The 57671-nt window shown below is 64.6% G+C and carries 49 protein-coding genes, 1 tRNA gene, 3 rRNA genes and 1 riboswitch (2 of these 54 only partly in view); of the genes, 34 read left to right on the forward strand and 19 right to left on the reverse strand.

Annotation, left to right across the window (positions count from 1 at the left end; all coding sequences use genetic code 11):
- The 9 genes from IPG97_17480 to IPG97_17520 form a co-directional block, all read left to right on the forward strand.
- Positions 1 to 825, forward strand: partial view of a hypothetical protein gene (locus IPG97_17480; protein MBK6858287.1) — the 3' end only. 1590 nt of this gene lie to the left of the window's left edge; the window shows 825 of its 2415 coding nt (coding positions 1591-2415); its start codon lies off the left edge, out of view; the stop codon is at positions 823 to 825.
- 47 nt (positions 826 to 872) lie between these two features.
- Positions 873 to 1778, forward strand: coding sequence for an acetylglutamate kinase (argB, locus tag IPG97_17485; protein ID MBK6858288.1), 906 nt, complete (start codon positions 873 to 875; stop codon positions 1776 to 1778).
- A 29-nt stretch (positions 1779 to 1807) separates the two neighbouring features.
- Positions 1808 to 2965, forward strand: a complete 1158-nt coding sequence (locus tag IPG97_17490; GenBank protein MBK6858289.1) for an acetylornithine/succinylornithine family transaminase — start codon at positions 1808 to 1810, stop codon at positions 2963 to 2965.
- Positions 2962 to 3882 carry an ornithine carbamoyltransferase gene (argF, locus tag IPG97_17495; GenBank protein ID MBK6858290.1) on the forward strand — a complete coding sequence of 307 codons (921 nt, stop codon included), beginning with the start codon at positions 2962 to 2964 and terminating at the stop codon, positions 3880 to 3882. The genes IPG97_17490 and argF overlap by 4 nt, the downstream gene beginning before the upstream one ends.
- The gene (argR, locus tag IPG97_17500; protein ID MBK6858291.1) at positions 3879 to 4406 is read left to right on the forward strand and encodes an arginine repressor; all 528 of its coding nucleotides are present in this window, start codon (positions 3879 to 3881) and stop codon (positions 4404 to 4406) included. The genes argF and argR overlap by 4 nt, the downstream gene beginning before the upstream one ends.
- Before the next feature lie 173 nt (positions 4407 to 4579).
- On the forward strand, positions 4580 to 5797 hold the full coding sequence (locus tag IPG97_17505; GenBank protein MBK6858292.1) for an argininosuccinate synthase: 1218 nt from the start codon (positions 4580 to 4582) through the stop codon (positions 5795 to 5797).
- Positions 5794 to 7269: an argininosuccinate lyase gene (gene argH, locus IPG97_17510; GenBank protein MBK6858293.1), complete on the forward strand. Its 1476-nt coding sequence runs from the start codon at positions 5794 to 5796 to the stop codon at positions 7267 to 7269. Before IPG97_17505 ends, argH begins: the two co-directional genes overlap by 4 nt.
- Positions 7270 to 7313: 44 nt before the next feature.
- Positions 7314 to 8540, forward strand: a complete 1227-nt coding sequence (manA, locus tag IPG97_17515) for a mannose-6-phosphate isomerase, class I (GenBank protein ID MBK6858294.1) — start codon at positions 7314 to 7316, stop codon at positions 8538 to 8540.
- 256 nt (positions 8541 to 8796) lie between these two features.
- Positions 8797 to 9273, forward strand: coding sequence for an NUDIX hydrolase (locus IPG97_17520; protein MBK6858295.1), 477 nt, complete (start codon positions 8797 to 8799; stop codon positions 9271 to 9273).
- Between the two features lie 201 nt (positions 9274 to 9474).
- Here the strand turns inward: IPG97_17520 and IPG97_17525 are convergent, their stop codons facing one another.
- The gene (locus IPG97_17525; protein ID MBK6858296.1) at positions 9475 to 10023 is read right to left on the reverse strand and encodes a hypothetical protein; all 549 of its coding nucleotides are present in this window, start codon (positions 10021 to 10023) and stop codon (positions 9475 to 9477) included.
- Between the two features lie 94 nt (positions 10024 to 10117).
- On the opposite strand from IPG97_17525, the gene IPG97_17530 reads away from it, so the two are divergent.
- The 8 genes from IPG97_17530 (at position 10118) to IPG97_17565 (ending at position 22488) form a co-directional block, all read left to right on the forward strand.
- Complete coding sequence (locus IPG97_17530) at positions 10118 to 11389, forward strand: tyrosine--tRNA ligase (GenBank protein ID MBK6858297.1); 1272 nt, start codon at positions 10118 to 10120, stop codon at positions 11387 to 11389.
- A gap of 471 nt (positions 11390 to 11860) precedes the next feature.
- Positions 11861 to 13382 (forward strand): 16S ribosomal RNA (locus IPG97_17535).
- Between the two features lie 264 nt (positions 13383 to 13646).
- Positions 13647 to 16715, forward strand: a 23S ribosomal RNA gene (locus IPG97_17540).
- A gap of 75 nt (positions 16716 to 16790) precedes the next feature.
- A 5S ribosomal RNA gene (gene rrf / locus IPG97_17545) occupies positions 16791 to 16907 on the forward strand.
- Together the 16S, 23S and 5S rRNA genes form the textbook arrangement of a ribosomal RNA operon.
- Before the next feature lie 1155 nt (positions 16908 to 18062).
- A complete protein-coding gene (locus tag IPG97_17550) occupies positions 18063 to 18449 on the forward strand; it encodes a hypothetical protein (protein ID MBK6858298.1) in 387 nt (128 codons plus the stop codon).
- A 131-nt stretch (positions 18450 to 18580) separates the two neighbouring features.
- The gene (locus IPG97_17555; GenBank protein MBK6858299.1) at positions 18581 to 19468 is read left to right on the forward strand and encodes a fructose bisphosphate aldolase; all 888 of its coding nucleotides are present in this window, start codon (positions 18581 to 18583) and stop codon (positions 19466 to 19468) included.
- A gap of 72 nt (positions 19469 to 19540) precedes the next feature.
- A complete protein-coding gene (locus IPG97_17560; GenBank protein ID MBK6858300.1) occupies positions 19541 to 21469 on the forward strand; it encodes a 2-oxoacid:acceptor oxidoreductase subunit alpha in 1929 nt (642 codons plus the stop codon).
- The gene (locus IPG97_17565) at positions 21466 to 22488 is read left to right on the forward strand and encodes a 2-oxoacid:ferredoxin oxidoreductase subunit beta (GenBank protein ID MBK6858301.1); all 1023 of its coding nucleotides are present in this window, start codon (positions 21466 to 21468) and stop codon (positions 22486 to 22488) included. Before IPG97_17560 ends, IPG97_17565 begins: the two co-directional genes overlap by 4 nt.
- A gap of 23 nt (positions 22489 to 22511) precedes the next feature.
- Here IPG97_17565 and IPG97_17570 read toward each other — a convergent pair whose 3' ends face one another.
- Positions 22512 to 23243, reverse strand: a complete 732-nt coding sequence (locus IPG97_17570) for a glycerophosphodiester phosphodiesterase (GenBank protein ID MBK6858302.1) — start codon at positions 23241 to 23243, stop codon at positions 22512 to 22514.
- Positions 23244 to 23526: 283 nt separating this feature from the next.
- Between IPG97_17570 and IPG97_17575 the strand changes: the two genes are divergently transcribed.
- The 15 genes from IPG97_17575 (at position 23527) to IPG97_17645 (ending at position 37637) form a co-directional block, all read left to right on the forward strand.
- On the forward strand, positions 23527 to 23730 hold the full coding sequence (locus tag IPG97_17575) for a hypothetical protein (protein ID MBK6858303.1): 204 nt from the start codon (positions 23527 to 23529) through the stop codon (positions 23728 to 23730).
- Positions 23731 to 23766: 36 nt separating this feature from the next.
- Complete coding sequence (locus IPG97_17580; protein MBK6858304.1) at positions 23767 to 23970, forward strand: hypothetical protein; 204 nt, start codon at positions 23767 to 23769, stop codon at positions 23968 to 23970.
- 9 nt (positions 23971 to 23979) lie between these two features.
- Positions 23980 to 24348 (forward strand): twin-arginine translocase subunit TatB, encoded by a 369-nt coding sequence (gene tatB, locus IPG97_17585; GenBank protein ID MBK6858305.1) that lies wholly within the window; start codon positions 23980 to 23982, stop codon positions 24346 to 24348.
- Positions 24349 to 24372: 24 nt separating this feature from the next.
- Positions 24373 to 25128 (forward strand): twin-arginine translocase subunit TatC, encoded by a 756-nt coding sequence (gene tatC, locus IPG97_17590; protein ID MBK6858306.1) that lies wholly within the window; start codon positions 24373 to 24375, stop codon positions 25126 to 25128.
- A 13-nt stretch (positions 25129 to 25141) separates the two neighbouring features.
- The gene (locus IPG97_17595) at positions 25142 to 28144 is read left to right on the forward strand and encodes a DEAD/DEAH box helicase (protein ID MBK6858307.1); all 3003 of its coding nucleotides are present in this window, start codon (positions 25142 to 25144) and stop codon (positions 28142 to 28144) included.
- Positions 28141 to 28752 carry a hypothetical protein gene (locus tag IPG97_17600; GenBank protein MBK6858308.1) on the forward strand — a complete coding sequence of 204 codons (612 nt, stop codon included), beginning with the start codon at positions 28141 to 28143 and terminating at the stop codon, positions 28750 to 28752. The genes IPG97_17595 and IPG97_17600 overlap by 4 nt, the downstream gene beginning before the upstream one ends.
- Before the next feature lie 17 nt (positions 28753 to 28769).
- Complete coding sequence (locus tag IPG97_17605; GenBank protein MBK6858309.1) at positions 28770 to 29753, forward strand: zinc-binding dehydrogenase; 984 nt, start codon at positions 28770 to 28772, stop codon at positions 29751 to 29753.
- Between the two features lie 114 nt (positions 29754 to 29867).
- Positions 29868 to 31229, forward strand: coding sequence for a DUF1800 domain-containing protein (locus tag IPG97_17610; GenBank protein ID MBK6858310.1), 1362 nt, complete (start codon positions 29868 to 29870; stop codon positions 31227 to 31229).
- Positions 31230 to 31249: 20 nt separating this feature from the next.
- Positions 31250 to 32458 carry a DUF1501 domain-containing protein gene (locus IPG97_17615; GenBank protein MBK6858311.1) on the forward strand — a complete coding sequence of 403 codons (1209 nt, stop codon included), beginning with the start codon at positions 31250 to 31252 and terminating at the stop codon, positions 32456 to 32458.
- A 123-nt stretch (positions 32459 to 32581) separates the two neighbouring features.
- Entirely contained in the window at positions 32582 to 33793 is a 1212-nt protein-coding gene (locus tag IPG97_17620; GenBank protein ID MBK6858312.1) for a M20 family metallopeptidase, read from the forward strand.
- A 69-nt stretch (positions 33794 to 33862) separates the two neighbouring features.
- Entirely contained in the window at positions 33863 to 35473 is a 1611-nt protein-coding gene (locus IPG97_17625; protein ID MBK6858313.1) for an FAD-dependent thymidylate synthase, read from the forward strand.
- Between the two features lie 101 nt (positions 35474 to 35574).
- Positions 35575 to 36075 carry a hypothetical protein gene (locus IPG97_17630; protein MBK6858314.1) on the forward strand — a complete coding sequence of 167 codons (501 nt, stop codon included), beginning with the start codon at positions 35575 to 35577 and terminating at the stop codon, positions 36073 to 36075.
- Positions 36076 to 36193: 118 nt separating this feature from the next.
- Complete coding sequence (locus IPG97_17635) at positions 36194 to 36727, forward strand: hypothetical protein (protein MBK6858315.1); 534 nt, start codon at positions 36194 to 36196, stop codon at positions 36725 to 36727.
- Positions 36724 to 37230: a GNAT family N-acetyltransferase gene (locus IPG97_17640; protein ID MBK6858316.1), complete on the forward strand. Its 507-nt coding sequence runs from the start codon at positions 36724 to 36726 to the stop codon at positions 37228 to 37230. Before IPG97_17635 ends, IPG97_17640 begins: the two co-directional genes overlap by 4 nt.
- A complete protein-coding gene (locus IPG97_17645) occupies positions 37227 to 37637 on the forward strand; it encodes an NUDIX domain-containing protein (protein ID MBK6858317.1) in 411 nt (136 codons plus the stop codon). Before IPG97_17640 ends, IPG97_17645 begins: the two co-directional genes overlap by 4 nt.
- Before the next feature lie 24 nt (positions 37638 to 37661).
- Here the strand turns inward: IPG97_17645 and IPG97_17650 are convergent, their stop codons facing one another.
- Both IPG97_17650 and IPG97_17655 read right to left on the reverse strand, forming a co-directional pair.
- Positions 37662 to 38438 carry a crotonase/enoyl-CoA hydratase family protein gene (locus IPG97_17650; GenBank protein ID MBK6858318.1) on the reverse strand — a complete coding sequence of 259 codons (777 nt, stop codon included), beginning with the start codon at positions 38436 to 38438 and terminating at the stop codon, positions 37662 to 37664.
- A gap of 34 nt (positions 38439 to 38472) precedes the next feature.
- The gene (locus tag IPG97_17655; protein MBK6858319.1) at positions 38473 to 40020 is read right to left on the reverse strand and encodes a hypothetical protein; all 1548 of its coding nucleotides are present in this window, start codon (positions 40018 to 40020) and stop codon (positions 38473 to 38475) included.
- Positions 40021 to 40733: 713 nt separating this feature from the next.
- Positions 40734 to 40820, forward strand: a riboswitch (glycine riboswitch).
- Between the two features lie 130 nt (positions 40821 to 40950).
- Here IPG97_17655 and gcvP point away from each other — a divergent pair.
- Positions 40951 to 43830: an aminomethyl-transferring glycine dehydrogenase gene (gene gcvP / locus IPG97_17660; GenBank protein ID MBK6858320.1), complete on the forward strand. Its 2880-nt coding sequence runs from the start codon at positions 40951 to 40953 to the stop codon at positions 43828 to 43830.
- 125 nt (positions 43831 to 43955) lie between these two features.
- Here the strand turns inward: gcvP and gcvT are convergent, their stop codons facing one another.
- The 8 genes from gcvT to IPG97_17700 form a co-directional block, all read right to left on the reverse strand.
- Positions 43956 to 45014: a glycine cleavage system aminomethyltransferase GcvT gene (gene gcvT / locus IPG97_17665; protein MBK6858321.1), complete on the reverse strand. Its 1059-nt coding sequence runs from the start codon at positions 45012 to 45014 to the stop codon at positions 43956 to 43958.
- A gap of 73 nt (positions 45015 to 45087) precedes the next feature.
- Positions 45088 to 45639, reverse strand: a complete 552-nt coding sequence (locus IPG97_17670) for a MerR family transcriptional regulator (GenBank protein ID MBK6858322.1) — start codon at positions 45637 to 45639, stop codon at positions 45088 to 45090.
- Positions 45640 to 45718: 79 nt separating this feature from the next.
- Positions 45719 to 46210 carry a bifunctional nuclease family protein gene (locus IPG97_17675; protein MBK6858323.1) on the reverse strand — a complete coding sequence of 164 codons (492 nt, stop codon included), beginning with the start codon at positions 46208 to 46210 and terminating at the stop codon, positions 45719 to 45721.
- A gap of 72 nt (positions 46211 to 46282) precedes the next feature.
- The gene (locus IPG97_17680) at positions 46283 to 47203 is read right to left on the reverse strand and encodes a MerR family DNA-binding transcriptional regulator (GenBank protein MBK6858324.1); all 921 of its coding nucleotides are present in this window, start codon (positions 47201 to 47203) and stop codon (positions 46283 to 46285) included.
- Positions 47204 to 47785 (reverse strand): FHA domain-containing protein, encoded by a 582-nt coding sequence (locus IPG97_17685; protein ID MBK6858325.1) that lies wholly within the window; start codon positions 47783 to 47785, stop codon positions 47204 to 47206. It lies immediately after the preceding gene.
- Positions 47694 to 48074, reverse strand: coding sequence for a glycine cleavage system protein GcvH (gene gcvH / locus IPG97_17690; protein ID MBK6858326.1), 381 nt, complete (start codon positions 48072 to 48074; stop codon positions 47694 to 47696). The genes IPG97_17685 and gcvH overlap by 92 nt, the downstream gene beginning before the upstream one ends.
- A gap of 87 nt (positions 48075 to 48161) precedes the next feature.
- Entirely contained in the window at positions 48162 to 50633 is a 2472-nt protein-coding gene (locus tag IPG97_17695; GenBank protein MBK6858327.1) for an NTP transferase domain-containing protein, read from the reverse strand.
- A gap of 71 nt (positions 50634 to 50704) precedes the next feature.
- Entirely contained in the window at positions 50705 to 51400 is a 696-nt protein-coding gene (locus tag IPG97_17700; GenBank protein MBK6858328.1) for a CDP-alcohol phosphatidyltransferase family protein, read from the reverse strand.
- 40 nt (positions 51401 to 51440) lie between these two features.
- Here IPG97_17700 and IPG97_17705 point away from each other — a divergent pair, with 40 nt between their 5' ends.
- Positions 51441 to 51854 carry an HIT family protein gene (locus IPG97_17705; protein ID MBK6858329.1) on the forward strand — a complete coding sequence of 138 codons (414 nt, stop codon included), beginning with the start codon at positions 51441 to 51443 and terminating at the stop codon, positions 51852 to 51854.
- On the opposite strand, the gene IPG97_17710 is transcribed toward IPG97_17705, so the two are convergent.
- The 7 genes from IPG97_17710 to IPG97_17740 all read right to left on the reverse strand — a co-directional run.
- On the reverse strand, positions 51845 to 53386 hold the full coding sequence (locus IPG97_17710; protein ID MBK6858330.1) for a DUF2079 domain-containing protein: 1542 nt from the start codon (positions 53384 to 53386) through the stop codon (positions 51845 to 51847). The two genes, IPG97_17705 and IPG97_17710, sit on opposite strands and share 10 nt — an antisense overlap.
- Positions 53383 to 54102, reverse strand: a complete 720-nt coding sequence (locus tag IPG97_17715; GenBank protein ID MBK6858331.1) for an SOS response-associated peptidase — start codon at positions 54100 to 54102, stop codon at positions 53383 to 53385. The genes IPG97_17710 and IPG97_17715 overlap by 4 nt, the downstream gene beginning before the upstream one ends.
- Before the next feature lie 162 nt (positions 54103 to 54264).
- Positions 54265 to 54342, reverse strand: a tRNA-Pro gene (locus IPG97_17720).
- A 76-nt stretch (positions 54343 to 54418) separates the two neighbouring features.
- Entirely contained in the window at positions 54419 to 54679 is a 261-nt protein-coding gene (locus tag IPG97_17725; GenBank protein ID MBK6858332.1) for a hypothetical protein, read from the reverse strand.
- 163 nt (positions 54680 to 54842) lie between these two features.
- Positions 54843 to 55781 (reverse strand): hydroxymethylglutaryl-CoA lyase, encoded by a 939-nt coding sequence (locus tag IPG97_17730; GenBank protein ID MBK6858333.1) that lies wholly within the window; start codon positions 55779 to 55781, stop codon positions 54843 to 54845.
- 16 nt (positions 55782 to 55797) lie between these two features.
- Entirely contained in the window at positions 55798 to 57351 is a 1554-nt protein-coding gene (locus IPG97_17735; GenBank protein MBK6858334.1) for an acyl-CoA carboxylase subunit beta, read from the reverse strand.
- Positions 57352 to 57453: 102 nt separating this feature from the next.
- Positions 57454 to 57671 carry the 3' portion of a serine/threonine-protein phosphatase gene (locus IPG97_17740; protein ID MBK6858335.1) on the reverse strand. The gene runs 859 nt beyond the window's last position, so the window shows 218 of its 1077 coding nt (coding positions 860-1077); its start codon lies off the right edge, out of view; it ends in the stop codon at positions 57454 to 57456.

Genomic DNA, 57671 nt, shown 5'->3' on the forward strand with positions numbered 1-57671 from the left:
CTGGACCGAGCCATAGATGAGTTGGACGGCCACGACCTCATCAACGCCCGACCACTCGCCATGGCCGCTCGATCCTGGGTGGCCGCGCAGAGCGGAGAAGTTGACCACGCTCGCATCCTCCTGGACGCATCGGTTGATGCCGCAGCCGTCGATGGACGCGTGCGCATCCAGGCCTCCATCGCCGACGTGTGGTGCGACCTCGTCGAGGGGGATCTACCGCCGGGCACGATCGACCGCCTATCAGCGGAACGTCTCCTCGCAATGGCTGGCGAAGCCTTCGATAGCGCGCAGGCACTCACTGCGGTGATCGTGCTGCACGAATTGGTCCGGCTGGGTGACCCTGGTACGGCGCTGAACCCGCTGCGACAGATCGCCGGTGAGCTCCCCCCTTCATGGTTCGTGCAGTTCGTAACCGATCGCGCCAACGCCGAAGCAGTGCAGGATGATGCTCGTCTCCATCGTCTCGCGCGCGAGGCCCACCATCGCTGGCCACTCGCAGCAGCCGAGATGCACGCTTCTAGAGCCCGCATCGCTCGCTCCCGCCGCGACAGTGTCGCCGAGTCGCGGGCCACCGTCCTCTCGGCGATCGAATCGGTCAGGCTCGGTCCAACCCAACCTTGGTCGCTGAAGTCATTGAGATCACCGCTCACCCCCCGGGAACTCGAGGTGGCCAGCGCCGTGGCTGCTGGAACGGCAAACCGCGCTGTGGCCGAGCAAGCCGGAGTCTCCGTTCGCACCGTGGAGAACCAGCTACAAAGCACCTATCGCAAGCTCGATCTCGAAGGTCGCCAAGATCTGGTCGCGCTTTTCAATCTCTCGCCCTGAACAAAACTGATTGCATAGTCATGCGCCGCAATGCATAGACTCTGACGGTGGTCTCCAACGCAAGTGCTGACGACAACTCACTGACTCTCGACCCGGCCCAGCGGGCTTCCGTCCTGGTCGAGGCTCTGCCCTACATCCAGGCCTTCGCCGGGCGTACCGTCGTGGTGAAGTTCGGCGGCAACGCCATGGTCGACCCGGCCCTGGCCCATTCCTTTGCCGCCGACATCGTCCTGCTGCGGGCTGTGGGCGTCAGGCCGGTGGTCGTCCACGGTGGCGGCCCCCAGATCGGGGCAATGCTGGAACGGCTGGGTAAGGAGTCCGAGTTCCGCAACGGCCTGCGAGTGACCGACGCCGAGACCCTCGACGTCGCCCGAATGGTCCTGTCTGGTCAGGTGGGTCGGGAGTTGGTCACCGCGATCAACCACCACACTGCGGTGGCGGTGGGCCTGTCGGGAGAAGACGCCGGGCTCATCCTGGCCACCCAACGAGACGAGTCTCTCGGGTTCGTGGGAGACGTCGTGGACGTCAATCGCACCATCCTCGACACGCTGATAGGTGGTGGGTTCGTCCCCGTCGTGTCCACCATCGGTGCCGACAGCCACGGCCAGGCCCTCAACATCAACGCCGACAGCGCTGCCATCGCGGTGGCCGCGGCGTTGGGGGCCGAGAAGATCGTCTACCTCACCGATGTTCCTGGGGTGCTCACCGACGTCGACGATCCGGGATCGTTGCTGTCGTTGCTGTCGGCCACCAGAGCCCGGCTCCTCATCGCCGACGGGGTCATCTCAGGCGGCATGATCCCCAAGGTGGAGGCCTGCCTGGACGCAATAGAGGCTGGGGTCGGCGCCGCTCACATACTCGACGGTCGGATCCCCCACGTGCTCCTGCTGGAACTGCTCACCGACGCCGGCGTCGGAACCAAGATCACCCGGACCGAAGGAAGCGGAACATGAGTGACACATCGCCCTATGGCGGACCTCTTATGGCCACCTATCCGCCTCCTGCGGTCACCTTCGTACGGGGCGAGGGGAGTCGGCTGTGGGACACCGACGGTCGTTGCTACCTCGACTTCTTGTCGGGTCTGGCGGTTACCGGGCTGGGTCACGCTCACCCGGTGGTCGCCGATGCGGTGGCCACCCAGGCTCGCACCCTGGTCCACGTCTCCAACCTGTTCGGCACCACCATCGGTCCCGAGGTGGCCGCCACCCTCGACCGGCTGATGGGTGGCGGGGGTCGGGTGTTCTTCTCCAACTCGGGGGCCGAGGCCAACGAGTGCGCGCTAAAGCTGGCCCGCAAGTGGGCCGGCCATGGTCGCCATGTGGTGGTCAGCGCCTTCGGGTCCTTCCACGGACGGACCCTCGCCACCCTCCATGCCACCGGCCAACCCAACAAGCACGAGGCCTTCCAGCCTCTGCCCGAAGGTTTCCGCCACGTCGCCTGGGATGACGTCGACGCCCTGGAGAACGCGTTGGACCCCAGCGTCGCCGCCGTACTCCTGGAGCCGGTTCAAGGTGAGGGAGGGGTGAACCCAGCCCGGGCCGACTACTTCGCCGCGGTTCGCCAACTCTGCACCGAACGCCAGATCCTGTTCATGGTCGACGAGGTCCAGACCGGGCTGGGGCGGACGGGGTCGTGGTTCGCCCACCAACAACTGGGGGTGGAACCAGACGTGGTGACCATGGCCAAGGCGTTGGGCAACGGAATGCCCATCGGGGCGTGCTGGGCCCGGGCCGAGGTGGCCGAGGCCTTCGTCCCCGGGGACCACGCCACCACCTACGGGGGTCAGCCACTGGCGGCCTCGGCCGCTCGGGCCACCCTGTCGGTCATGGAAGCCGAAGACGTGCCCGGCCGAGCCCGGCGGGCTGGAGCGCTCCTCAGCCAACAACTCCTGGATCTGGCGGGTGTGGAGTCGGTGAGGGGGCCAGGGCTCCTGATCGGTGTCGAGCTGGCGCCGGGCATCGACGCCCGTGTCGTAGCCGCCGACCTTCTCGGACGGGGGCTGGTGGTCAACGCCGTCACCCCAACCGCTCTTCGCCTCGCCCCCTCGCTGCTGGTCAGCGACGACGAGATCACCGAAGCAGTTTCGCTCATCGGCGCAGCGCTGAACGCGGCCGCCCAAACCATCGAGGCTCAGCCATGACCCGCCACCTGCTCGATGTCGACGACCTGAGCGTCTCGGAACTGATGGAGGTCCTGGCCCTCGGGACCACTACCCATCCTCGCCCGGTGTTGGCGGGGCGAGGCGCTGCCCTGGTGTTCGAGAAGCCCTCCAACCGGACCCGCAACTCCACCGAGATGGCAGTGGTCGCCCTCGGTGGACATCCGATCTACCTGCGCCGCGAGGAGGTCGACATCGACGGTCGGGAATCGGCAGAGGATGTAGCCCGCACCCTGGCCCTGTACCACTCGGTCATAGCGGCGCGGGTGTACGACCATCAGGTCCTCCAACGGATGGCCGACTCGGTCTCCATCCCGGTGGTCAACCTGTTGTCCGACCACAGCCATCCGCTCCAGGCCATCGCCGACCTGTTGACCATCAAGGCCGAGTTCGGCGATGTCACCGGCCGTAGCGTGGCGTGGGTCGGCGATTACTCCAACGTGGCTCGCTCGCTGGCCAAGGCCGCGGCCATGGTCGGCATGGGCGTCCGCTTCGCCTGCCCGGCCGGCTACCAGCCCGGCGTTGAGGACCTGGACACCTTCAAGGCCCTCGGTGCCCCCGAGGCGATGAGCACAGATGACCCCGGCCAAGCCGTTCGCGGTACGCACGTGGTGGTGACCGACGCCTGGTACTCGATGGGTCAGGAGGCCGAAGCGGCCCAACGCCGGCCCATCTTCGAGCCCTACCGGGTTGATGAAGACCTGATGGGTGTCGCCTCGGTCGACGCCATCTTCATGCACTGCCTGCCGGCGCATCGGGGCGAGGAGGTCACCAACTCGGTGCTGGACGGTGCCCATAGCCGGGTGTGGCCCGAAGCGGCCAACCGGTCCAACGCCGCCCGGGCCGCCATCGAGTGGCTCGTGACCCAGGCGGCCCTGCCTGTAGCTGGTGATCGATGACCCCGAGGGCACCGCTCGGGACGGTCCGTGAGGCCCCTCTCCCCTCGGCGGGCTCGGCGCGCCTCTCCAAGACCCAGCGCCAACACGTCGTGGCCCGGATCCTCGGACGACATCACGTCACCAGCCAGGACCAGCTCGTAGCCCTGCTGGCCGACGAGGGCGTACACGCCACTCAGGCCACGGTCAGCCGTGACCTCGAGGACCTCGGTGCCATCAAGGTCAGGGCCGGCTCGGGTGACGCCGTGTACGCCATACCTGAGCTTCCACGCGACCAGCGGGCTCCCGACGACTACCTACGCCGGACGTTGGGGGAGTGGGTGGTGGAGGTGGCCCATTCCGCCAACCTGGTGGTGTTGCGGACACCGCCAGGAACCGCCAACGTGGTCGGAGCGGCCCTCGATCGCGCCGCATGGTCCGAGGTGGTCGGGACGGTGGCCGGTGACGACACCGTCTTGGTGGTGGCGTCCGAACAGGTCGGTGGAAGCGAGCTGGCCGACCGCATCCGCCAGGTCGCGGGCCTGTGATCCGCCCGGGACGGCGAGAGTCAACCGCCCTCGGCCCCCCAGATAGTCGGATCGGGGCCAGCGTTTACCCCAACCCCCGGCGGCTGAGCGAAGATCTGGTCACGGTCGACGCCGTCTCCGGCACCGTCGACCCCTGATCTCACGAACGAACACAACCCCATGAACAAGGAAGCATGAACGTGGCAAAGCGCGTGGTACTCGCCTACAGCGGTGGACTCGACACCTCCGTCGCCGTCCGCTGGATGATCGACGAGCTCGGCGTCGAGGTGGTCGCCCTGGCCGTCGACGTCGGCCAGGCCAGCGATGACTGGGACGTGGTTCGCGAGCGAGCCCGGGCCGCCGGTGCGGTAGAGGCCATCGTGGTCGATGCCCGAGAAGAGTTCGCCGACAACTTCGTGGCCCCCGCCCTCAAGGCCAACGCCATGTACGAGGGGCGCTACCCACTGGTCTCGGCACTGTCGCGCCCGGTCATCGTCAAACACCTGGTCGAGGCGGCACGAGCTCACGGTGCCGATGCCGTAGCCCACGGCTGCACCGGAAAGGGCAACGACCAAGTGCGCTTCGAGGTCTCGACCCGGGCCCTGACCCCCGATCTGGACGTGATCGCTCCCGTGCGGGGCTGGGGAATGACCCGTGAGGACTCGATCCTCTACGCCTACCGCCACGAGATCCCGATCCAGGCCACCAAGGAGAAGGTGTATTCGATCGACGACAACCTGTGGGGTCGAGCCATCGAATGCGGTGAGATGGAGGACCCGTGGGCGGTACCGCCCCGGGGGGTGTGGTTGCTGACCCAGCAGACCGCCACCGAGCCCACCGACGTGGTCATCGGATTCGAGCGGGGAGTGCCGGTGTCGGTCGACGGCGAACGCCTGGGCATGGCGGCAATCATCGCCAAGCTCAACGCTCTGGTCGGCTCCTACGGTTGGGGACGCATCGACATGGTCGAGAACCGCCGCGTCGGCATCAAGAGCCGCGAGACCTATGAATGCCCGGCCGCCCTGGCCCTGATCATGGCCCACCGGGATCTGGAGTCCATCTGTCTGGAGCGAGACCTGGAACGGGAGAAGGCCCGCTTCGAACCTCGTTACGCCGAGCTGATCTACGACGGCCTCTGGTTCAGCCCCCTCAAGAAGTCCCTCGACGCCTTCATCGACGCCAGCCAGGAGTTCGTCACCGGCGAGGTGCGGCTGCGCCTCGAGCCCAACTCCTGCCAGGTCACAGGTCGACGCTCGGACCACTCCCTCTACGACTACGAGCTGGCCACCTACGACGCCGAGGACCAGTTCCGCCACGAGGACTCGGCCGGCTTCGTGCGGCTGTGGGGACTCAGCGTGCAGACCTGGGCTGCCCGCCAGGGAACCAAGTCTGCCGACGGACTCTCGTCGTGAGCGAGAACCAGGGCTCCGGCTCCGCCTCTGGCCCGGACGTCGGCGCGGGCTCGGATGCTGGCTCGGGTTCGGGTGGGGAGCTGGGGGAGCGGACGCTGTGGCACGGCCGATTCGCGTCCGGGCCTGCCGCCGAGCTGATGGCCTACACCGTCTCCTTGCCCTACGACCAACGGTTGGCCTCAGATGACATCGCCGGATCGCGCGCCCACGTGAGAGGTCTGGTCCGAGGAGAGCTCCTCGACGGGGACGAAGCGTCCGCAGTGCTGGCCGCCCTGGACGACGTGGAACGCGAGCTGGCCGACGGGACGTTCGTGTTCGTTCCCAGCGATGAGGACATCCACACTGCGGTCGAGCGTCGGGTCACCGAGATTGCCGGTCCCGCCGGAGGCAAGCTCCACACTGGCCGTAGCCGCAACGACCAGGTCGCCACCGACCTGCGGCTCTACGCCAAACGGGCCCTGGCCGAGGTGGCCGAGCGGGTGATGGTCCTCCAACAGGTGCTCCTCGGACGGGCCGAGGAGGCGGGTCATGCCTACCTCCCCGGTTACACCCACCTCCAGCGAGCGCAGCCGGTATTGCTCGCCCACCACCTCCTGGCCCACGGGTGGGCCTTGGCCCGAGACGTCGACCGCCTGCTCGCCACCCGAGCCCGTGCCGACGTCTCACCCCTCGGGGCCGGCGCGCTGGCCGGGAGTTCTTTGCCGTTGGATCCGGCCGGGACCGCGGCCGACCTGGGTTTCGCTGGCGTGTTCGACAACTCGCTGGATGCCGTCAGCGATCGAGACTTCGTGGCCGAAGCCCTGTTCGATCTCGCTCTGCTCGGCGTCCACCTCTCCCGCATCGGGGAAGAGGTGGTGATGTGGGCCACCGATGAGTTCGGCTTCTTGAAGCTCGACGACGCCTACAGCACCGGCAGCTCGATGCTGCCCCAGAAGAAGAACCCCGACATCGCGGAGTTGGCCCGAGGTAAGGCCGGGCGTCTCATCGGAAACCTCACCGGCCTGTTGGTAACGCTCAAGGGGCTGCCACTGGCCTACAACCGAGACCTTCAAGAGGACAAGGAGCCTCTGTTCGATTCCGTCGATCAGATCCTGTTGGCCCTGGGGGCCCTGGCCGGCTTGCTGGCCACGTCCACCTTTGAGCGCCAAGCGATGGCCAACGCCGCCGACTCTCCCTACGCCGCGGCCACCGACCTGGCCGAGCACCTGGTGCGGGGCGGCACCCCGTTCCGACAAGCCCACGCCATCGTCGGAGAGATCGTCCGCGCCGCGCTGGAAGGTCAGGTCGCCATGACCGAACTGGTGGCCGCCCATCCCTCGCTGGGCGAAGAGGCGCTCGTGTATCTGGCGACCGGGGTGTCGGTACAGAACCGGACCACCAGAGGTGGGGCAGGCCCCGCAGCCGTCGACGCCCAGCTCGAGCGCTTTCGACACCGTCTGGATACCGACCGGGCCCGGATCGAATCGTTGTGAGATGGCCGAGCCGGGCCCAGCCCGACTCGTAGGCTTCGACGCACATGCTCCTGCTCGACAACACGATCCAGAACTACGCGTGGGGTACCAGGAACGGAATGGCCCCTCTGGTGGGGACCACACCCTCCGGCCAACCCGAGGCCGAGCTGTGGGTTGGTACCCATCCCATCGCCCCCTCCAGGGTGGTCGGAGACCCTTTGGGTCGGTCCCTCGCCGATGTGATCGCCGAGGACCCTCACCGATGGCTCGGGCCCGAGCTGGCCGACCGGGGCCACCGAGCCCTCCCGTTCCTGCTGAAGGTCCTGGCCGTAGGGGAGCCGTTGTCGATCCAAGCTCACCCCTCCGAGGCCCAGGCCCGCCGCGGTTTCGCCCGTGAGGAGGAGGCGGGAATCCCCATCGACGCCGCGAACCGCACCTATCGCGATCCGAACGCCAAGCCCGAAGCCCTGGTAGCGCTCACCGACACCTGGGCCCTTTGTGGTTTCCGGAATCCCGACCACGCCGCGGACCTGGTCGACGCGCTGGGTGTCGCGGATCTGGCCCCCCTGGTGAACATCCTCCGTGGTCGGGCCAACGACGCCCTGGCCGAAGCCATGGCGTGGCTGTTGGGTCTCGAGGGCGATCGCCGGGCCGCAGTGGCTGCCGCCACCGTGCAAGCCGCCGCCTCCCTCACCGCTGCTGGACGTAACCTGGACGGAGGTGATGCACAGGACTGGTTCGACCCCCGGTCATGGGTGGTGGAACTGGGTCGTTTCCACCCCGGCGACCCCGGTTGCGTGGCGCCCCTGTTGTGCGAGGTGGTCCACCTCGAGCCCGATGACGCCGTCCACCTTCCTGCCGGCAACCTCCACGCCTATCTCCGCGGTGCCGGCGTCGAGTTGATGTCGGCGTCGGACAACGTGTTGCGAGGCGGGCTCACGGTCAAGCACATCGACGTGGCCGAACTTTTGGAAGTCGTGCGCTTCGAGCCCGGGGTCCCGGACCGGCCGAGACGTTCCAACCCCAGGGCGGGGCTCACCACGTGGGACTGCGGCGAACCCACCTTCTCCCTGGCCGCGGTGGACCCATCGCCGGGCGGAACCACCATTGCTACCGAGGGTCCGGCCCTGCTACTGTCCACCGCCGGGCCCGTGACCGTCGCCGGCGCGGAGCGACGCCTCGAACTGTCGGCCGGGAGAGCGGTCTTCGTGCCTCCGGACCACGGTGATCTCGTGGTCAGTGGCCCTGGTCGGCTGTGGTGGGCCACGGTCGGGACAGCGGCTCCCCGCTGATGCCAGTGACGTGAACGCGACCCAGAAGTCCAACCCGAACGACGTCCTAGCCGGTGGCCGAGATTCGGTCTCCACCAACCATGGAAGGGTCCAGGCCAGACGGGACCGGGCCATGATCGATCCGGTAGCTCCCTCGGGGCTGATCGGTGCCGGCCACCCGGCGCTTCGTCCGTCGGTTGACCTGGCGCTGGCGGCGTCGCTCCTGGGCGGCGCGGATCTGGCTGATCCCGTGGCTGACCGCCACCGGGGCACGGTCATGGACTTCGTGACAATGAACCCCGATGCCGCCGAGCGAAGCTGCCCACAAGCTCACCTCACCGGATCGGCGCTGGTGGTCGACGCCACCGGAACCCGCACCATCTTGATGCTCCACCGCAAGCTCAGACGCTGGTTCCAGCCCGGTGGCCACGCCGATGGTGACACCAACCTGGCTGCGGTCGCCCTCAAGGAGGCCACCGAGGAGACCGGGATCACAGGCTTGAAGGTGCTGGCGGAGGTCATCGACGTCGACGTCCATCGGGTCGCTCCGCCCGGTGAGGACGAGCACCTGCACCTCGATGTCCGCTTCTTGGTGGTTGCGCCGCCGGGAGCGTCAGAGGTGGCCAATCACGAGTCGCTCGGCCTCAGGTGGGTGGACCCGGACGAACTCGATGACCTCATCCCCTCGGTGGACGCGAGTACCCGGCGCCTGGTCGAGATCGGGTTGACCCGGGCTCGTCAGCTGATGGGTTGAAGGACCCAGCCAGACGGTGTGTCGGAGGCCAATGGCGCCTGTCCCGAGGCCTCGGACAAGGCTCTGCCGTTCGGCGGGGTCAGGAGGTGCGCCGATAGGCGGACCGACCCATGAATACGGCATGGCTAAACCGAGGCGGAGCCTCGGTCTGATCAACCTCGCAGCGACGACGACCGGACCTATCCGCTAGGCCCCTATGGCTCAGCCGACGTCGCCCGGGGTGGCACACGTAGGAATCCCGTTGACGCCAGCGAAGACCTCGATGGGCTTGTCCACCGAGTCACCCCCCAGGCTCTGGTCCAACAGGAGCCGGGCTTCAGGATCGGTGCGAAGCCGCATCGCGTAGTCACGGCGGTTCTCGATGTAGGTGCGCCAGTCCTTGATCCACCCCTGGACCGATAGTGCGTCATCTCCGTCACGCGGGGCGTCAGCCTCTATGGCGTCGACCATGTCCTCGACCAGATCGGTGGCCTCGACGAGCACATCGGCCCGCTGGTTCGCATCCTCGATGAACGAGCCGTTCGGCAACTCGTCGAGATCGGCGAGGAGTTCGTCGCATCGGGTTTCGGTGCGCGAAACAAAGGCCCGGTCGTCCAGATAGTCGGGGTTGGTGCGCTTGGGCAGCCCGGAGAAGACCACGGTCCAGAACAGGGCGATGGCCAGCATCGTCGCCACCGCCAGGACCCGGCCGATGCTCAAGCGCATGGACATCGGCTCGTCGACCTGGGGTGGCTCGTCGGTGGTCGGCACCCTCAGAGCCTCGCCCACCGTGGAGCCGTCAATCCAACCAGGGGGAGCAACAAGTCGTTTTGCCTGCTCATCCCCGCCGGAGAACGATGGGGCCATGATCGACCACGACGTGCTCGCTGATCTTGAAGCCCGCGGCCTGATGCAGGAGTGCATCGACCGAGACGGGCTGGCTGCCCGTCTGGCCGAGGGCCCGATCACGCTCTACTTCGGATGTGATCCGACGGCGGACAGCCTTCACGTCGGGAACCTCCTGGGCCTGTTGGTCCTTCGCCGCTTCCTCGAGGCTGGACATCGACCGATCGCACTGGCCGGCGGGGCCACCGGCATGATCGGTGATCCCAGCGGCCGATCCGAGGAACGGAACCTCCTCGATGAGACGACCCTGGCTGGCAACGTCGCCGCCATCAAGTCCCAGATCGCCCGTGTGGTCGGCCCCGATGTTCTCCTGGTGGACAACCGGGACTGGACCGGATCGATCACCTTGCTCGACTTCCTGCGCGACATCGGCAAGCACGTGACGGTCAACACGATGCTGGGCCGCGAGTCGGTGAAGAACCGACTGGCCTCCGAGCACGGGATCTCCTACACCGAGTTCTCCTACATGCTTCTCCAGGCGAACGACTACCTGAGGCTGGAAGACGAGCACGGCTGTCAGCTCCAGATCGGCGGGTCGGACCAGTGGGGGAACATGTTGGGAGGCGTGGATCTCATTCGCCGTGTAACCAGCCGCCCGGCCTGGGCGCTGGCCTGGCCGCTTCTCACTGCACCCGACGGCACGAAGCTGGGCAAAACGACGGGTGCCCGCATATGGCTGGACCCAGTTCGCACCAGCCCCTACCAGTTCTTCCAGCACTGGATGAACACCGATGACCGCCAGGTCCCCCAGTTCCTGGCTCAGTTCACCCTCTTACCGATGGACGAGGTCAACGCCGTGTCTGAGGCTCACCTCGCCGACCCAGGTCGTCGAGAGGGTCAGCGTCGTCTCGCCCGCGAAGTGACTGCTCTGGTCCACGGCCCCGAGGAGGCGGCCGCAGCCGAGGAAGCATCAGCGATCCTCTTCGGTGCTCCGGTGTCGGGGGCATCGAGCCATGCCCTGGAGGCGGTGGCCCGCGAGGTGCCGGTCGTCGAAGTGAGGGCCTCGGAGCTGTCGATCGGCGTAGACCTGATCGACGTGCTGTCGAGACCCGGATCTCTGGCCGCTTCCAAGGGCGAGGCTCGTAGATCTCTGGAGCAAGGCGGCGTGTACGTGAACGGCGAGCGGGTCGAGGTCGGTGCAACCCTGGTGGATGACCACCTCCTACACAGCCGGTACGTGGTACTGCGCCGGGGCAAGCGGTCTGTCGCACTGGTCCAAGTGGTGCCCTGATCACCGGGCCGAGGCCAGTGAGACGAAGGACACACGCCGTCGATTTGGATTCACCTGCTCGACACTTCTAGGTTGATCTCCGTCGCCAGCGGCCCCCAGAACCTCGCAGCTCACCGAGTTGACAGGATCCGGACCAGGGCCTAAAGTGATCACTCGCCCCACACGGCCGGCAAGACCGACCGAAACGGGCACGGCAGCAACGCTCCCACGGGATCGACTGCCACTGCGGCCTCCTTTCGGGGAGGCGAGCGCACCTTGAGAACGGAATAGAGGACGAAAAAGCACATGCGGGCGTCCGCTGTGAAGCCTCCGGGCAAAGCAGCGGCCGTTTAAAAATTATGCAATTTACGCATCGGACAAACAACAAGCTAGTTGGTTGGACTGATGCCAGTCACCGAGAGGTTCAGGCCTCGAGGTGGCTCTCCGATTTGAAGAGGGTCCGACAGTTCGCTGCCGGGCCTTCTGAAGATCTCGATGGAGAGTTTGATCCTGGCTCAGGACGAACGCTGGCGGCGTGCCTAACACATGCAAGTCGAACGAGGTCCATGCAGTGGCAACACTGCGGAAGACCTAGTGGCGAACGGGTGAGTAACACGTGAGGAACCTGCCCCGAAGACCGGGATAACCCTCCGAAAGGAGAGCTAATACCGGATACCCCCACCTGATCGCATGGTCGGGTGAGGAAATGGATTCCGCTTCGGGAGGGCCTCGCGGCCTATCAGCTAGTTGGTGAGGTAACGGCCCACCAAGGCATCGACGGGTAGCTGGTCTGAGAGGACGATCAGCCACACTGGGACTGAGACACGGCCCAGACTCCTACGGGAGGCAGCAGTGGGGAATCTTGCGCAATGGGCGAAAGCCTGACGCAGCAACGCCGCGTGGGGATGAAGGCTCTCGGGTTGTAAACCCCTTTCAGCAGGGACGAAATTGACGGTACCTGCAGAAGAAGCCCCGGCTAACTACGTGCCAGCAGCCGCGGTAACACGTAGGGGGCAAGCGTTGTCCGGATTTATTGGGCGTAAAGAGCTCGTAGGTGGCTAAGTAAGTCGGGTGTCAAATCCCCAGGCTCAACCTGAGACGCCACCTGATACTGCTGTGGCTAGAGTCCGGTAGGGGAGCGTGGAATTCCTGGTGTAGCGGTGAAATGCGCAGATATCAGGAGGAACACCAGCGGCGAAGGCGGCGCTCTGGGCCGGAACTGACGCTGAGGAGCGAAAGCGTGGGTAGCAAACAGGATTAGATACCCTGGTAGTCCACGCCGTAAACGTTGGGCACTAGGTGTGGGGTCTATTCAACGGACTCCGTGCCGTCGCTAACGCATTAAGTGCCCCGCCTGGGGAGTACGGCCGCAAGGCTAAAACTCAAAGGAATTGACGGGGGCCCGCACAAGCAGCGGAGCATGTTGCTTAATTCGAGGCAACGCGAAGAACCTTACCTGGGTTTGACATGTAGAGAAAAGCCATAGAGATATGGTGTCCTTCGGGGTTCTACACAGGTGGTGCATGGCTGTCGTCAGCTCGTGTCGTGAGATGTTGGGTTAAGTCCCGCAACGAGCGCAACCCTTGTCCTATGTTGCCAGCACGTAATGGTGGGGACTCGTAGGAGACTGCCGGGGTCAACTCGGAGGAAGGTGGGGATGACGTCAAATCATCATGCCCCTTATATCCAGGGCTGCAAACATGCTACAATGGCCGGTACAAAGGGCTGCTAAACCGCGAGGTGGAGCGAATCCCATAAAGCCGGTCTCAGTTCGGATTGGAGTCTGCAACTCGACTCCATGAAGTCGGAGTTGCTAGTAATCCCGGATCAGCAACGCCGGGGTGAATACGTTCCCGGGCCTTGTACACACCGCCCGTCACACCATGAAAGTTGGAAACGCCCGAAGCCAGTGGCCCAACCCTTTGGGAGGGAGCTGTCGAAGGTGGAATCAGCGATTAGGGTGAAGTCGTAACAAGGTAGCCGTACCGGAAGGTGCGGCTGGATCACCTCCTTTCTAAGGAGTTCATCCTTCCCATGTGGAAGGGAATTCCCAAGTTGAAGCATGTGCTAGTTGGGTCCTCGAGTGACCGGAACCAGTGGTAGGTATTTCCTCCTGGGGCCGGCGCCCGATGATCGTTCCGTCCTCTGTTCCGCTCTGAAGGGGCGCTCCAACCCTGCCCTCGCTGGTCAATCCGGCGGGGGCATCGTTGCGCTCTGGGGCCGACTTCGGCCCATCTGCCCTTTGAGAACTGCATAGCGAGCACGAGCATCTTTGTTCTTCCAAGCTACAAAGTGCCAACGGTGGATGCCTTGGCGTCTACTACCGATGAAGGACGTATCCGGCTGCGATAAGCCACGGTCAGCTGCCTAGAAAGCGTTACGAACCGTGGATTTCCGAATGGGGAAACCCGGCGCCTTAGCGGGCGTCACTCCGGTGTGAACACATAGCACCGGTAGAGGGAACCGGGGGAATTGAAACATCTCAGTACCCCGAGGAAAAGAAAACAACCGTGACTCCCTCAGTAGCGGCGAGCGAAAGGGGACTAGCCCAAACCTGACTGGTGTTAAAGCCTGGTGGCGTTGCCAGTTCGGGGTTGTGGGACTCGAGAGTGAGGGCACCAGATCTCACACGGAGTTACCAAGTTGATGCGTAGTGGAAGCGTTTTGGAAAAGCGCGCCGCAGTGGGTAATAGCCCCGTACACGAAACGTACTCAGCCTCCGCTCGATCATCCCAAGTAGCGCCGGAACCGTGAAAGTCGGCGTGAATCTGCGAGGACCACCTCGTAAGGCTAAGTATACGTAGACGACCGATAGTGAACTAGTACCGTGAGGGAAAGGTGAAAAGTACCCCGGGAGGGGAGTGAAATAGTACCTGAAACCGTTGGTTTACAATCAGTCAAAGCGTCGTCATGACTTCGGTCATGGCCGTGATGGCGTGCCTTTTGAAGAATGAGCCAGCGAGTTACGGTACGTGGCAAGGTTAACCAGTGATGGGAAGCCGGAGCGAAAGCGAGTCTGAATAGGGCGTTTAGTCGCGTGCTGTAGACCCGAAGCCGAGTGATCTATCCATGGGCAGGTTGAAGCGAGGGTAAGACCTCGTGGAGGACCGAACCCACCTAGGTTAAAAACTGGGGGGATGACCTGTGGATAGGGGTGAAAGGCCAATCAAACTCGGTGATAGCTGGTTCTCCCCGAAATGCATTTAGGTGCAGCGTCGTTTGTTCAGTCATGGGGGTAGAGCACTGGATGGGTTAGGGGGCCTACAAGCTTACCGACCCCAACCAAACTCCGAATACCATGACTCCAGAGAACGGCAGTGAGACTGCGGGGGATGAGCTTCGCAGTCGAAAGGGAAACAGCCCAGACCGCCGGCTAAGGCCCCTAATTCTAGACTAAGTGGAAAACGATGTGAGATTGCCCAGACAGCCAGGAGGTTGGCTTAGAAGCAGCCACCCTTGAAAGAGTGCGTAACAGCTCACTGGTCGAGTGATCTTGCGCGGATAATGTAACGGGGCTCAAGTCTAGAGCCGAAGCCGCGGATCCACGCTTTGCGTGGGTGGTAGGGGAGCGTTGTATGTGCAGCGAAGCGGCGGTGGAAACCAGTCGTGGAGCGCATACAAGTGAGAATGCTGGCATGAGTAGCGAGAGAGGGGTGAGAAACCCCTCCGCCGTAAGTCCAAGGGTTCCTGGGGAAGGCTAATCCGCCCAGGGTAAGTCGGGAGCTAAGGCGAGGCCGAGAGGCGTAGTCGATGCACAACCGGTTGATATTCCGGTACTACCGTGTACGCGCCCAAACCAAGTTCCGGTTGCTAAGGGGCTGTTTCCTTCGGGAAACGAACCGACCCACTGGAAGGCGGTTAGCAATGAGGGGACGCAGGAGGGTAGGTGAGCCCAGGCGATGGTTGTCCTGGGGTAAGCGCGTAGGGAGAGGTCTAGGCAAATCCGGCCCTCATAAATCCTGAGACGCAATGCCGAGCCGTTTAAGGCGAAGTCACTAATCCCATGCTGCCAAGAAAAGCCTCTAGCGAGCTTGCACGGTACCCGTACCCCAAACCGACACAGGTGGGCAGGTAGAGAATACCAAGGCGATCGGGAGAACTGTGGTTAAGGAACTCGGCAAAATGCCTCCGTAACTTCGGGAGAAGGAGGACCCCATTAGGGTGAAGGACCACGCGTCCGGAGCTCGAAGGGGTGGCACAGACCAGGGGAAAGCGACTGTTTACTAAAAACACAGCAGCGTGCGAAGTCGTAAGACGATGTATACGCTGTGACGCCTGCCCAATGCCGGAAGGTTAAAGGGAAGGGTTAGTCCGCAAGGGCGAAGCTCTGAACTGAAGCCCCGGTGAATGGCGGCCGTAACTATAACGGTCCTAAGGTAGCGAAATTCCTTGTCGGGTAAGTTCCGACCTGCACGAATGGCGTAACGACTTTCCTACTGTCTCAACCACAGACCCGGCGAAATTGAAGTACGAGTAAAGATGCTCGTTAGCTGCAGAAGGACGGAAAGACCCCGTGGACCTTTACTATAGCTTGATGTTGAGTTTTGTTATGTGTTGTGTAGGATAGGTGGGAGACTTGGAAGCATTGGCGCCAGCCAGTGTGGAGTCAACGTTGAAATACCACCCTGCTCATGACGGAGCTCTAACCCACGTCCCTGATCGGGATGGGGAACAGCGTCTGGTGGGTAGTTTGACTGGGGCGGTCGCCTCCTAAAGAGTAACGGAGGCGCCCAAAGGTTCCCTCAGGCTGGTTGGCAATCAGCCGTCGAGTGCAATGGCACAAGGGAGCTTGACTGCGAGACATACACGTCGAGCAGGTGCGAAAGCAGGGCATAGTGATCCGGCGGTTGCGTGTGGAAGCGCCGTCGCTCAACGGATAAAAGGTACCCCGGGGATAACAGGCTCATCTTCCCCAAGAGTCCATATCGACGGGAAGGTTTGGCACCTCGATGTCGGCTCATCGCATCCTGGGGCTGAAGCAGGTCCCAAGGGTTGGGCTGTTCGCCCATTAAAGCGGTACGCGAGCTGGGTTTAGAACGTCGTGAGACAGTTCGGTCCCTATCCTCTGCAGCCGGAAGGAACTTGAGAAAATCTGTCCCTAGTACGAGAGGACCGGGATGGACGCAGCTCTCGTGTGCCAGTTGTCCTGCCAAGGGCACTGCTGGTTAGCGACCTGCGGAAGGGATAAGCGCTGAAAGCATCTAAGTGCGAAGCCCATTTCTAGATGAGGTTCCTCACTGGGTTAACCAGGTAAGGCCCGTGATAGACCAACACGTTGATAGGCCGGAAGTGTAAGCGTGGTAACACGTTCAGCTGACCGGTACTAATCGGCCGAGGGCTTGGATTTACAAAGAAACTCGTGCTCGCTATGGAGTCTTCAAAGGGTTGTGCGCCTGGATGGCGCACCCCGTTGACAACAGATTTCGGTGGCTATTGCGTTCGGGTCACACCCGTTCCCATTCCGAACACGGAAGTTAAGCCGAACTGCGCCGATGGTACTTGGGTGGATTCGCCCTGGGAGAGTAGGTCGCCGCCGGATTTCTCGAAATGGACCCTGCTTTGGCGGGGTCCATTTCACGTTTTTGCCGTCGGACGAGCTTTCCCGGCAGCGTGGTGGGTCGGTGATGCAGCGTCTGTTCCGATGAAGGCTGCAACAAGGCGGATTGTTAGGCTCAGCCTTATGTCATCGAGTAGCCGCCCTGATCGTGGATCGTCTTCAGGAAGATCAGGTGCTGGCGCACGGGGTTCGGGCCCGAGCGGGCCCGGAAGTTCGAGAGGCGGCTCGCGTGGGCCATCGGGAGGGCCGAGCCGTGGTGGGGGAGCTGGGGCCGCTGGTCGGTCGGGGCAAGGATCGGGGCGTTCTGGCGGCGGGCGCTCGGAGGGGGAGCGAAGCGGTCGTGGCTTCACGAGCTCGAGTGATCGCTCTCGAGCACCCAAGCGTTCAGGTGGGCGACCCGACTCGACGACGCGCTCAGGAGGTCAACGGAACATCGGCGGACGAGGGAGCTCATCGTCTCGCGGTGGGTCCGCCCGGGACGACTCCGTCGACAGCCGCGGGCGCGACGTGGCCGGTCCCAAGAGTTGGGGGAGCCTCGGGCGCCGTGGGGCTGGTCGCCTTGGCGAGGGTAGGGTCGATTCGCGGGATGCAGCGGGTGCCCAGGGGCGTGATGACCGTCCTGATCCCGGGAACAAGCCGGTGGTGTGGCAGCGAGTTGACGACTCGTCGGTTCGCGATGAGGCCAATGGTGCTGTCGGCCGGGGCCGGGAAGCGGCCGGACGTGGTTCCCGATCTGGGGGGGCTCCCGCTTCGGAGAGATCCCGATCAACGAGGAGCGAATCGTCGAGGTCGTCCTCGGCTGGGAAGAGGACCTCACGTCCACCTCGCGCCAACGTCCCCGAAGGTCTCGAGCCCAAGGAACGGCGAGGACGGGCACGTCGGACGCCTGGATCGGGGACGGGAGCGGCCAGCGCTCGCGACGAACTGGTAAGGGCGCTGGGCAACTCGCGGGGTGAAAAGGCCAACGATCGACTCAGGGATGCGGCTCATGCCTTCGAACGGGAGCGTTACGAGGAGGCGCGCTCGCTTCTCCGTCCCATTGCCGAGGCGGCACCGCAGGCAACCGCGGTTCGGGAGCTGCTTGGTCTGACGTACTACAGGCTCGGCAAGTGGAACGAGGCGCTCAGGGAGCTAAGCGTGTTCCGTGAACAGAGCGGTTCTACGGAGCAACATCCGGTTCTGGCCGATTGCAACCGGGCCCTGAAGCGCCATCTCGAAGTTGAGGCGCTGTGGGACGAGCTTCGAGATTCTTCACCGTCTCCTGACCTGGTGGCCGAAGGGCGGATCGTCATGGCCGGCTCTCTGGCCGACCGTGGTCGTCTTGCCGAAGCCATCGACCTTCTCGAACGTAGTCATCGCTCGGTGAAGCGCGTGCAGGTTCATCACCTTCGCCAGGCCTACGTACTCGCCGACCTCTACGAACAGGCCGGTGACCTCGCTCGAGCGCGGGAGATGTTCCGCTGGATCGTTGCCAGCGACGCCGGCTTCGCTGACGCGGCAGAGCGGGCAGCGTCGATCGCCTGAGACCCAATCTGTGTCCGCCGAAAGGTCTTGTGGGGCTGGCATCGATCTCAGAGGTTGGGTGTGGGCTGGCTGTCTCGACCATTATTGAGGGGTCACAGACCGGTCGACTCCACGGAACGGGTAGCCAGAGAATGAACCAGGAACAGCTCGAAAAGGTCCGCAACGGTCAGGGCTTCATTGCCGCCCTTGATCAGAGTGGAGGTAGCACGCCCAAGGCGCTGAAGCTCTACGGGATCGAGGAAGATTCCTACGACGGCGACTCTGCCATGTTCGACCTGATCCATCAGATGCGTTCGCGGATCATCACCAGCCCGAGTTTCGGTGGTGACCGAGTGCTCGGTGCGATCCTCTTCGAGCAGACCATGGACCGCCAGATCGATGGTGTCGACACGGCCGAGTACCTCTGGAACGCCAAGCAGGTCGTTCCCTTCCTGAAGGTCGACAAGGGTCTGGAAGACGAGGTCAACGGCGCCCAGGTCATGAAGCCGATCGGCGGTCTTGGTGACCTTCTTGAGCGGGCCAAGGCCAAGGGGGTCTTCGGGACCAAGATGCGTTCGGTGATCAAGCTTGCCGATCCGGCCGGTGTTCAGGCCGTGGTCGACCAGCAGTTCGCCATTGGTCGTGAGATCGTGGCCGCTGGTCTGGTTCCGATCATCGAGCCCGAGATCGACATTCACAGCCCGCAGAAGGCAGAGGCCGAGGAACTGCTGCGTGCCGCTATCGCGGAACAGGCGGACAGCCTAGGGTCCGACGAGCTGGTCATGCTGAAGCTGACTCTGCCCGAGACCGACGGGTTCTACCAGTCCCTGGTCGATCACCCGAACGTGGTGCGCGTCGTCGCCCTGTCGGGCGGATACAGCCGCGAGGATGCCAACGACAGGTTGGCCCGCAACCCCGGCGTGATCGCCAGCTTCTCCCGGGCACTCACCGAGGGTCTGAGCGCTCAGCAGAGCGATGACGAGTTCAACGCCGTTCTCGATGCATCGGTGAAGGGAATCTACGAGGCATCGATCGCCTGAGGCCCTGGGGTATCGGCCCAGATTCTCTGGGTCGATACCACACGGCCGACGCTGGCCTGTATATGGTTCCGGTTGGAGGTGGAAACACCACCTCCACCGAGACAGGGAGGCAACGTGGCCGACCCATCAGCAACCGACAGCTTGGATCGCGTACCGGTCGAGCTCGATCGGGTGATCATCCGCTTCGCCGGTGATTCCGGCGACGGTATGCAACTAACCGGCGAGAGGTTCACCGCTGCCAGCGCACTGTTCGGCAACGACCTTTCGACCCTCCCTGAGTTCCCAGCGGAGATCCGAGCTCCAGCAGGAACGCTCGCCGGCGTTTCAGCCTTCCAGGTGCATATCTCCGATCACGACATCACCACGCCTGGTGATGCACCGAACGTCTTGGTGGCCATGAACCCGGCTGCCCTCAAGTCTGAACTGCACCGGCTGGTGGACGGGGGCACGCTGCTGCTCAACACCGACGCGTTCGACGAACGCAACCTGGCCAAGGCCGGCTATGCGACTGACCCGCGAGGTGACGGCAGCCTCGACCACGTGACCGTCTATGAGATCCCCATGACGTCGCTTACCAAGGACGCGGTGGCCCCGTTGGGGGTGAAGCCCCGAGACGCAGAAAGGTCCAAGAACTTTTTCGCACTGGGCCTCATCAGCTGGATGTACACCAGGCCCGAAGGACCGACCCTGGCCTGGATAGATGAGAAGTTCGGCAAGGTGCCCAAGGTGGCAGCAGCAAACCGGGCCGCGTTCGGGGCCGGTCACGCCTTCGGCGAGACCGCCGAGCTCTTTGAGCATCCCTACGCCGTGAGGCCCGCGGTTCGTGCTCCGGGCACGTACACCAACATCACCGGGAACGTGGCCATGGCGTGGGGCCTGGTGGCCGCTGGCCAGCTATCGAGGCTCCCGATCTTCCTTGGCAGCTATCCGATCACTCCGGCATCGGACATCCTCCACGAGCTGTCCCGCCACAAGAACTTCGGCATCCGTACGCTTCAGGCCGAGGACGAGATCGCCGGCATCGGCGCGGCGTTGGGCGCAGCGTTCGGCGGACACCTCGCCGTGACCACCACCAGCGGTCCCGGCATCGCCCTCAAGTCCGAGACCATGGGACTGGCAGTCAGCCTCGAGCTTCCACTGGTGATCGTCGACATTCAGCGGGGTGGTCCGTCTACCGGACTTCCCACCAAGACCGAGCAGGCCGACCTTTTGCAGGCGATCTACGGTCGTCACGGGGAATCTCCGATCCCGATCGTGGCCGCCCACACCCCGGCGAACTGCTTCGACGTCGCCATCGAAGCGGCCCGGATCGCCCTGAAGTATCGGACCCCGGTGCTGGTGCTGTCCGATGGCTACCTCGCCAACGGATCCGAACCATGGCGGCTTCCGGACGCGGCGGACCTACCCGACATCTCGGTGCCCTTCGCAACCGAGGCGAACCAGGTGGATGGCGATGGCAACCCGGTGTTCTGGCCCTATCTGCGTGATCCGATCACCTTGGCCCGACCGTGGGCGATTCCCGGAACCCCTGGGCTGGAACACCGCATCGGCGGGATCGAGAAGGCTGACGGCACCGGAAACATCTCCTATGACCCAGCCAACCACGAGCGCATGATTCACCTCCGCGCTCAGAAGGTGGCAGGAATCGCCAACGACATCGCGCCGGTCGAGCTGGTGGGCGACGTCGACGATGCCGAGCTGTTGGTGGTCGGGTGGGGATCCACATGGGGGGCCATCGACGGGGCCGCCAACCGGGTGAGGGCCCGAGGCCACAAGGTTGTTCACGCCCACGTGACCCACCTGAACCCGTTCCCACCCAACCTGGGAGAGATCCTCGCCCGCTACCCACGGGTGGTCGTACCCGAGCTCAACTTGGGTCAGCTCTCCAAGTTGCTCCGAGCCGAATACCTGGTCGACGCCCATTCCATCACCAAGGTCCAGGGCGTTCCTTTCACCGCCGGCGAACTAGAGGTCGCCTTCCTCAAGGAGCTGGGAGCATGAGCACCACTATCACCACGCCCAAGGACTGGGCTAGCGACCAGGAGGTTCGCTGGTGTCCCGGTTGCGGCGACTACTCGATCCTCAAGGCCGTTCAGATGCTCATGCCTGAGCTGGGAGGTACCCCGGAGAACACTGTGTTCGTGTCGGGGATCGGGTGCGCGGCCCGCTTCCCGTACTACATGAACACCTACGGCATGCACAGCATCCACGGTCGGGCACCGGCCATCGCCACCGGCCTGGCCATGGCCCGCGGCGACCTCGACGTCTGGGTGGTGGGGGGCGATGGAGACATGTTGTCCATCGGTGGGAACCACCTGATCCACGCCCTACGGCGCAACATCAACCTCACGATCCTGATGTTCAACAACCAGATCTACGGGCTCACCAAAGGCCAGTACTCACCGACCAGTGAGGTCGGCAAGGTCACCAAGTCGACACCGTTCGGCTCGCTCGACCATCCCTTCAACCCGATCAGCGTGGCGTTGGGGGCGGAGGCGAGCTTTGTGGCTCGAACCCATGACATGGACCGGGCCCACATGATGGAGACATTTCGGCGGGCCAAGGAACACCGTGGTGCTTCCTTCGTGGAGATCTTCCAGAACTGCAACGTCTTCAACAACGGCGCGTTCGAGGCGATCACCAATCGGGCGGCGCGGGACGACATGTTGATCCCGCTGATCCACGGCGAGCAGGTCCGCTTCGGCACTGAGCGCGAGAAGGGGGTGATGATCGATCAGCAGGGTCGGGCCAGGATCGTGGCCGTGGCCGAGGTAGGTGAGGACGCAATCCTTGTCCACGATGAAGCCCGACCAGAGCCCGGGCTGGCCTTCATGTTGTCTCGGCTGTCATCGGGACCACATGAACCCACACCCATCGGGGTGTTCCGTGCGGTGGACAGGCCCGACTACGGCACCCAAGCCGATGCCCAACTGGCGGCCACCGTGGAGAAGTCCGGCCCCGGCGACCTGAACGACCTTTTGCGTAGCCGTCCCACTTGGGACGTCCCCGCCGCCGTGTGACTCCGATCCAGAACCGGTCTAGGTCAGTCTTCACCGGCGTGTGACACTGGACCTTCGCCCGCGGTTCGGCGCAGGTGGCGGTTCAGCGCGTCGGTCATGCGATCGACATGATCGCTGTAGATGCCATCAATACCCATTCTGAACAAGCCATTCAGCACCCGATCGAACTGAGCATCCCAACCGAATGCCAATCGGCCAAATCGGTGGAACAAGGTGGTCAGCCCTCCGGACCAGTCACTGTGATGGAAGTTGACGGCATCGATCTCCTGTTCGCGCATCTGGGCCGCCAGGCGCTCAGGTCCCGGTTTCAGTCGACCCAACCGTGTCGACACGACGAGACGAACCGACCCTGAACCGGACCGCCACGACGTGAGGTGGTCGAGATCGTGGTGACAGAGCCACAGCCGTTCGGCCATGGTCGGATCGGCGGCAAGAGCCACCTCGATCGATGGGTTACCGGCGGCGGGGTCTTTTACGTCAAGCGACAACTCGAAGGCGGTACCAGCAACATCGAAGAGGTCAGCCAACGTCGGTATGTGATCGGGGAGTTCGGAGCGATCTATCGATGAGATCGGTCGGCGGCGAATCCGGCCAACGACACCATCATGGTCTAGGACCGGAACGCCGTCGGCGGTGAGCCACACGTCGCTCTCGAGCCCGCTGGCACCCAACCGAAGGGCCAACGAGAAGGCTTCCAGGGTGTTCTCGGGAGCGTGGGCCCTGGCACCGCGATGGGCGAAAGTGATGGGGGGCACTCGGCGTGACGGAATTTGGGGTCCCACGGTCTCAATCATGCCCGATTACCACGCTCCGTGGTGATTCGTCATTATGGGCCAAAATACCTGCTCAACCCGTAGCCGAAACGCGCCGATGACGCTTCCAGACCTGTTTCAGGAGGCTCCAATGGCGACAATCCGTGCCAGCTGCGATCGCTGCGGTGACATCGAGATGACCTCTCGTGATCTGACCGTTCGGGTGTGCCGGAACGATGGTTCCGGTACCTACTGTTTCGCCTGCCCCCTGTGCCACGAACGCGGCGTGCGTGACGCCGAGCCTCGCGTCGTCGAACTGCTGGTGACGTCGGGCGTCCGGCTGGTGACCTGGTCGCTGCCGGCTGAGCTCAGCGAGGCCCACTACGGCGGCCCCATCACCCACGATGACCTCTTGGACTTCCATGCGCTACTGGACACAGAGGACTGGATGTCCCAGCTCGAGGCTCTCACCGGAGGGTCGGCCGGCTGACCCGCGCTGGCGGGGAGGGGTCGATAGGATCGCTGCATGACTGCCGCCTGGTTCGCACCGTTGATCGTCCTTGCCGTTGGTGCGGTGGCGGCCATGGTCTACCTGCGCCGTATCGTCGAGGCCGATGACGACCTGGCTGGGTCCCAGCGCCGCTTCAACCGCCTCGAACAGGCGCTGATCCCGGTAAGGGTGGAGACCCGCAGAACCCGGGAGTCCTTGGACCGGTTCGACCGCCGGTAGGATCGCCCCATGTTCAATGTGGGCGGCCCCGAGATCATGGTCGTCCTGTTGGTGGCGCTTGTGGTGCTCGGTCCCGAGCAGCTACCCAAGGCCATGCGCACGTTCGGAAACGTGATGGCCCAGGTGCGCAAGCTGTCCAACGGGTTCCAAGACGAGATGCGCAGCGCCATGAACGCCATAGACATCACGGCCACTCCGAGTACGTCGACATCGGGATCCACGGCGCCTTCGTCAGTGTCCGGCCAGGGTAACGATTCGGCTGGAGCCTCAGCCTCGGCCGGTGGACCCGGCGCATCGACCGGTCCTGCAACGCCCGGATCCCCATCTCCAGGCCAGACGACCTCGGGGCCGTCCTCGGCTGATCGAGCTGCGGGCTGACACGTCACAGAGATGGTCGAAGCAGTGACTGAAACCGAACTTGGCGGGCGCATGTCGCTCATGGAGCACCTGGTGGAGCTGCGGAGTCGCCTCATCAAGTGCTTCATAGCCATCGCCGTGGGTGCTCTGGCCGGATGGCTGCTGTACAAACCGGTCCTGTCGCTGCTCATGGACCCGTTGCGCGATCTCGCCGATGACCCGAACGTCTCGGACAAGTTCATCTCCTTCGATCCGCTCGAGCAGTTCATGCTCAGGATCAAGATGTCCACCTACCTCGGCATCGCCCTAGCCATGCCGTTCCTGTTGTGGCAGATCTGGGCGTTCATCGCTCCTGGGCTGTACCAGAACGAGCGCCGCTACGCCGGTGCTTTCGTGGGGTCGGCGACCGTGCTCTTCGCCCTGGGTGCGACGATCGCCTACTTCACGCTGCCTCAGGCCCTGGGGTTCTTGCAGTCGGTGGGCGGCGACGACGTCCAATACCAGTACACGACAGAGAACTACATCATGCTGATCCTGTACATGATGTTGGCCTTCGGTGTGGGGTTCCAGTTCCCGATCGTGGTCGTGTTCCTCCAACTGATCGGCCTGGTAGAGCCCCAGCAACTTTCGAAATTCCGGCGGTTCGCGGTGGTGATCATCTTCGCCGTGGCCGCGGTGATCACCCCCAGCGCTGATCCGATCAGCCTCGTCGCTCTCGCATTGCCAATGGTGCTCTTCTATGAGATCTCCATACTGATCGGCAGGCTCATCGGCCGCCGACGGAGACGGTCCGCTGCCTGAGCCGGATACGCCGGTGGGGGAGCGGACGTTCACCCTCGACGCCTTCCAGGTCGAGGCCATCGACGCCATCGACAGAGGTGACAACGTGCTGGTGGCGGCCCCCACCGGTGCAGGCAAGACGGTGGTCGCCGAACACGCGGTGCAACGAGCGCTGAACGACGGGGGACGCGCCTTCTACACCACTCCGATCAAGGCACTCTCCAACCAGAAGTACACAGACCTGGTGCGTCGATATGGCTCCGAGCGGGTCGGAATCCTGACCGGCGACAACGCCGTGAACCCCGATGCCTCGGTGGTGGTCATGACCACCGAGGTTCTTCGCAACATGGTCTACTCCGGCTCGCCGGCCCTCCAGAGCTTGACCTGGGTGGTATTGGACGAGGTCCACTACTTGCAGGATTCCTACCGAGGTCCAGTGTGGGAGGAGGTGGTGATCCACACCCCGCCAGACGTTCGATTCGTGTGCCTCTCGGCCACCGTTTCCAACGCCGAGGAGCTAGCCGGGTGGATAGCCTCGGCCCGTGGTCCGACGGCAACTGTCGTCGAACACGAGCGTCCGGTGGAACTCGTCAACCACTACCTCGTGGCCGACCGATCCTCCGACGAGCTGGTGCGACTGCCAACCCTCGTCGATGGTCGCCCCAACCTCGAGGGTGGCCGTTTCGACTCACCTGGGACCGACCTCCCGCGGCACCTGCGTTATCGAGAACGGGGCCGACAACGGTGGTCTTCGCCGCGTCGGGTCCAGGTGGTCGAACACCTCGCCGGAAGTGCGATGTTGCCAGCGATCTACTTCATCTTCAGCCGGGCCGCATGCGACGACGCAGTGAGGTCCGTCATCGACTCCCGACGCCGCCTAACTACCCCACAAGAGGCTCGAAGGATCCGTGAGATCGTCACCTCGCACATCCAGCACCTCGACCGCCATGACCTCGACGTGTTGGGCTTCGATCGGTGGAATGCCGCCCTGGAAGCGGGGGTCGCCGCTCACCACGCAGGAATGATCCCGCCGTTCAAGGAAGCAGTCGAGTCTTGTTTCGCCGAGGGTCTCGTTAAGGTCGTGTTCGCCACCGAGACCCTGGCTCTCGGAATCAACATGCCGGCCCGATCGGTGGTCATCGAATCGCTCTCGAAGTTCACCGGCGATCACCACGAAGACCTCACCCCTTCCCAGTACACCCAGTTGACAGGGCGGGCCGGCCGAAGGGGCCTTGATCCGGTCGGTCACGCAATCGTGTTGTGGTCCCCGTGGTCGGGCTTCGACAAGGTGGCGGCTCTGGCGTCGAGTCGCGAGTTCGTTCTCCGATCGGCATTCCGACCCTCCCCGAACATGGTCGTGAACCTGATTCGTCGTCACGACCGTCGACAGTCCGAGGAACTGCTCGGCCGCTCGTTCGCCCAGTTTCAGGCCGACCGCACAATTGCTCGCCTGACCCACCGCAAGGCTCGCAGGGCGGCGCTCCTTCTCGAGGCCGAAGCGAAGGCGACCTGTGAGCTTGGTGACATCGCCGAGTACCGGTCTCGTCGAAGCGAGGAACGGTCCGCGGCGCGGCGCGATCGAGAAGGCCGATCGGCACGGATAGCGGCGGCACTGTCGGATCTGGCTCCCGGCGACGTACTACACCTCCGCGGCCATCGACTGGCGGTGCTATCGGTGTCCCACCGCAAGGGTGGCGTACGGGTAAGGGTCATCGACACCGAGGCTCGAGTCGAGATCTTGGATGAAGACGACTTCGATGTTCCACCGGAGTCCCGGGCCGTGCTCGGACTTCCCGAGCCTTTCGATCCCCGGGACCGGACCGTGCAGCGTCGTATTACTGCTGATCTTCGCAAAGTACGCATGACCCACGGCTCGATTGGCGCTGCCGCGGGAGATGAGGAGCCCCCGTCGGGTGAACGGGCAGCCGACATGACGGTGGCTGCCTGCCCCGACCTCCAGACTCATCTGAGCGCGGCTGCCGAGGCCGACCGGCTGAGGGCTCAGGTCGCAGACGACGATCGACGATTGGCTGAGCGGTCGGGAAGCCTGGTGCGCCAGTTCAACCAGATCCACGGGCTCCTCGAGCGGTGGGCGATGGTCGACGGCTGGGAGTTGAGCGCCGGTGGCCGGATCCTCAGCGGTATCTTCCACGAGGCTGATCTGTTGGTGGCGCTGTCAATCGCCGAGGGACTGCTCGACGGGCTGGACTCCGCTGAGTTGGCCGGCGTGGTGTCAGCATTCACCTACGAGCACCGGTCCAAGGACGTCCCTGCCCGGCCATGGTTTCCCACCACGGTGATGCGCGACCGGGTGAGCCGTATTGAGGTCCTGGGCCGCCGACTGGGTGAGGACCAGCGCCGGGCTGGAGTGCCCGAGAGCCCACCGCCCGACCCCACCATCGCCCCGTTGATGTACGCCTGGGCCCACGGTGATTCGCTGCGGAACATCCTGAGTGACGATCAGTTGTCGGCCGGCGACTTCGTGAGGAACGTGAAGACCCTGGTCGATCTCCTACGGCAGATATCGACGGTCGCGCCTGACCGCGCCACGGCAACGGCCGCGGCCAAAGCCGCTGATCATCTCCACCACGGTGTGGTGGCCGCATCCACAGACCTCGCTCCAGGTCAGGTCCTCGACCCTCAGGGCAAGCTGGGGGAGGCTTCGTCGGATCAGAGCCCGATGAGATGTGACCCGTCAGTCAGACACTTAGGAGGCGAGCGAATAGGCGAGCCGACCCATAGATACGGCATGGCTAAACCGAGGCGAAGCCTCGGTCTGATCAACCTCACAGCGACGACGACTGGGACCTATCCGCTCGGGTCTTTAGGAGGTGCGCCGATCGGCGACCGAGATGCAGAGCCTTCCGGTGGAGTTGGGTTGCCGGCGTGCTGGCCTACGTCTTCGCTACTACGACCGGCTAAGGCGATCTCCGCAGGTTCAGGGGTTCCGCCACGAAGGGCTATGCCCCCGAACCCCCGCCCCATCCTCCAAATCCAGTTTGGGGGAGGCCCGGGCGGATTCAGGTCGAGTCGATGACGATCCGCAAAGACGAGCCGTGGGGTCACCCTGGTCCGCTCGCCAGCCACGGGGTGATCGTGGCCAGCAATTCAGAGCTCCGAGCTGTGGTGGAGGCGGCCCGAAGGGCCGGTGAACCCATTCCCGAGGTCGGCCTCCTGGGCGGGGATCTATGTCGGACGGTGGGAGGACGTGGTGACCGTTCACGCCTCTCGTCCTCAGAGGCCATACGGCTTTCCATCGACGTCGCCCAAGTGGCAATCGACGATGAAACGCACTGGTTCGTCGCCCACCTCGTCGCCCGTCGGGGCTGGTGGATCGGTCGAGTGGTGGCGATCATGAACGCACAATGGATCGGCCGCTGGGATGTTGCTCCTCGGTCTCACCCCAACGACGGCCTGCTGGACGTGTTCGACGGCGACCCCACGCTCGACGATCGATGGAAGGCTCGGAGTCGGTTGCTGACCGGAACCCACGTGCCGCACCCGGAGATCCGCCAGAGTCGAGTAGGTACGATCGAGGTCGACCTAGGTCGCCGGGTCGACGTCCACCTCGACGGCGACCGGGTCAGTCGGGGTCAGCACCTCCAGATCACAGTCGAGCCCGACGCCCTCATCTGCGTGGTTTGAGGTTACGGTCAGCCGGCATGCAGGCATGGACGCTCCGGGAATCGCCCGGTCATTACCGGTTCGAGGAGATCGCCGACCCGCCGCTCGGTCCTGGAGATGTGAGGGTCGAACCAGTCACGTCAGCACTCAACCACATGGACCTGTGGCTCACCCGTGGCCTCCCTCGTCCTCACCTTCCTCACGTGCCTGGCTGTGACGTGGCCGGTGTCATCGAGGCGGTGGGGTCCGACGTCAAAGGGTTCGAGGTGGGCCAGGAGGTTGTGGTGAACCCGTCGGTCTGTCCGATCGCCACTGTCGTGGCCCACGGCGATGATGCGCCCATGTACCCCGGTCTCCAGATCGTGGGCGAACAGCGATGGGGAGGACACGGAGGCCTCCTGGTGGTGCCGGCTCGGAACGTGGTGCTCCGACCCTCAGGTCGATCGTGGGCCGAATCGGCGGCCTTTCCGCTGGCGGCTCTGACCGCATATCGCATGTTGAGACGCGGTCGGTTGCAGGCGGGGGAGAGCGTTCTGATTGTGGGCGTCGGTGGCGGGGTGTCCATGGCCGCCCTGGCCCTGGCCAAGAAGATGGGAGCCGTTCCATACGTGACGTCACGGGATGCTGCCAAGCGCAAGAAGGCGGTTGAGCTCGGTGCTGCTGATGCCTTCGACTCCGCGGGACCGTTTCCGGTGTCGTGCGACGTCGTGATCGAGAGCGTCGGCCCGGCAACGTGGGAATCGTCCATGAGGGCGCTCAAACCGGGGGGCCGACTGGTGGTCTGCGGCGGGACCTCGGGTCCGGTGGTCGAGCTCAACCTTCCCCGCTTGTTCTTCAAACAGTACGAGGTGATCGGCTCGACGATGGGCGGCTACGGCGAGTTCAACGACGTGGTCTCCCTGGTCGACCAGGATCTCGACGTCGTGGTCGACGTCGAAATGCCCCTTGCTGACTATCCCGACGCCCTAGAGCGACTGGGCACCGGTGAGCAGATGGGCAAGATCGTCCTCCACCACCGCTGAGAGGTGTGACCGGACCGGGTCCCTGTCTTCGATCTCACCGGTTGTTCACAGGTGACTCCCAGGTTTGGCTGCCAGGCTGGGGGAGGTAGGCCGAACCGATCGAGGAGGGGCACGATGTCGATCAGCGATACCTCCACCCAAGTGAGATCAGACGTGGCCCACCTGGCGCGGCGGGCAGGATTCGGGCTGAACGTCGACGACGTCGACGCGCTGGCAGCCGAGGGTTACGAGGCCGCTGTGGAACGGGTGATCACCGGCCTGGCCGGTCCAGACCTTCCGGCCGACAGCGTGCCGACTCCGCAGTTCGACTCGGCCCTGATCATCTTGGCCCGAGACAGCCAAGACGAGTCCATTCGGGACGCAGCCCGCAGGTCCGAGAGTCAGCAACGTCGTGACCTGGTTCGTTGGTGGTTGGAACGCATGGTGGTGGCTCGGGAGCCGTGGCGAGAGAAGATCACCTTCCTGTGGCACGACCACTTCGCCACCAGCCTGACCAAAGTGCCGCTACCTGAGTTGATGTGGATCCAGCACTCCACCATCCAACGTCTGGGGTCGGGTCGATTCGATGACCTGGTGCACGCTCTGAGCCGTGATGGAGCCATGCTCTTGTGGCTGGACGGTCACCAGAGCCGCGTCGGGGCACCCAACGAGAACTACGCCCGGGAGCTGATGGAGTTGTTCACGCTGGGGCACACTGCCCCGGGAGCTGGCACCCACCCCGATCACAGTGCCGCTCCCTACACCGAACTTGATGTGGCCGAGGTGGCCCGAGCTCTCACCGGCTGGCAGATCGATCGCGGGACTGGGGAGGGCGTCTTCCGTCCCACCCGCCATGACGCTGGCTCAAAGACCATCTTGGGCAGCACCGGTCGTTTCGGGCTCGACGACGTCGTGAGGCTCACCACGTCGAACGCCGCCTGTGCCCCCCACGTTGTGTCACGCCTCTGGAGTCGACTCGGAGCCCCGGCCGGCCCCGATGACCCGGTGGTGACAGAGTTGGCCGGACCTTTCGCGAAAGATCTTGACACCGCCGGGCTTCTTCGTCGGATGTTCCTCCACGACGCCTTCCGTTCCAGGGAGACGAAGGCGGCTTTGGTGAAAACGCCGGTGGAATGGGTGGTCGGAACCCTGCGTGCATTGCGACTCTCACTCCCAGAGGGTGCTGAACGGTTGCTGGTGACGCTTGGCCAGGTCCCTTTCGCCCCGCCCGATGTATCGGGTTGGCCGTCTAACCGGGCCTGGTTGTCCACGGCGTCGGCCCAAGCACGGCTGGCCGCCGCCTCGGCGGTGAGCGGCCTCGCCGATCTCACCGATCTGGATCAGGCGAAGCCCGCGGATCGCCTGGAGATGGTGGCCAGATGGCTCGGAGTGGTGGCATGGAAGCCATCGAGCCTTGCCGCCTTGACCTCCCATCGAGACGACCCAGCCCGGCTCCTGACGCTTGCCCTCGTGTCACCCGAGTACCTCGTTGCCTGAGCTTGGAGAGGAGAACCGCCATGAGCGCGAGCATGCCCATCAGTAGGCGTCATTTCCTGGGTGGTGCGGCGGCCGTCAGCGGCGCAGCCTTGGTTGGATGCAGCACCGAATCCGGTCCGCGGGCAGGCGCGGCCACGACCTCCACCTCGCCACCTTCCCTCGGTGGCGGCGATGACGGAATCCTGGTTCTGGTCAACCTTGACGGAGGTAACGACGGCTTGAACACCGTGTGTCCGTCCGAGGACGGCCGGTACCGTTCGGCCCGCGGCGCACTGGCGTTGGACCCCAATGCAACCCACCCGCTGTCCGAAGGCTTTGGACTGCATCCCGCACTGTCTCGGACCAAACAGATCTGGGACCGCGGAGACCTGGCAATCGTCCATGGTGTCGGGTTCTCGGGCCTCGATCGGAGCCACTTCCACTGTCGAGACGTATGGCAAGCCGCAAACGACAGACCCACCAACGGCTGGGTTGGACGTTGGCTGGACTCCACCGAACACGACGCAATGGCCGCAGTGGCCGTCGACAGGCTCTTGCCGTTGGTGCTACGGGGAGACCTGCGCAGTGGAGCGGTCGTACCGCCTGCGCCGTTCACTCTGCCCGATGAGGCGGCGCTGAGCTCCGCTCTCAACAGAATGGGGAAAACCCATCGGTCACAGACCGAACTGGAGGCGGCGGTGGCGGCATCCATCGGTGACCTGATGGGTGTTGGCGAGATGGTGGCCCCGGTTCTGAGTCATCTCGATGGTGACGAACAGGTTGGGACCGGACACTCGCTTACCGCCAAGCTCGAGACTGTTGCCGCCCTGATTGCGGCCGATCTGGGAACGAGGGTGTTCACGGTTCAGCTCGGTGGCTTCGACACCCACGCCAGCCAGCTCGCTACCCACGCAGCCCTACTTGGTGAGTTGGACAGTGCCATTGCTCGATTCCTGGACCTAATCGGGAACAGGCCGGTGACGGTGGCCGTGTGGAGCGAGTTCGGGCGGCGGGTAGCTGCCAACGCCAGCGAAGGCACCGACCATGGCAAGGCGTCGGTCATGCTGGTCGCTGGACAGGTGAAGGGCGGCCACCACGGTGATCCCTCGATGCTGAATCGCCTCGATGACGGTGACCTGGCCACGACCATGGACTTCAGATCGGTTCTGGGTGGACTGGCCGAAGGGGTGCTGGGACTCGACTCGGCCGACGTTGTCGGAAAGAGCTACAAGCCGCTTTCGCTGGTCTGACCGACTCGTTGGGGCGACCCAACCGTGACCAGGACGAAATTGCGACCCATCTGCCAGCCTCGGTTCAACCATGCCGTGACTAGGGGGCGTCTCGCCTTTTCGTTCGCCTCCTAACCTGAGCCCATGGTCGACATCGATGTGCTCAAGGTCCGCGCCGATGAGGTGGTCACCGCCAGATCAGAGGAGCTGGTGGCGGTATCGAGGGCGCTCCACTCCCATCCAGAGCTTGCCTTCGCCGAGCACCGAGCCCACGATCTGCTCGCCGACATTCTCGAACGCTCGGGTCTGGAAGTGGAACGGGGAACTTGTGGGATCCCGACTGCGTTTGCGGGGCGCGCTGGTTCGTCCGGACCGACCGTGGCCGTTCTTTGCGAATACGACGCCCTTCCCGGAATCGGTCACGCCTGTGGCCACAACGTGATCGGGGCCGCGGGCGTTGGCGCCGCGATCGCGGCAGCAGCGGTGGCCGACGAGGCGGGCGGGCGGGTGCTCGTCCTGGGGACTCCGGCCGAGGAAGGTGGCGGCGGAAAGGTGGGATTGGCCGTTGCCGGTGCGTTCGATGACGTGGACGCGGCCTTGATGGTGCATCCCGCCGGGCTCGACCTGGCCCGTATCACCGCCATCGCAATCCAGCAGGTCCACGTGACCTATCACGGACGAGCCGCACATGCGGCCGCGGCGCCCCACGTCGGAAGGAACGCCCTCGATGCTGCTGTCCTCGGATATCAAGCGGTGGCAGCGCTGCGTCAGCACATCCGCCCCGACGAGCGGGTGCACGGGATCTTCACCGACGGAGGCGAGGCTCCCAACGTGGTGCCGGCTCGGGCCGCGATGCACTGGTATGTGCGGTCGCCAACGGTAGATGGGCTGACCGAGCTCAAGCAGAGGGTGCTTGCTGCCCTCGAGTCGGGAGCATCGGCCACCGGCTGCACCATGGAGCACACCTGGGTCGATCCCGCCTACGCCAACATGGTCGACAACGAGGCCATCTTGGAGCGGTATCGGCTCAACTCGACTCGCAGCGGTAGAGCAGTGATCGAGCCTCGGCCCGACGAAGCGGTGGTGGGCAGCACCGACATGGGAAACATCAGCCATCTGGTTCCATCGATCCACCCGATGATCGCCGTGTCGACGCCGGGGGTGCCGATCCACACCACTGAGTTCGCGCGGTTCGCCGGCTCGGAGTCAGGCGACCGTGCCGTCCTCGACGGGGCGCGAACCATGGCCGCTACCGTCATCGACCTGTGGGCCCAGCCCGGCTTGCTAGACGAGGTACGCCGCGAATTCGAGGACCAGAAGGCCGCCGGGGTCGTGACCGGTAGACCCACGGTCTGAGGATGCCCATAGCGCTCCGATGATCACCGATCGCGGGTGCTACACCCTCTAGCCTCCGGAACCGTGACCGTGTACGTGGCCGAAGAGTTCACACCCGACGAGGCAGACGTTCTGCGGCGCTACTTCACCAACCTCGACAGCCCGGTGTTCGCACTGGTCAACCTGCCAGAGGTGGTCAAAGGGGCGCTTTTTGCCCGCTATTCACGCTCGGCCAAGAGCCTCCGTCGCCTCTTCCTCGACGAGTTCGTGGGGGAGCTGGACATCTCTGGCGACCAGTCGATCGATGCCACCATCGGGCTACGTCGGGCCGAGGAGCTCTACGACCGAGTCTTCTTCGAGTACGGCGACGACTCTGTAGCTCAGCTCGGTGGTATCCACTTGGCATGTGAACAGGCGTCGAACCTGCTCACCAAGATCCTCGAGTGGGGTCGACTCATGTCGTACCTCGAACAGTCGACCCGCTACATCGCATACGACGCCCGTATAGGTGGTCGTTACCGCTTCCATCGGGACCCGTCGATCCTCAGCTCGCCGCTCGGAACCCGTTACGTGGGCGAGATGGATCGCATGTTCGACACCTATGCGGATCTGCTGCCCAAGCTCACCGACTTCTATCGTGAGCAGTTCCCGAAGGACCCGAAGGACTCAGATTTCGTCTACCGCCAGGCCGTGCGGGCCAAGGCCTTCGATGCCCTCCGCGGGTTGTTGCCAGCAGCGTCGCTGTCGAACGTCGGGATCTATGGGACCGGCCAGGCCTACGAGGCGCTCCTTTTGCGGATGCGATCCCACCCACTGCCCGAAGCCCGTACCTACGCGGACCTGATCCTTCACGAACTTCGCAAGGTGATTCCGTCGTTCCTCAAGCGGGTGGACCTCGAGGACCGGGGAGTGGCATGGAGCAACTACCTGGCCACCAACCACTCTGCCGTCGACGAGGTGGCCGCTCGGCTGCTGGGAACTGACGCGATCCCAGACCAGGCTCCCACGGTGACGCTCACCGACTTCGATCCCGACGCCGAGATCAAGATGGTCGCAGCCATGCTCTACTCCCACACCCACCTGCCCGAAGCGCAGGTCGAAGCCCGGGTCCGTGATATGTCGGCCCAGGACCGTCTCGACGTTGTCAACGCCTACGTGGGGGAGAGGTCCAATCGTCGTCACCGTCCGGGACGGGCATTGGAGAGGATCGACTACCGCTTCGACGTCCTGGCCGATTACGGCGCCTTCCGGGATCTTCAGCGCCACCGGATGCTGACGGTGGAGTGGCAGGCCTTGAGCCCTCGTCACGGGTTCGTCCGGCCAGAGGCGGTAGATCTGGCCGGGGAGCGACCGGCTTTCGACGAGGCGATGGAACGCTCTGCCGCCCTTCACGACCTGTTGGAACCCAAGTTCCCCGCTCAGGCTCCCTATGCGGTGGCCCTGGCCTACAAGGTTCGCTTCGTCATGCAGATGAACGCCCGGGAAGCGATGCACGTCCTCGAGCTTCGTAGCGGGCCTCAAGGACACCCCTCCTACCGGGTTGTAGCCCAAGAGATGCATCGTTTGGTGGCCGACCAGGCCGGACACCACGCAGTGGCGGCGATGATGAGCTACGTCGACCATTCACCAGAGCCGGCACTGGAAAGGCTCGATGCTGAACGACGTGCCGAAGCACGTCGTTCAGGTGGCTCCAACGCCTGATTCCAGTCCGAGGTGCCACTTCTGGTTGCCTCTCGCATATGATCCGCCGCGGCCTCAGTGGGCCGCCACCACAATGAACACAGCAAAGCTCGAAGGACACCATGGCTGACGACGAAGTCATCGACGACGAAATCTTGGACGACGACGAAGTAGACGTCGACGACGCAGATCTCGACGACGACGCCATGGATGGCGACGACGAGGAGGTCTTCGAGGTCGACGATGACGTCATCGAAGACGACGACCTCGGTGACGACCTCGAAAGCGAAGATGATGGCCCCGCGCCGGTGAGAGATCGGCGTTCGTCAGATGATGATGACGACGACGACGAGGAGGCCGATCCCGACGATGTGGAAGAGGATCTCGACACGATCCTGCGTGACCGCATCACCGCTGGAACAGACGAGGAAGACGAGGACGAGGAAGCCCCAGTCGACGATCGAACCGAGGCGGGCGACCGTGTCGCGCCGCGGGCTGCCGAGGAGCACTCTTGCCCGGCATGCTTCTTGTTGGTGCGCAGAAGCCAGTTCAGCTCCAAGCGGACCGACTGCCCTGGTGGTTTCGACGGCGACGACTGCCCGATGAAGGCCACGTTTGCCTAAGGCTCCTAACGGATAGCTCTGGTCGTCACTGCTCCCACGTCGTACCCCATTCGAGGGCTGCGCCATTCACGCTCGGTCGGCATTGGCTCGGTACCCTCCGGTCGGCCACCATTGGGGTGTGACCGAGTCGAAGACGCACGCTGAGCAGGCGATCGAAGTGATCCTCTATGCCCCAATCGGGTTCGCGCTGGAAGCTCGCAGACTCCTGCCTACATTCGTGGATCGAGGACGTCAGCAGGTTCAGATGGCAAGGGTCATCGGCAAGTTCGCAGTGGGGCAGGGCCAGACCGAGGCCTCGAAGCGTCTCGGCCAGGTGCAAAGCCAAGCCCAGCGCCAGGCATCTGCAATCCTCACCGACCTCGGCCTGGTTGGCGCCCAGCCCGAGGTTTCGTCCCATTCCGGTGGACACCTGGGATCTACCGCAGCGGCCAGCGCTGGTACCGAGGCATCGGCCGTTGTCGGGGCGCCCCAAGCCAGCGCGGCGTCAGCCAACTTGGCCATCGCCGGTTATGACACCCTGGCCGCCTCTCAACTGATCCCTCGGCTGAACGGACTCGGACCCGACGAACTGGAAGCCGTGCGGGCCTATGAGAGCGCTCACCGTGCCCGCAAGACGATCCTGGGCCGGATCGCTCAGATTCAGGGCGGATGACGATGGAAGCGGCCCGATGGGCCGATCCTGCTGATCTGCCCGAGGTGTTGGACCTGGCCCGTGAAGCTGCCTACTCCATGCAGGCACAGCGGGGCGGTCCGATGTGGTTTCGGCGCGAAGCCCGACCCGAGCCCTACGAGGCCGAATTGGTCGAGGCGTTGGCCGGAGCCGAGGGTCGTCGAGTGGCAGTGGGCATGCTCGATGACGTGGTGGTGGGCTATGCCATGGTCCGGCCCGAGCATCTCCACGACCGGTCGCTGCTTTGGGTGGTCACCGACATCTACGTGACACCGGAGGCACGCGGGGTAGGCGTGGGTGAGGCCTTGATGGACGCCGTCGTGGCCGGAGCCCGCCAGGCGGGAGCTGAGGGGATCGACTCGATCGCCCTCCCCGGTGATCGCGGAACCAAGAACTTCTTCGAGCGCTTCGGGCTCACAGCACGGGCGATCGTGGTGCACAAGTCGCTCGTCGGGAGTGAGGCCACCGACGGACACGTGCCATGAGTCGACCCGTCCTGGCGGTTAGCGCCGTGGTGGTAGATGACGACCGTCTCTTGTTGGTGCGCCGGGGTCACGGCCCTGCCGGTGGGACGTGGGCCGTACCCGGCGGCAGGGTGAAGGTGGGGGAGACCCTGGCGGAAGCGGTCACCCGTGAGTTGCGGGAAGAGACCGGTATCGAAGGTGTGTGCGGTTCGCTCATCGGAGTGAGCGAGCTGTTGGACACCTCCGACGGACCCCATTTGGTGGTGCTGGCGTTCGAGCTGTCGATCCTGGAGTCCACAGAGCCAGCAGCGGCCGACGACGCCGCCGAGGCCCGTTGGGTGGATCTCGGCGATGTCGCCGAGTACCGGCTGGCCCCAGGTCTGGCCGAGTTCCTTCACGATCACGGGGTGATCGCCACCATCACCTGATGGCGATCACCCGGGGACCTCAGATCAGCGACCCTTCCATACCGGGTCACGCTTCTCGATGAAGGCGGTCAGGCCTTCACCGAAGTCCTCGGTGCTGAACATCTTGCCCATGCCCTCGCCGGACAACTGCCAGCCGACCTGGTCGGGCTGATCGGTGGCGGCCAGAATGATCGACCGGCTCTCACGGACGGCTAGGGGAGCGGCCTGGGCAATCTCGCCAGCAAGCTCCATGGCCGTCGACAGGGCGGCCCCTTCGGCGCAGATCCGGTTCACCAGGCCGAAGTGGTGGGCCCGCTCGGCCGGAAAGTCGAGGCGACCGGTCAGGGCCAGTTCCATGGCAATGTTGCGCGGTACCTTGCGGGGGAGGCGGAACAGTCCGCCGGCCCCGGCGACGAGGTTGCGCTTCACCTCGGGAATACCGAAGACGGCAGTTTCAGAAGCGACCACGAGGTCGCAGGCCAGAACGATCTCGGTTCCACCGGCCAGGGCGGGGCCGTCGACGGCCGCGATAACCGGTTTGGTGCGTTCACGCTGCACGAACCCAGCGAAACCGCCCCGCGCTGTCATCATGCCAGCGGGATCAACGCCCATCTGCTTGAGATCGGCTCCGGCACAGAAGATCCAGCCCTTCTCGGTCTGAGCGCCGGTGATGATCCCGACCCAGGCATCCGGATCTTCTTCGAGTCGGTCTATGCCGGCTTCTATGCCCTGGGCGACGTCGGTGTTGACAGCGTTGCGGGCCGTGGGGCGGTTGATGGTGAGTACGGCGACGTGGCCGTGAAGTTCGTAGTCGACGGTCATGGGCGGACACGCTAGCCCGCACTTGACCGAACGGTCAGGTTGGCTCGCTGGTGATGGCCGCGTCGCCGTCTGGCGTCTGTTCGACCTCAGGCGTAGCCGGTGCCTCGGAGTCCTCACCGTCGAGGGCACCGGAGTCCGCCACCTCGACGACGGAATCCGAAGCGGCCTCGGCGGCCGTATCGTTTCGGGTCTGTGCCTGGTCCAGCACCGACGGAGCAGACGGAGTGTCTTCGGGGCCGCTGTCGGTGGAGCCGCTGTTGGCTGTATCCGCCGCTGGGGGAGCGGGGGGCTTCGGCTTGCCGGGAGGCCCACCTCGGCCACGGCGGCGTCCAGCGCTGGGCGGAGGGGGAGTGATACCGAAAGCCTCTGCGATCTGGGGAAGTCGACCAGCAAAGGTGGTGATCACCTTCAGGAGTTCTTCGTTCGGCGACTCGGGCTTGCTCGCGGGTACGACCTGGGTTCGGATCGGGGAGAACGACAATGCATCCAGAACTGTCGACCAGCGGTCGGGGTAGGTGTCGGCGGTTAGAGCGGCAGAGGCGGCCTCGGTGAGCTTGGCGGCTAGCTCGGCAGGCAGGGGGGCCCCGGCCTTGGGCGGGCGGGAGCTCAGACGCAGAGCCCGCACGACACGACCCTCGGTGAGGGTCTCGGAGATCTCCGACAACCAAGACTGCTGCTCGGCTTCGACCCGACGGGTGAGCCCGTTGCGAAGCTGGTCGGCAAGGGCGCGGGTCTCCTCGTCCTTGGCGCCATTGTCGGCCGCCACAATCACCGACCGCAGGTCCCGGAGGTCGAGCTCGTCAATGTCGGCGACGGCGGCTTCGGCCCGGTCTCGCCATTCGGCCACACGCAATGCTGGTAGGAGCTTCTCGGCTACAGCCAAGAGAGCCTGGGCTTGGACAAGCGGTCGGCCTTCGGCTTTGGCCGCCTCGTTCTGCTTCTCGACCGCCTGGCGGACCGCTGGAATGCCACCGCGGAGGAGTTGCTCGGCGATTACCTGTTCCTCGGGGGCCAGATTGTCGAGGGCCGCCTTGCGGTGGGTGCGACCCGGGCGCAAGCGCTTGGCCTTCGGGCGTACTGGGGCAGCGGGGCGGTCGCGTCGTGGCCGGTCGGGACGTTCGCCTTGACCGTCGCGGGGAGGACGGGACCGACGGTCTCCGCCGGAACGGTCACCCTCCGAGCGCGGCCGACGATCGCCGCGGCCTTCGCCCTGCTCGCCGCGGTCACGTCGGTCCCCTCGGTCACGTCGATCCCCTCGGTCGCGTCGATCTCCCCGATCTCGGCGCCCACCCCGGCCGGCCAGGACGGTGGTCACCAGCTGATCATCTGAGATGGTGCGGCCGATCAGTTCGATGCGCTCGCCGGAGAGCTCCCGTCGGCCCTTGGGGGCTGAGACCGAGATGACCTCGGTACCGTCCAGGCCTGACTCAACGTCGGCTCGCAGCACCTCACCCACCGCCACCCCTGAGGGCAGGAGGGTGGACGACACCACTCCCTTCGGCTGCTTGGCGCCGGCGGCACGCCAAGTCCAGGTGCCGTCTTCTCGTGAACTGGTGAGCTCGATGTCGATCCTGCGGGACATAGGGATGACAACCTACTCGGTCCGCGGTGGGGGCTAGTCAGTCCGTTCCCGACCGGACGGGCCAATCCTGGATCTGCCGAAAGTGGGAGTCGTCCAATTCGCCCATAATCTACGTTATGTAAAGTAGGGATCCTTCACGGTCCCGCACAGGATGTTAAAGCGGTGCGCCGACAGGCGGACCGACCATAGGCACGGCATGGTTGAAACCGAGGCGAGGCCTCGGTCTGATCACCCTCGCAGCGACGACGACTGGACCTATCCGTTCGGTCCTAAGCCCGAGTCGGATTCCGTGCGGGGCTCGATCCATTGGTCCACCAGTGGTCGAGCGTTTGACAGGAGCCAGTCAAGGGCCTCGCGAACCTCCCTTGGGTCTGTCGTCTCGGCGAGGTCTCGGTCCACGTCCTCAACGGCGGCCTGGAGGCAGTACAGGGCACCTTGTAGGTCTTCGAGTCGAATCCGATCGATGATCACGTCGTCATCGCCCAAGCCATGGGATGCCGCCAGCTTCCGGGCCAGGTGGGCTTGTTGGCGACAGCCAGCCCGGCAGTAGCGACGAGGTCGACCGGTGCGGGCCCGCTCAGGCAGTTGCCTGCCGCACCACCGACACCTCTCCGTCACCGATAGTTTCGTCACGTGACGAAACTATCCTCTGAATAGCTGCAATCACAGGACCATCCACGAGCCGGCCGGTACTGGTAACCTTCGCCCGCCGTCGAGCTCGGACGGGAGAGTGCCCTCGGGCACGCCGAAGGAGCAATCCCTCCCCGGAATCTCTCAGGCCCCAGGACCGTTCGAGCGAGGCAACGCTGGAAAGCAGACGCAGCGAAGCGTCTCACCGAAGGGGAAAGCCCGACCGGGTGAAGCTCTCAGGTTCCATGACAGCGGGGGAGGCACCTAACGCCGCGCTGTCGAGGAGCCCCCGTGTCCAACATGTCCCCCACCCCCCCACTCGCCGACCTCGAAGCCGATCGCTTCGAACGGCGTCACATCGGTCCGTCGGCCGAGGATCAGGCCAAGATGCTCGCCGCGCTCGGATACCACTCACTGGACGAGCTGGTCGATGCCGCCGTGCCCGGTACCATCCGCATGGAGGGGAGCCTGGGCCTGCCAGATGCAGCCAGCGAAGCCGAAGTGCTGGCTGAACTGCGGGCGCTGGCCGACCGCAACCAGGTCGTCACCTCCATGATCGGGCTCGGGTACCACAACACCCACACTCCAGGGGTGATCCTGCGCAACGTGGTCGAGTCACCTGCGTGGTACACCGCCTACACGCCCTACCAACCCGAGATCTCCCAAGGCCGTCTGGAAGCGCTCCTCAACTTCCAGACCATGATCGCCGACCTCACCGGCATGGCTCTGGCCAACGCTTCCCTGCTCGACGAGGCCACAGCCGCCGCCGAGGCTATGACGCTGTCGCGCCGGGTCGCCAAGGGTGTGGGCCAAGACGCCGTGTTCTTGGTGGATTCGGACTGCCATCCCCAGACCATCGAGGTGGTCCGCACCCGGGCCGAGCCCATCGGCTTGGAGGTCGTCGTCGCCGACCTGAGCGACGGCTACCCGACCGACCGGGACGCTTTCGGCGTCCTTCTCAGCTACCCGGGCTCGTCGGGCCGTGTGGTCGACTGGACCTCGGTCATCGAATCGGCTCACGCCGCCGGCGCCGTGGTCACCGTAGACGCCGACATCTTGTCCTTGTGCCTGTTGCGGTCGCCCGGTGACCTCGGCGCTGATGTGGTGGTGGGCGTAGCCCAACGCTTCGGCGTTCCCCTCGGCTTCGGCGGCCCCCACGCTGGCTACATGGCGGTGCGCGACGGACTTCAGCGATCCATTCCCGGGCGCCTGGTCGGCGTGTCAGTGGACGCCGATGGCAATCGGGCCTATCGCTTGGCCCTCCAAACCCGTGAACAGCACATCCGACGGGAGAAGGCCACCTCCAACATCTGTACCGCCCAAGTGCTCTTGGCCGTGGTGGCATCGATGTACGCCGTCTACCACGGACCTGAAGGCCTGGCGGCAATCGCACGACGGACTCACCGGTACGCGGCGCTGCTGGCCCGAGCCCTGCGTGACGGCGGCATCTCGGTGGCTCACACTGACTTCTTCGACACGGTGACGGCGACGGTCGTTGGCGCCGCCGCGGAGGTGGTGGCGAAGGCCCTAGAACGCGGTGTCAACCTCCGGCTCACCGATTCAGACACCGTTGGGATCTCATGTGATGAAACCACGACCCGCTCGGACCTCGATGCCGTGCTAGCAGCCTTCGACCTCTCCCCTGTCGACTGGTCGACGCTGGATGTCGAAACCCCCGATGCCGTGCCAGCGACCCTGGTGCGGCAAGGACCGTTCCTCACCCACCCGGTGTTCCACCAGCACCGCTCTGAGACAGCCATGTTGCGGTACCTGCGGCGGTTGGCCGATCGCGACCTGGCTTTGGACCGGGCCATGATCCCGCTGGGCTCGTGCACCATGAAGCTCAATGCCACCTCTGAGATGGAGGCGATCACCTGGCCCGAGTTCGCCAAGATCCATCCCTTCGCCCCCGCCGACCAGTCGGTCGGATACCGGGAACTGATCGGCGATCTGGAGCGATGGTTGGTGGAGATCACCGGCTACGCCGCCGTGAGCCTTCAGCCCAACGCCGGTTCCCAGGGCGAGCTGGCTGGGCTCCTGGCCATCCGTGGCTTCCACCGGGCCAACGGCGCGGCCCACCGGGACGTCTGCCTCATCCCCTCGTCGGCGCACGGTACCAATGCCGCGAGCGCGGTGATGGCTGGGATGAGCGTGGTGGTCGTGGCCTGCGACGAGTTCGGCAACGTGGACGTGACCGACCTGAGGGCTCGAATCGCCGACAACGCCGACAACCTGGCCGCCTTGATGATCACCTATCCCTCGACCCATGGCGTGTTCGAGGAGACCATCGGCGAGATCTGCGCCGCGGTGCACGATGCCGGTGGCCAGGTGTACCTCGATGGCGCCAACCTCAACGCCATGGTTGGTCTGGCCCGTCCCGGCCGTTTCGGTGCCGATGTCTCCCACCTCAACCTCCACAAGACGTTCTGCATCCCCCACGGCGGTGGTGGTCCCGGAATCGGCCCGGTGGCGGTCGGAGCGCACCTGATCCCCCACCTACCCAACCACCCGTTGGCGGCCGAGGCGGGCCCGGCCACCGGTCCCGGTCCGATCTCGGCGGCCCCATGGGGGTCGGCGGGCATCCTGCCCATTCCTTGGGCCTACATCCGACTGATGGGCGGAGATGGGCTGACCAGGGCCACCCAGGTGGCGATCCTCAACGCCAACTACATCGCCCAACGACTACAGCCACACTTCCCTGTGCTCTACACCGGACGGGGAGGCCTGGTGGCTCACGAGTGCGTCGTCGACCTCCGACCACTCACCAAGGAGACCGGGGTGACCGTGGACGACGTGGCCAAACGTCTCATCGATTTCGGATTCCATGCCCCGACCATGTCCTTCCCGGTCGCGGGAACGTTGATGATCGAGCCCACCGAGTCGGAGGATCTCGCCGAGATCGAACGGTTCTGCGAGGCCATGATCGCCATACGGGGCGAGATGGACCTGGTCGCCAGCGGTACGTGGCCTGGCGAAGACAACCCGCTGGCCAACGCCCCCCACACCGTCGACTGCCTTACCGGCGCATGGGAGCATCCCTACACCCGCGAACAGGCAGCCTTCCCCGGTCGGGGTGAACGGGGAGACCGCTACTGGCCTCCGGTACGGCGTATCGACGGCGGCTACGGCGACCGCAACCTGGTGTGCTCCTGCCCGCCCGTGGAGGACTTGGCTCGGTGATCGCTGGCCGTCGGGTCGGCCCTCGGCCTGGCTCGACGGCTTTGCCGGTCCTAGCAGCGAAGACCTCGGCCGTCAGGCCGGCGGCACTACTCCGCCGGAAGGCTCTGGCTTTCGACCGATCCAGACTATTTGGACACGAACGGTGCTTTGACCACCGTGGCTGGCACCCGATCGCCACGAATGTCGATACTTACCGAGTCCCCAACCGAAACTGTCGGGGCTAACAGGGCCAGCGCGATCCCATGTCCCAGAACCGGCGAGAAGTTGCCGCTAGTAACCACACCAACCGCATCCTCGCCCTGCAGGACGGTCTGGTCAGCGCGTGGCGGACGTCGACCCTCGACGGTCAGAGCCCGAAGAACCCTCTGTGGCCCGCGCTCGCGCTCGGTCAGTAGAGCCTCGATGCCACGGAAGCCGCCGGGCTTGTCCCATGCCACCACCCATCCGAGACCAGCCTGCAGTGGAGTGATTCCTGGCCCTAGCTCATGGCCGTGCAACGGCAGGCCTGCCTCCAGTCGCAGCGTGTCACGGGCTCCGAGGCCAGCAGGTTCGAAACCGGCGGCCATGAGTGCTTCCCAGGCGGCAGGGGCATGGGCTGCCGGTATGGCGATCTCTACCCCATCTTCACCCGTATAGCCCGTACCGGCCACGGTGCAGGTGAAGTCGTTCCACTCCAACACCTCGACTCGGAAACGTCCCACCTCGGCACCAGCGGGAAACACATCGGCGAGGCGGGACCGAGACTCTGGTCCCTGCAAGGCAATCACGGCCCGACCGGTGGTGACGTCCACGGCGTGGGGTCCGAGGGCCTCTACCACCCTCTCGGTGTTGGACGCGTTGGGCATGACGTCGAACACCTCTTCGCCGAGCCACCACACGATGATGTCGTCGAGGACGGATCCGTCGGCCTCGTCGAGGAGATGGGTGTACTGGGCTCGCCCCGGCCCGATCTTGGCGAGATCGTTGGTGAGCGCGGCTTGGAGTCGCCCGAGAGCGTCCGAGCCGCTGGTCCGAACAGTGCCCAGGTGGCTCACGTCGAAGGCGACAGCCCTGTTGCGACAGGCCAGATGCTCGGCCACCGTGCCGGCCTCGTAGTTGAGCGGCATCTCCCAGCCGCCGAAGGGGACCATCTTGGCCCCCAACGCACGGTGGTTGGCGTCCAGGGGAGAGAATCGGAGCGTCACGACCTCGATGGTAGGCGGTGGCGATGCCCAGCCGAATCCGCTGAGTGGTTAACCGGCCGCTGCCTGGGTTGGCTCAGGCGCCAGACGCGGACTTGGGGGCCTTGGTGGTGGTCGAATCAGGGGCTGCGACTGGGTCCAACTGGCTGGACGGGGACGGGCTGGGAAAGAGGTGCACGATGGCATCGTCTACCTCTCGCTGCACCGTGCCCAGCGAGAGGACGCTGGTCATCACCGTCTGGCCCTGTTTGAGCACATCGATCAGCTCGTTGTCGTCTCGCACCAAGATGGCCGAACCACCGCTGATGATTAGCTGGGCCGACGCGACGTCTTCGCCGAGCTGATCCCGAAGGTAGGTGAATGCCTGACGAACCGACTCGAGTTTGATCCCGTTGTCCAGCAGGGTCTTGACGACCTTAAGCTCCAGGAGGTCTCGATAGGAGTAGCGGCGCCGGCTTCCGCTGCCGCTGGCATCGGTCACCGAGGGACGAACAAGATCGGTGCGAGCCCAGTAGTCGAGCTGGCGATAGCTGATCCCGACGATCTCGGCCGCCTTCTTGCCGCTGTAGTCCTCGGCCACGTTCCACTCCCAAATCCGTCGAGGCCGGAAGCCGGCCGGTGACCACACGGCTGAAACTACGCCGGTGTGGTCTCCCCAAAATAGGGTTCGCTGCTGGGCCGGTCAACCATGGATGTGGGACCGGAGGTCAGATGGCGAAGTCCTCGGGGTCCACAGACTCGATGAACTCCTTGAACTGCTCGACCACCGCTTCGGCTTCCGGTGGTTCCTCCCCCGCTTCTTCCACGTAGGAGGCCTCGTCAAGGACCGACTCGGCGGCGTAGATCGGCGAGCCGGTCCGCGCTGCTAAGGCGATGGCGTCCGAGGGCCGAGACGAGATCGTGTGAACGCCGTCGCTGGCGTTCAGCTCGAGCTCGGCGTAGAAGACGCCCTCACGTAGGTCGGTGACCAGAATCCTCTGGAGGCTCACACCGAGGTCTTCCAGTACCGAGCGCATCAGGTCGTGGGTCATCGGCCTAGGGGTGACCACCTCCTCTAGGGCAAAGGCGATGGCGGTCGCCTCTGGGGCACCGATGAAAATGGGCAGAACCCGTTGGGACCCACCGACCTCTCGGAGAAGAGCAATGGGCGAGCTGCTCGGCATTTCCACCCTTACGCCCACGAGCTCCATCTCGATCACGAGTTGATCCTACCGTCGTGTTCGCAATCGGTGCCCGGCGCCAAACGAAGGAAGGGCATCCAAGGCCCCGGTTCAGGCTGAGTCGAGGTGCTTTCGCAGGTTCGCTCGCAAGAGTGCTGCCCTCAGGTCATGACCATGGTCTGCCAGTTCCTCGACGAGTCGGACCGCTTGGCGACGGGCCTCGGGATTACGTTGCTTGAGCAGAGGCATAGCCAGTTGCTCCAGGAACCCGGCTTCGCGCTCGGCGGCGACTTTGAACATTCGCAGGTGCCGGGCCTCGATTCCGTGATCGAGGAATGCGGCCGCCTTGCGAGCGATGATCAGCGCATCGGCGTCGAAGTAGGAGTCGTTGCCGAGGTGGCGGACGCTCACCAGTCCGAACTGCACCAGTGCTTTGAGCGAATCGGCCGAGATTCCTGCGGCAGCCTGGAGCTCATCGGAGGTGAGGCTGACATCGGTAGGGCCATCGTCGAGCGTCACCTTGGACCTCGGTGACGTCTCCCGCTGGGTCTGGTTGTTCAGATCTGGGCTGGACCCCTCACGGCCCCGAGCCAGGTCGACCATCCAGATCGGTTGGGATGCGGGACCAGGAACCTCACCCGCTGGCATCGAAGCACGAACGGTGGGGGTCACCGGCGATGCAGCAGGCTCGGTCGACCCGGCATCCGGTCCATCGGCCGTGCTCGTGGGACTGAAGCTGAGGGGGCCATCAGGTGTGGTCTGCGCACCGTCGACGAGCTGATCTTCGACGGTCGTCTCGCCGAGACGGTCCTTGATCACCTTGAGCGGCAGGAAGTTCTCTCGCTGCTGGGTGAGGATCCATCGCAGGCGTTCGATGTCGGGACCGTAGAACTTGCGGTAGCCCGACGGTGTGCGCTCGGGGTCTATGAGGCCCTGACTCTCGAGGAATCGGATCTTGGAGATGGTGACGTCGGGGAACTCAGCCTGAAGGAGGGTAAGGACTTCACCGATCGATAGGTGTTGGTCGACCACTTAGCCCGCGCTCCCTGCGATGAATACCAATTTGAACCGTCCGATCTGAAGCTCGTCGCCGTTGGCCAGTGGCTGGTCTCCCTTGACCAGTTGCTGGTTGAGGTAGGTGCCGTTGAGGGATCCGACATCTCGCACCACCAGGCCCGCAGTGGTTCGTTCGAGCTCTGCGTGCCGGCGCGACACGGTCACGTCGTCCAGGAAGATGTCCGAATCGGGGTGACGGCCCGCGGTGGTGATCACGTGTTCCAGTGCGAACTCCGAGCCGGCGTTGGGACCTCTGGTTGCCACCAACAAGCCGCCCGTGACCGAGTCGGTCAGGTTGACCTCTACCTCGTCTCGGCCGGTCAGTCCGTCGATGGCGAACGTGATGGTGTGGGGCTCATCGTCGACGCGGGCCAGCGCCTGCCCGCAAGACGAGCAGAAGTTGGCGTCAGGCTGGTTCTTGTGACCGCAGTTGGCGCAGAAGATGTGGACCACTCCCCCGGTTGGGTCAGCCCTCGATGAGACTGCGGTAGGCGTCGGCGCTGAGGAGGCCGTCGATGTCGGCGGGATCGGCCACCTCGATCGTGCAGATCCAGCCATCACCGTAGGGATCGGCGTTCAGCCGCTCGGGGGCCGCGTCCAGCTCGTCGTTGACCGCGGCGATGGTGCCCGCCAGCGGCGCGTAGATGTCGGAGACCGACTTGGTGGATTCCACCTCGCTGATGCCTTGGCCCGCCGCCACGGTCGCACCCAACTCTGGGATCTGCACGTACACGACGTCGCCGAGGGCATCCTGGGCGTAGTCGGTGATGCCGATGCGGACCGTGGTGCCCTCGACCTTGATCCACTCGTGGTCAGAGGAGTAGCGGAGATCATCGGGAATGTTCATGGGGTTTGAGGCTAACCCACGCGGCCGAGGCGCGAGCCCGCTCGCCGACACCGCCTCCGATAGGTCTGCTCGCGTACCGGCTCCCCCTCAGCGCAGGGTCTGGCGGATGCGGCGTACGTATTCTTGGGCCAACGCTTGAGCCGAGGCTGCGTCAGAGCTCTCCGACCAGATGTGGGTGATCGGCTCCTCGGGATCAGGCAGAGCCAGGACCCAGCCGTCATCGTGGATCACCTTGACGCCGTCGATGAGCTCGAGTCGTCGATCCTTGCTGAGCTCTACGAGCGTGCGCATAACGAGGCCCTTTTGCTCCCACGGTGTGACCACGGTTTGGTGGGCCATGTGGGTTCTGGGCAGATCGTGGCGAACTGCGGACAGCGTCGTGCGCTCCTTGGCCAGAAGTTCGAGCATCTTGACCAGCGCAGCGGCGGCATCGAAGGCGGGCAGAAAGCCCGGCAGGATGAACCCGCCGTCTCCGCTGGCAGCGAAGCCGACGCCGGCTTCGCTGGCTGCAGCCATTAGCGCTGCCGTGGAGGTCTTGGTCCGTTGGATCGATACCCCATGGGGTGCCACCAGCCCTTCTGTGACAGTGCTCACGTTGACCGGGAGAGCGATACGGTCACCGAGAAGGTGACCGGCCACCAGGGAGACGAAGGCCAGCCGGGACTCTTCGGCGCTGAGCACCTGCCCGGAGTCGTCGATCAGGGTGAGGTGTTCACCGTCGGCATCTATCACCGCGCCGAGGTTGGCTCCCGAGGCCGTGACGAGCCGGGCCACGTTGGCTTCCCGCTCTCCCCTTTCGGCGTTGATGCGTTGGCTGGTGGAGGCATACGGGTTGACTCCCAGAACCTCTGCGCCCAGCTTGGACAGCACGGTGGGCATCACGAACGCGGTTGCCCCGTAGCTGTAGTCGATGACCAGCTTGAAACCGGCGGCTTGAACGGCTCGCAGATCCACGGTGGACCCGAGTGCTTCGGTGTAGTGCTCCAACGCCCGTGACGGGAAGGTGATGTCACCGATCTCGCTCGCCAGCACCCGTCGGAAGTCCTCGCGGTTGAGCAACCGCTCGATCTTGCGTTGCGCATCTTCGGTGATGTCGATGCCTTGGTCGTCGAAGAAGCGGATCACCACCGATTGGGGGTCCGACTCGGTGAGCCGTATCGTGACCCCGGCGGCGTTGCCGGGCTGGCGGGCCAGGTAGCGGGTGACGGGAACGCTGGCCATCTCGAGGTCAACGACGTTGGCGCCGCTGGCGTTCAGGCCGGCGATGAACGCCCGTTTGAGCATGCGGGCGGCACGGGAGGAGTCTCGGGAGATGGCAACGGTGGTGTCCTTGCGCAAGGTTGTGGCGAAGGCCATGGCCACCCGTGCTGCAAGTTCGGGGCTGACGTCCACGTTTGCCAGCCCTGAGACCCCGACCCGGCCGAACAGGCTTCTGGATCCCTTGGACTCCCAGACGATCGATGAGTTGACGGTGGCCCCGGCTTCGACGGTCTTGAACGGGTACACCTTCACGCCCTGGCCGACGTGGGCGTTCTCTCCGACGAAGCACTCGTCTCCGAGCACCGAGCCGTCGTCGCAGCGGGCCTTGCGGCGCAGGTCCGAGGAGCGACCTATCACCGCACCGCGGAGGCGCACACCCTCGGCCATGTAGGTGTTGTCGTGAACCACCGAGCGTTCAATGTCGACGTCGGAACGGACCCGCACGTTGCGACCCAGAACCGTGTAGTCACCGATTCGGGCCCCGGCCTCGACCCGGCAGTTCTCACCGACGATGGCAAACCCGTCGATCTTCGCGTCGGGGTGGATGTCTGCTCCCTCACCCAGCCATACGCCCGGACCCACCGCAAACCCGGGAACATCGACGCGGACCTTTCCGTCCATCACGTCCTTGTGAGCAGACACATAGGCCTCGAGGGTGCCCACGTCCTCCCAGTAGCCCGACGCCACCGCCCCGAACAGGGGCTTTCCCTCCTCTAGGAGACGGGGAAACACCTCGCTGGAGAAGTCGACGCTACGGTCCGGGGCGATGTAGTCGAAGATCTCGGGTTCCAGCACGAAGATGCCGGTGTTGATCGTGTCGCTGAAGACCTCGCCCCAGGTGGGCTTCTCCAAGAACCGTTCGATCGAGCCGTCGTGACGGGTGATGACGATTCCGAACTCGAGTGGATTCTCGACGGCGACCAACCCGATGGTGGCCAGGGCGCCACGTTCCTCGTGGGTGGTGATCACGTGCCCGAGATCGATGTCGGTGAGGACGTCACCCGAAATCACCAGGAAGCGCTCGGTGAGCTCGTCCATGGCGTTGCGCACCGAGCCCGCAGTACCGAGGGGCTGGTCTTCGGTGGCGTAAACCATGCGCACACCGAACTCGGAGCCATCGCCGAAGTAGGTGCGTATCTGGTTGGCCAGGTATGCGACCGTGACCACGATCTCGTCGATGCCGTGGCTCCGCAGAAGCTGGACGATGTGCTCCATCATGGGCCGGTTGGCCAGGGGCAACATCGGTTTTGGGCAGTTGGAGGTGAGGGGCCGGAGCCTGGTGCCTTCGCCTCCGGCCATGATGACGGCCTTCATGGCCGACAAGTTACCGGGGCCTCACCATCGTGGTTGACAACTGAACGCGGGCCTGGTCAACGGTGAGTGGCAGTTGCTGTTCTCCGGTCGGCCCTACCTTCACGCAGGGCTCTGAGGGCTAGCGGGACATAGGTGGCCCAGGCGATGTAGCTGAGGATCAAACCTGGAACACCAGCCACCCAGGCCAGAGTTCGAGCGGTCTCGTGCCAGGCGAGAGTGGATTGACCAGCCAGGAACAACGGGAAGGCCACCATCAACCCAAACGTGCCGGCCTTGCCGAACCAGGTGACATCGATGCGTCGGGCCCCCAACAGGGCGAGTACCACCGTGGTGGTGCCCACCACTGCCTCTCGGACCAGGACGGCCACCGCGAACCAGGTGGGAACCGACCCATCGACCAGGATTCCCCCCACACCCACGAAGAACAGCATGCGATCGGCCACCGGGTCGAGGATCTTGCCGAGATCGGACACCTGGTCGAAATGGCGGGCGATGTAGCCGTCAACCCAGTCGGTAGCACCGAGAGCAGCCAGGAGCCAGGCCGCTGCCCCCCGGTTCTCCTGCGCGAACAGCAGCCACCAGAACACCGGAAGGCAACTCAGACGGACCAACGAGATCACGTTGGGGATCGTGAAGATCTTCGAACTCGACGTCGTATGGGGTGGTTCCGGCACCCCGGTGGATGAAGCGTTGGTGTCGTAGGCCGGCGCGAACTCAGCCGGTGCAGGGGCACCGCGGTCGCTCACTGCCATGGCGCCGATCCTACCGATGCCAGTTCCTAGGATCGGAACCATGACCACGCTCTTCACCCGGATCCTCGACGGTGAGCTTCCTGGCCGCTTCGTCTACGCCGATGAGGTGTGCGCTGCCTTCCTCACAATCGCACCACTACAGCCCGGTCACACGTTGGTGGTTCCCCGGGCGGAGGTAGATCACTGGTTGGACCTCGATCCCGAAACGGTGGCTCATCTGATGAAGGTGGCCCAGCAGGTAGGGAAGGCCCAACAGGCTGCATTCTCACCGGCGCGGGTCGGAATGATCATCGCCGGGATGGAGGTGCCCCACACCCACCTTCACGTGATCCCGATTCGCTCGGAGGCCGATCTCGACTTCGCCAGGGCCGATCACGGGGTCAGCGACGCATCACTAGATGACGCGGCCGAGCGACTTCGAGCGGCCCTCGTTGGGCTCGACGATCAACGGTGACGAAGGAGGACTATTCCCCGCTCTCGTTCCTGGGTCTCGAACCCAGCCCGCTCCAGGCTCTCGAGGATCGACTCGACATCGTCGGGCTGCCAGACCGGGTCACCTGAGTCAGGATCGGTGCCAGAGGTGTCGAGGAGCACCCATTCCACCCTTGCGGCCAAGCCGTTCAGCAGCTTCGTGGTGAGGTCCACAGGGTCGGGCGGAAGTTCGACCAGGACGGACCTTTCAGCAACCAGGGCAGTGGCCGACGGGGATGCCGCCAGTGAGGCGGCACCAGGCACCGCGTCACTGGTTCGCTCCAGCACCTGGAGCTGACTGCCGCGCCCGCCCCAGTCCCATGGCCGGTGGTATGGGGCCGAGGGGGACTCAACCAGGAAGAACAGGATGGATCCACACATCAGCGCACCCAGCAGCCGTCGGTCGACGTTCACCCTGACCACGCTGCGCTGGCCGATCCGCTCCAGGGCGAAGACCAGGGCGACGAAGGTGAAGGCCATCGACGGGGTGATGTGGGCCGCCGTGGGCGCCAGGTCCAACACGCCCGCTCCCGCGGCTCGTGCTACGGCCCGGTCTGCGACCATGGCCAGAGTCAGGCCCGGTAACGACGGCGCGAAGCGTCGGAACGACATCAACGGCAGGAACAGCAGCGGCGCGAGCACAACAACCAGGAACTCGACGCTGGGCTGGGACAAGACCGCTCCCAGCTCACCGAGGGGGTTGGTGGCCACCTGTTCGACCGCAGCCAGAGGTCCAACCGCTCGTGAGACGAACTCCCCGGCCGGAGTCAACTGCCCGCTGGGTTGATCGGCTTCGACCAGAGCCAGTGCGACAGCAGACCATGCCACCCCCACCATCGCCGTGACCGTGCCGTTGCGCCGATGGTGTTGAGCTGCCACCAGCAAGCCCATGGCCGCCACGGTGATCCCTAGGTCACCTCGGCAAGCCAGGACCGCCAGCACCGCTAGGCCATACTTCACCCACGCTCCCCTGCTGGCTTGGAGCCATGCCACCAACAGGAATGGAAGTGCGACTAGTTCGGGATGAAACGGTGTCAACCCGGCCTGGTGCACGGTAGGAGCCAAGGCATAGGCGGCGATCACGGCACTGGTCGCACCAACCCGAAGGCCAGCCCGTTCACGGGCCAGACGCCACAACGGCACCACCGCGGCGCCGATGGCCACCGACTGAACGACGGCGAAAACCGCCGCAGCCGGGAAGAACCGGCTCAGGTGCAGCACCATTTCGCCGACCAACGAGGCCGACGCGGTCGCCGGATCCAGCCCGCCTACCGGATGGACCACGCCTTCGCCTGTACGTGCCCATGCGGCCTGAAGCCATGGCGCCAACCCTCCCCCGGCTGTGGATGAACGAATCGTCGCCGCGGTTAGCGCCAGTTGAACCAGGGAGACGATTGTGGCGTTCACCCATGGGAGCACGCGATCGGCGGTGTCACCGTCGAGCCGAGCGTGAAGTCGAAGCCAGTACCGGTCCCAGCGACGGCGCAGGTCAGATTGACCAGCGTCAAAGGTCACGCCGGTGAAGCCTTCGACGTCGGCTCGGGCCCTAACGGTTCGATGAGTTGAGGGCCCTTGTTCCTCACGTTGCCCACCTCCAACCCAACTGGGTGCATCACCAGCAGGTGCGAGGGTGCCGGAACGAGAAGTTGGCCCAGGGAGTCCAGGGAGTGGTTGTCAGGTGCGAGCCACTCTGCCCACGACGTCGGCGCCAGGATCACGGGCATCCGATCGTGGACAGGGACCATGGTCTCATTGGCCGTGGTCGTGATGATCGTGGCAGATCTCAGCCGCTGGTCTCCGGACCGGTCAGGACCACGCCACTCCTCCCACAACCCGGCAAACGCCAATGGCTCACCATCGACACGGTGGATGTAGAAGGGCTGCTTGCGCTTTTCCCCCGGTATGGACTTCCACTCATAGAACCCGTCGGCGGGAACTATGCAACGGCGCTTGCGAAACGCGTGCTTGAAGGCGGCCTTCTCTGCCAAGGTCTCGGACCTGGCGTTGATCATCTTGTTGCCTGCGGCTGGGCTCTTGGCCCATATCGGAACCAGGCCCCAATGGAAGGACGCAACGCTGCGTGTGCCGTCCTCTTCGACCACGGCGTACACATCGTTGGTGGGTGCAACGTTCCACGATGCCTCGAGGGCCGCCTCCGGTGCTGGAGGTACGGCATCGAAATATCTGGCGATCTCGTCTGGGGTGGACGACGACACGAAACGCCCGCACATCTGGTCAGCCCACCTCTGCTCGGATCGGGAAGCTGCTCGCATCTTTGGCCATCGGCCGAACGCTAGTGCTGCGTTCGCCTGGCTCGGTGTGGTCCCGGTCGGTGCCCCGTTCGTCCGGAAACGACCGGAGCCGACCCTTTCGGGCCGGCTCCGGAACTCCCATGGTCGGGCTGAGAGGATTCGAACCTCCGGCCTCTTGACCCCCAGTCAAGCGCGCTAACCAAACTGCGCCACAGCCCGTGGGGATGGTCACCCTAGTCGGGACGCCCCGTGCCTCAGAACTCGGGTGTACTCCCGCTGCCTACATCAACGGCTGTCAGGGCCAATCCCCCGTCACCGCCCAGATGATCACCTCCAAGAGACGCCAGCCCAGGTACAGCACGAGGGCCGCCACCAGAACCCAGAAGTGCCACGGGATCTTGGTGTCCTCTGTGTCTTCCGAGGGGTCGGCGATGAACCGTCCGCAGGTGGCACAGGTGCCGTCGGGGGCGAGTGACTCCGGGTTGTAGAAGCGGTCGCAGGTCTCACACCAGGGCACGGCGGATAAGCATTCACCCAACGAAGCGGTGGGGTCCAAACCGAGCCTCCACCATGGCGCGTTCGGGTCGTTGAGGAGGTGCGCCTCTACGGAGGTGCGCCGATAGGCGGACCGACCCATAAACACGGCATGGCTAAACCAAGGCGAAGCCTCGGTCTGATCAACCTCACAGCGACGACGACTGGACCTATCCGCTCGGGTCCTAAGGGGTGGATCCGAGACGGGAGCCGTGGCGGGCCACACCACTTGGAACGGCATGGCCGACGAGTCGCTCGATCATCCGGGCCGCCGCCACCAAAGCGTCCAGATCGATGCCGGTTTCGACGTCCATGTCGTCGAGTGTCGAAACCAGCGACTCGGTAGCCAGGTTGCCGCCGGCGCCTTGAGCGAATGGTGACCCTCCAAGCCCGCCTACCGCGGTGTCGAAACGGGTGATCCCACGTTCCAGTCCCGCCAACGCGTTGGCCAACGCAGTACCCCGAGTGTCGTGCAGGTGCAGACCCACATCGTCGACCCAACGGTTATCGGGCGACAGCCGGGCGAGCGCGTCGAGGAGGTCGTGGACCCGTCGGGGGGTAGCCATCCCGGTGGTGTCGGCGAAGGTGATCGACTCCACCCCGCCATCGCCGAGGCGTCGGGCCATCTCGATCACGTCGTTCGGATCGGCGTCTCCCTCATAGGGGGAGCCGAACGCACACGAGATCACTGCATCGACGGGAACCGAGGACGAAGAGGCTCTTTGGGTGACCTCGGAGATGGCCCGTTCGGACTCCTCGATGGTCATCCTGACGTTGCGTTGGTTGTATTCAGGAGAGAACGAGACGGTGACGGTGATCTCGTCGACGCCCGATTCCAGGGCCATCTCCGCTCCGGTCAGGTTGGGTACCAGCGCCGCGAGGTGGAGTCCGTTTCGGCGGTTGACTCCGGCCATGACCTCGGCGGCACCAGCCATGGCGGGCACGGCCTTGGGCGACACGAAGGCCACGGCTTCGATTCGGCGGAGTCCGGCGTTGGCCAGGGCCTCGACCAAGGCGATTCGCTCAGCGACGTCGACCGGCGCCTCGGGCTGAAGCCCGTCGCGGGGTCCAACGTCTCTGATCACCACCGACGCGGGAAGGGAGGGGCGGGAGCCGATGATCATGTCTTGGCGGACGAATTCATACCGGGGGTACGCCGTGGCGGCGGTCCGAGAAATGGCGGTCCTTGCCAGCAGCCAGGGTGAAACGGCGGATGATCTCGGTCCGCAGGTTCTCGGGTTGCACGATGGTGTCGATCACCAGTTCTGAGGCCAGCCGCAGTATGTCGACGTCTTCTTCATAGATCCCTCTTTGCTCGGCCACGAACGCGTCGGCCTCAGCGGGATCGTCGAAGGCGGCGATCTTGTTTGCGAACACCGCGTTCACCGCGGCTTCGGGGCCCATCACCGCGATCTTGGCGGTGGGCAAGGCGATGGTCGCCTCCGGTTCGAACGCCGGCCCGGCCATGGCGTAGAGCCCGGCACCGTAGGCCTTGCGCAACACCACGCACAGCTTGGGCACGGTGGCCTCGGAGATGGCGGTGACCATCTTGGCACCGTGGCGGATGATGCCCTGGCGTTCGACCTCGGTTCCGATCATGAAGCCAGGCACGTCGGCCAGGAAGACCAGCGGAATGTTGAAGGCGTCGCAACACCACACGAACCGGGCGGCCTTGTCGGCTGAGTCGACGAACAGAACACCCCCCTTGACCTGAGGGTTGTTGGCCACGAACCCCACCGGGCGACCGTCAACAAGGCCGATCCCGCAGACCAGCTCTGGAGCGAACAGAGGCTTGATCTCGAAGAAGCTCTCGGCGTCGACCAGCCCGTCGATGACCGTTCTCACGTCGTAGGCCGCTTTGTCGTCAGCGGGCACCGATGTGGCGGTCAACGGATGGGCGGGGGCTGTGGGCTCGTAGTGCGGGGGGTCATTTCGCCAGTTGACCGGGAAGTAGGTGAACCATGCCTTGGCCTGTTCCAAGGCGTCCTCGTCGTCGACCGCCAGGTTGTCGCCACAACCCGACACGGTGGCGTGCATGCGGGCGCCACCGGTCTCCTCCAGGGTTGCCTTCTCACCGATCACCATCTCGGCCATGCGGGGCGACCCGAGGTACATGGAGGCATTGCCCTCCACCATGATGATGATGTCGCAGAAGCTAGGTATGTAGGCCCCACCGGCGGCCGACGGGCCGAACAAGCAGCAGATCTGGGGCACCCGGCCCGATAGGCGAACCTGGTTGTAGAAGATCCGGCCTGCCCCCCTGCGCCCAGGAAACAACTCGACCTGGTCGGTGATGCGGGCGCCAGCCGAGTCGACCAGCCAGAACACCGGCACCTCGTGGCGGAGGGCGTACTCGGTGAGGCGCACGATCTTCTCCACAGTGCGTGCCCCCCACGACCCTGCCTTCACCGTGGGATCGTTGGCCATCACACACACCGGCCGACCATCGATGGTGCCCACTCCCGTGACCACCCCGTCGGCGGGTAGATCCACCGATGACGTGTTGGCCAACAGAGCATCCTCCACGAACGACCCCGGGTCCAACAGCAGATCCAGACGATCCCGGACGAACAACTTGCCCTGCTGAGCCAGCTTGTCACCCCCCTTGGCCAGGTTCCCCGCCAGGGCACGCTCAGCGGCAGCAGCCACACGGTCGGCATCGGTCGGATCGGGATCGTCACAAACCTCGGTCACAGCGCCGAGCCTACGACGACCTCGGCATCGCCTGGGTCCAAGCGTCCGCCTCCACGGACCCGGATGGAGGCTGTCACGCCCCGCTGTCTGCTGCCCGGTCGATCAACCGCGGCGTACCGCGAGGATGGCGATGTCGTCGTTGTTGGGTTCCCGGGCGAAGTCACGGGCAGCGTCGAGGAGCGTCTTGACCATCTCGGCCGGGGATGCTCCGGGGTCTCGTCGCAGCGTGTTCGCTATTCGTTCCTCGCCGAAGAGTTGATCACCGGCCCGTGACTCCGAAAGGCCATCGGTGTAGAGCAAAACGACATCACCGAGGTCGA

Source organism: Microthrixaceae bacterium (assembly GCA_016702505.1).
Taxonomy (GTDB): Bacteria; Actinomycetota; Acidimicrobiia; order Acidimicrobiales; family Iamiaceae; genus Aquihabitans.

Bases quoted from the DNA above. Each gene is read 5' to 3' on its own strand.
- IPG97_17580 (MBK6858304.1), top strand. From the start codon at position 23,767: ATGACTGCCGCCTGGTTCGCACCGTTGATCGTCCTTGCCGTTGGTGCG.
- gcvP (MBK6858320.1), top strand. From the start codon at position 40,951: ATGTCCCCCACCCCCCCACTCGCCGACCTCGAAGCCGATCGCTTCGAA.
- IPG97_17615 (MBK6858311.1), top strand. From the start codon at position 31,250: ATGAGCGCGAGCATGCCCATCAGTAGGCGTCATTTCCTGGGTGGTGCG.
- IPG97_17645 (MBK6858317.1), top strand. From the start codon at position 37,227: ATGAGTCGACCCGTCCTGGCGGTTAGCGCCGTGGTGGTAGATGACGAC.
- IPG97_17605 (MBK6858309.1), top strand. From the start codon at position 28,770: ATGCAGGCATGGACGCTCCGGGAATCGCCCGGTCATTACCGGTTCGAG.
- IPG97_17700 (MBK6858328.1), bottom strand. From the start codon at position 51,400: ATGGCAGTGAGCGACCGCGGTGCCCCTGCACCGGCTGAGTTCGCGCCG.
- IPG97_17640 (MBK6858316.1), top strand. From the start codon at position 36,724: ATGACGATGGAAGCGGCCCGATGGGCCGATCCTGCTGATCTGCCCGAG.
- tatB (MBK6858305.1), top strand. From the start codon at position 23,980: ATGTTCAATGTGGGCGGCCCCGAGATCATGGTCGTCCTGTTGGTGGCG.
- IPG97_17650 (MBK6858318.1), bottom strand. From the start codon at position 38,438: ATGACCGTCGACTACGAACTTCACGGCCACGTCGCCGTACTCACCATC.
- IPG97_17565 (MBK6858301.1), top strand. From the start codon at position 21,466: ATGAGCACCACTATCACCACGCCCAAGGACTGGGCTAGCGACCAGGAG.
- gcvH (MBK6858326.1), bottom strand. From the start codon at position 48,074: ATGAACATTCCCGATGATCTCCGCTACTCCTCTGACCACGAGTGGATC.
- argF (MBK6858290.1), top strand. From the start codon at position 2,962: ATGACCCGCCACCTGCTCGATGTCGACGACCTGAGCGTCTCGGAACTG.
- IPG97_17620 (MBK6858312.1), top strand. From the start codon at position 32,582: ATGGTCGACATCGATGTGCTCAAGGTCCGCGCCGATGAGGTGGTCACC.
- IPG97_17555 (MBK6858299.1), top strand. From the start codon at position 18,581: ATGAACCAGGAACAGCTCGAAAAGGTCCGCAACGGTCAGGGCTTCATT.
- manA (MBK6858294.1), top strand. From the start codon at position 7,314: ATGCTCCTGCTCGACAACACGATCCAGAACTACGCGTGGGGTACCAGG.
- IPG97_17655 (MBK6858319.1), bottom strand. From the start codon at position 40,020: ATGTCCCGCAGGATCGACATCGAGCTCACCAGTTCACGAGAAGACGGC.
- IPG97_17600 (MBK6858308.1), top strand. From the start codon at position 28,141: ATGACGATCCGCAAAGACGAGCCGTGGGGTCACCCTGGTCCGCTCGCC.
- IPG97_17685 (MBK6858325.1), bottom strand. From the start codon at position 47,785: ATGGCTGGATCTGCACGATCGAGGTGGCCGATCCCGCCGACATCGACG.
- IPG97_17715 (MBK6858331.1), bottom strand. From the start codon at position 54,102: ATGTGCGGGCGTTTCGTGTCGTCGTCCACCCCAGACGAGATCGCCAGA.
- IPG97_17530 (MBK6858297.1), top strand. From the start codon at position 10,118: ATGATCGACCACGACGTGCTCGCTGATCTTGAAGCCCGCGGCCTGATG.
- IPG97_17490 (MBK6858289.1), top strand. From the start codon at position 1,808: ATGGCCACCTATCCGCCTCCTGCGGTCACCTTCGTACGGGGCGAGGGG.
- argR (MBK6858291.1), top strand. From the start codon at position 3,879: ATGACCCCGAGGGCACCGCTCGGGACGGTCCGTGAGGCCCCTCTCCCC.
- IPG97_17705 (MBK6858329.1), top strand. From the start codon at position 51,441: ATGACCACGCTCTTCACCCGGATCCTCGACGGTGAGCTTCCTGGCCGC.
- IPG97_17730 (MBK6858333.1), bottom strand. From the start codon at position 55,781: ATGATCATCGGCTCCCGCCCCTCCCTTCCCGCGTCGGTGGTGATCAGA.
- IPG97_17695 (MBK6858327.1), bottom strand. From the start codon at position 50,633: ATGGCCGGAGGCGAAGGCACCAGGCTCCGGCCCCTCACCTCCAACTGC.
- IPG97_17505 (MBK6858292.1), top strand. From the start codon at position 4,580: ATGAACGTGGCAAAGCGCGTGGTACTCGCCTACAGCGGTGGACTCGAC.
- IPG97_17520 (MBK6858295.1), top strand. From the start codon at position 8,797: ATGGACTTCGTGACAATGAACCCCGATGCCGCCGAGCGAAGCTGCCCA.
- IPG97_17630 (MBK6858314.1), top strand. From the start codon at position 35,575: ATGGCTGACGACGAAGTCATCGACGACGAAATCTTGGACGACGACGAA.
- IPG97_17610 (MBK6858310.1), top strand. From the start codon at position 29,868: ATGTCGATCAGCGATACCTCCACCCAAGTGAGATCAGACGTGGCCCAC.